Annotated in this window: 50 protein-coding genes and 1 tRNA gene (1 of these 51 running past the window's edge); 32 read left to right on the top strand and 19 right to left on the bottom strand. The window is 67.4% G+C overall.

The features are described 5' to 3' along the window. From LJE69_RS17805 to bchJ, 7 genes are all read left to right on the top strand, one after another. On the top strand, positions 1-1120 hold the 3' portion of the coding sequence (locus LJE69_RS17805; RefSeq protein WP_296927376.1) for a BCD family MFS transporter. 338 nt of this gene lie to the left of the window's left edge; only the last 1120 of its 1458 coding nucleotides appear in the window; its start codon lies beyond the left edge, outside the window; it ends in the stop codon at positions 1118-1120. 24 nt (positions 1121-1144) lie between these two features. Further along, positions 1145-1915: a photosynthetic reaction center subunit H gene (gene puhA, locus LJE69_RS17800; protein ID WP_296927375.1), complete on the top strand. Its 771-nt coding sequence runs from the start codon at positions 1145-1147 to the stop codon at positions 1913-1915. Beyond that, entirely contained in the window at positions 1912-2598 is a 687-nt protein-coding gene (puhB, locus tag LJE69_RS17795) for a photosynthetic complex putative assembly protein PuhB (protein ID WP_296927374.1), read from the top strand. Before puhA ends, puhB begins: the two co-directional genes overlap by 4 nt. Positions 2599-2629: 31 nt before the next feature. After that, positions 2630-3106 carry a photosynthetic complex assembly protein PuhC gene (puhC, locus tag LJE69_RS17790; RefSeq protein WP_296927373.1) on the top strand — a complete coding sequence of 159 codons (477 nt, stop codon included), beginning with the start codon at positions 2630-2632 and terminating at the stop codon, positions 3104-3106. Between the two features lie 169 nt (positions 3107-3275). Then, positions 3276-4244, top strand: a complete 969-nt coding sequence (gene puhE / locus LJE69_RS17785; protein WP_296927372.1) for a putative photosynthetic complex assembly protein PuhE — start codon at positions 3276-3278, stop codon at positions 4242-4244. Positions 4245-4940: 696 nt separating this feature from the next. After that, positions 4941-6308, top strand: a complete 1368-nt coding sequence (gene hemN / locus LJE69_RS17780) for an oxygen-independent coproporphyrinogen III oxidase (protein ID WP_296927371.1) — start codon at positions 4941-4943, stop codon at positions 6306-6308. A 109-nt stretch (positions 6309-6417) separates the two neighbouring features. Next, positions 6418-7038, top strand: a complete 621-nt coding sequence (gene bchJ / locus LJE69_RS17775) for a bacteriochlorophyll 4-vinyl reductase (protein WP_296927370.1) — start codon at positions 6418-6420, stop codon at positions 7036-7038. Positions 7039-7091: 53 nt separating this feature from the next. Here the strand turns inward: bchJ and LJE69_RS17770 are convergent, their stop codons facing one another. The 4 genes from LJE69_RS17770 to LJE69_RS17755 form a co-directional block, all read right to left on the bottom strand. Continuing rightward, positions 7092-7541: a nuclear transport factor 2 family protein gene (locus LJE69_RS17770; RefSeq protein WP_296927369.1), complete on the bottom strand. Its 450-nt coding sequence runs from the start codon at positions 7539-7541 to the stop codon at positions 7092-7094. A gap of 46 nt (positions 7542-7587) precedes the next feature. Then, positions 7588-8004, bottom strand: coding sequence for a hypothetical protein (locus LJE69_RS17765; RefSeq protein ID WP_296927368.1), 417 nt, complete (start codon positions 8002-8004; stop codon positions 7588-7590). Between the two features lie 98 nt (positions 8005-8102). Continuing rightward, positions 8103-8189 (bottom strand) — tRNA-Leu (locus LJE69_RS17760). Positions 8190-8509: 320 nt separating this feature from the next. Further along, positions 8510-9010 (bottom strand): nuclease-like protein, encoded by a 501-nt coding sequence (locus tag LJE69_RS17755; protein ID WP_296927367.1) that lies wholly within the window; start codon positions 9008-9010, stop codon positions 8510-8512. Positions 9011-9200: 190 nt separating this feature from the next. Between LJE69_RS17755 and lipA the strand changes: the two genes are divergently transcribed. From lipA to ilvD, 7 genes are all read left to right on the top strand, one after another. Next, positions 9201-10178 (top strand): lipoyl synthase, encoded by a 978-nt coding sequence (gene lipA, locus LJE69_RS17750; protein WP_296927366.1) that lies wholly within the window; start codon positions 9201-9203, stop codon positions 10176-10178. A gap of 199 nt (positions 10179-10377) precedes the next feature. Then, complete coding sequence (locus LJE69_RS17745; protein ID WP_296927365.1) at positions 10378-10869, top strand: hypothetical protein; 492 nt, start codon at positions 10378-10380, stop codon at positions 10867-10869. 240 nt (positions 10870-11109) lie between these two features. Beyond that, on the top strand, positions 11110-11937 hold the full coding sequence (locus LJE69_RS17740) for a YdcF family protein (RefSeq protein ID WP_296927364.1): 828 nt from the start codon (positions 11110-11112) through the stop codon (positions 11935-11937). Positions 11938-12635: 698 nt separating this feature from the next. Next, the gene (prpC, locus tag LJE69_RS17735) at positions 12636-13784 is read left to right on the top strand and encodes a 2-methylcitrate synthase (protein ID WP_296927363.1); all 1149 of its coding nucleotides are present in this window, start codon (positions 12636-12638) and stop codon (positions 13782-13784) included. Between the two features lie 236 nt (positions 13785-14020). Continuing rightward, a complete protein-coding gene (gene acnD / locus LJE69_RS17730; protein WP_296927387.1) occupies positions 14021-16624 on the top strand; it encodes a Fe/S-dependent 2-methylisocitrate dehydratase AcnD in 2604 nt (867 codons plus the stop codon). Between the two features lie 12 nt (positions 16625-16636). Further along, entirely contained in the window at positions 16637-17050 is a 414-nt protein-coding gene (locus LJE69_RS17725; protein WP_296927362.1) for a PaaI family thioesterase, read from the top strand. Between the two features lie 269 nt (positions 17051-17319). Next, positions 17320-19173, top strand: a complete 1854-nt coding sequence (gene ilvD / locus LJE69_RS17720) for a dihydroxy-acid dehydratase (protein ID WP_296927361.1) — start codon at positions 17320-17322, stop codon at positions 19171-19173. A gap of 344 nt (positions 19174-19517) precedes the next feature. Here the strand turns inward: ilvD and LJE69_RS17715 are convergent, their stop codons facing one another. After that, positions 19518-19853: a zinc ribbon domain-containing protein YjdM gene (locus LJE69_RS17715; RefSeq protein ID WP_296927360.1), complete on the bottom strand. Its 336-nt coding sequence runs from the start codon at positions 19851-19853 to the stop codon at positions 19518-19520. A gap of 189 nt (positions 19854-20042) precedes the next feature. Between LJE69_RS17715 and prpF the strand changes: the two genes are divergently transcribed. From prpF to LJE69_RS17700, 3 genes are all read left to right on the top strand, one after another. Then, positions 20043-21221 carry a 2-methylaconitate cis-trans isomerase PrpF gene (prpF, locus tag LJE69_RS17710; RefSeq protein ID WP_296927359.1) on the top strand — a complete coding sequence of 393 codons (1179 nt, stop codon included), beginning with the start codon at positions 20043-20045 and terminating at the stop codon, positions 21219-21221. Between the two features lie 503 nt (positions 21222-21724). Then, a complete protein-coding gene (locus tag LJE69_RS17705) occupies positions 21725-22735 on the top strand; it encodes an OmpA family protein (RefSeq protein ID WP_296927358.1) in 1011 nt (336 codons plus the stop codon). A 249-nt stretch (positions 22736-22984) separates the two neighbouring features. Next, the gene (locus LJE69_RS17700; protein WP_296927357.1) at positions 22985-23551 is read left to right on the top strand and encodes a hypothetical protein; all 567 of its coding nucleotides are present in this window, start codon (positions 22985-22987) and stop codon (positions 23549-23551) included. Between the two features lie 281 nt (positions 23552-23832). Here the strand turns inward: LJE69_RS17700 and lon are convergent, their stop codons facing one another. Both lon and rsmA read right to left on the bottom strand, forming a co-directional pair. Further along, entirely contained in the window at positions 23833-26262 is a 2430-nt protein-coding gene (gene lon / locus LJE69_RS17695) for an endopeptidase La (RefSeq protein ID WP_296927356.1), read from the bottom strand. Positions 26263-26398: 136 nt separating this feature from the next. Further along, a complete protein-coding gene (gene rsmA, locus LJE69_RS17690; protein ID WP_296927355.1) occupies positions 26399-27253 on the bottom strand; it encodes a 16S rRNA (adenine(1518)-N(6)/adenine(1519)-N(6))-dimethyltransferase RsmA in 855 nt (284 codons plus the stop codon). Positions 27254-27486: 233 nt separating this feature from the next. Here rsmA and LJE69_RS17685 point away from each other — a divergent pair, with 233 nt between their 5' ends. Further along, positions 27487-28812 (top strand): AarF/ABC1/UbiB kinase family protein, encoded by a 1326-nt coding sequence (locus LJE69_RS17685; RefSeq protein ID WP_296927354.1) that lies wholly within the window; start codon positions 27487-27489, stop codon positions 28810-28812. 271 nt (positions 28813-29083) lie between these two features. Here the strand turns inward: LJE69_RS17685 and LJE69_RS17680 are convergent, their stop codons facing one another. Together LJE69_RS17680 and LJE69_RS17675 are read right to left on the bottom strand one after the other, a co-directional pair. Continuing rightward, positions 29084-29287: a hypothetical protein gene (locus LJE69_RS17680; protein WP_296927353.1), complete on the bottom strand. Its 204-nt coding sequence runs from the start codon at positions 29285-29287 to the stop codon at positions 29084-29086. A gap of 125 nt (positions 29288-29412) precedes the next feature. Next, on the bottom strand, positions 29413-29889 hold the full coding sequence (locus LJE69_RS17675; RefSeq protein ID WP_296927352.1) for an EVE domain-containing protein: 477 nt from the start codon (positions 29887-29889) through the stop codon (positions 29413-29415). Positions 29890-30073: 184 nt separating this feature from the next. Here LJE69_RS17675 and LJE69_RS17670 point away from each other — a divergent pair, with 184 nt between their 5' ends. Together LJE69_RS17670 and LJE69_RS17665 are read left to right on the top strand one after the other, a co-directional pair. Further along, positions 30074-30724, top strand: coding sequence for a hypothetical protein (locus LJE69_RS17670; protein WP_296927351.1), 651 nt, complete (start codon positions 30074-30076; stop codon positions 30722-30724). A gap of 181 nt (positions 30725-30905) precedes the next feature. Then, positions 30906-31262 carry a hypothetical protein gene (locus LJE69_RS17665; RefSeq protein WP_296927350.1) on the top strand — a complete coding sequence of 119 codons (357 nt, stop codon included), beginning with the start codon at positions 30906-30908 and terminating at the stop codon, positions 31260-31262. A gap of 16 nt (positions 31263-31278) precedes the next feature. On the opposite strand, the gene LJE69_RS17660 is transcribed toward LJE69_RS17665, so the two are convergent. Both LJE69_RS17660 and hisG read right to left on the bottom strand, forming a co-directional pair. Further along, positions 31279-33672, bottom strand: a complete 2394-nt coding sequence (locus LJE69_RS17660; RefSeq protein WP_296927349.1) for a DUF4407 domain-containing protein — start codon at positions 33670-33672, stop codon at positions 31279-31281. A gap of 3 nt (positions 33673-33675) precedes the next feature. After that, positions 33676-34548 carry an ATP phosphoribosyltransferase gene (gene hisG, locus LJE69_RS17655; protein WP_296927348.1) on the bottom strand — a complete coding sequence of 291 codons (873 nt, stop codon included), beginning with the start codon at positions 34546-34548 and terminating at the stop codon, positions 33676-33678. Positions 34549-35013: 465 nt separating this feature from the next. Between hisG and LJE69_RS17650 the strand changes: the two genes are divergently transcribed. From LJE69_RS17650 to LJE69_RS17640, 3 genes are read left to right on the top strand one after another with little or no spacing between them, the layout of a single operon-like run. Then, entirely contained in the window at positions 35014-35580 is a 567-nt protein-coding gene (locus tag LJE69_RS17650) for a RimK/LysX family protein (RefSeq protein WP_296927347.1), read from the top strand. Further along, complete coding sequence (locus LJE69_RS17645; protein ID WP_296927346.1) at positions 35580-37118, top strand: UUP1 family membrane protein; 1539 nt, start codon at positions 35580-35582, stop codon at positions 37116-37118. The genes LJE69_RS17650 and LJE69_RS17645 overlap by 1 nt, the downstream gene beginning before the upstream one ends. Positions 37119-37121: 3 nt before the next feature. Next, positions 37122-38327 carry an alpha-L-glutamate ligase-like protein gene (locus LJE69_RS17640; protein ID WP_296927345.1) on the top strand — a complete coding sequence of 402 codons (1206 nt, stop codon included), beginning with the start codon at positions 37122-37124 and terminating at the stop codon, positions 38325-38327. Between the two features lie 121 nt (positions 38328-38448). Here the strand turns inward: LJE69_RS17640 and LJE69_RS17635 are convergent, their stop codons facing one another. Beyond that, on the bottom strand, positions 38449-39366 hold the full coding sequence (locus tag LJE69_RS17635) for a DUF599 domain-containing protein (protein ID WP_296927344.1): 918 nt from the start codon (positions 39364-39366) through the stop codon (positions 38449-38451). 58 nt (positions 39367-39424) lie between these two features. Next, a complete protein-coding gene (locus LJE69_RS17630; protein ID WP_296927343.1) occupies positions 39425-40189 on the bottom strand; it encodes a tetratricopeptide repeat protein in 765 nt (254 codons plus the stop codon). A 224-nt stretch (positions 40190-40413) separates the two neighbouring features. Here LJE69_RS17630 and LJE69_RS17625 point away from each other — a divergent pair, with 224 nt between their 5' ends. From LJE69_RS17625 to LJE69_RS17615, 3 genes are all read left to right on the top strand, one after another. Beyond that, positions 40414-42162, top strand: coding sequence for a HAMP domain-containing sensor histidine kinase (locus tag LJE69_RS17625; RefSeq protein WP_296927342.1), 1749 nt, complete (start codon positions 40414-40416; stop codon positions 42160-42162). A 5-nt stretch (positions 42163-42167) separates the two neighbouring features. Further along, positions 42168-43589 carry a sigma-54 dependent transcriptional regulator gene (locus LJE69_RS17620; protein WP_296927341.1) on the top strand — a complete coding sequence of 474 codons (1422 nt, stop codon included), beginning with the start codon at positions 42168-42170 and terminating at the stop codon, positions 43587-43589. 825 nt (positions 43590-44414) lie between these two features. Then, the gene (locus LJE69_RS17615) at positions 44415-44882 is read left to right on the top strand and encodes a DUF29 domain-containing protein (RefSeq protein ID WP_296927340.1); all 468 of its coding nucleotides are present in this window, start codon (positions 44415-44417) and stop codon (positions 44880-44882) included. 273 nt (positions 44883-45155) lie between these two features. On the opposite strand, the gene LJE69_RS17610 is transcribed toward LJE69_RS17615, so the two are convergent. The 4 genes from LJE69_RS17610 to LJE69_RS17595 all read right to left on the bottom strand — a co-directional run bounded on the left by LJE69_RS17610 (position 45156) and on the right by LJE69_RS17595 (position 49262). Then, positions 45156-45377 (bottom strand): hypothetical protein, encoded by a 222-nt coding sequence (locus LJE69_RS17610; RefSeq protein WP_296927339.1) that lies wholly within the window; start codon positions 45375-45377, stop codon positions 45156-45158. 192 nt (positions 45378-45569) lie between these two features. Then, positions 45570-46496 carry an isoaspartyl peptidase/L-asparaginase family protein gene (locus tag LJE69_RS17605; RefSeq protein WP_296927338.1) on the bottom strand — a complete coding sequence of 309 codons (927 nt, stop codon included), beginning with the start codon at positions 46494-46496 and terminating at the stop codon, positions 45570-45572. A 349-nt stretch (positions 46497-46845) separates the two neighbouring features. Then, positions 46846-47964 (bottom strand): peptide ligase PGM1-related protein, encoded by a 1119-nt coding sequence (locus LJE69_RS17600; protein ID WP_296927337.1) that lies wholly within the window; start codon positions 47962-47964, stop codon positions 46846-46848. Between the two features lie 275 nt (positions 47965-48239). Continuing rightward, positions 48240-49262: a hypothetical protein gene (locus LJE69_RS17595; protein ID WP_296927336.1), complete on the bottom strand. Its 1023-nt coding sequence runs from the start codon at positions 49260-49262 to the stop codon at positions 48240-48242. Positions 49263-49594: 332 nt separating this feature from the next. On the opposite strand from LJE69_RS17595, the gene LJE69_RS17590 reads away from it, so the two are divergent. After that, positions 49595-50473: a lytic transglycosylase domain-containing protein gene (locus LJE69_RS17590; protein WP_296927335.1), complete on the top strand. Its 879-nt coding sequence runs from the start codon at positions 49595-49597 to the stop codon at positions 50471-50473. Here the strand turns inward: LJE69_RS17590 and LJE69_RS17585 are convergent. Then, positions 50470-51729: a nucleoside transporter C-terminal domain-containing protein gene (locus LJE69_RS17585; protein ID WP_296927385.1), complete on the bottom strand. Its 1260-nt coding sequence runs from the start codon at positions 51727-51729 to the stop codon at positions 50470-50472. The genes LJE69_RS17590 and LJE69_RS17585 overlap by 4 nt on opposite strands. 162 nt (positions 51730-51891) lie before the next feature. Here LJE69_RS17585 and LJE69_RS17580 point away from each other — a divergent pair, with 162 nt between their 5' ends. From LJE69_RS17580 to sfsA, 3 genes are read left to right on the top strand one after another with little or no spacing between them, the layout of a single operon-like run. Continuing rightward, positions 51892-52509 carry a thioredoxin family protein gene (locus LJE69_RS17580; RefSeq protein ID WP_296927334.1) on the top strand — a complete coding sequence of 206 codons (618 nt, stop codon included), beginning with the start codon at positions 51892-51894 and terminating at the stop codon, positions 52507-52509. Between the two features lie 58 nt (positions 52510-52567). Then, positions 52568-52864, top strand: coding sequence for an acylphosphatase (locus LJE69_RS17575; protein WP_296927333.1), 297 nt, complete (start codon positions 52568-52570; stop codon positions 52862-52864). Then, positions 52861-53607, top strand: coding sequence for a DNA/RNA nuclease SfsA (gene sfsA, locus LJE69_RS17570; RefSeq protein WP_367114707.1), 747 nt, complete (start codon positions 52861-52863; stop codon positions 53605-53607). Before LJE69_RS17575 ends, sfsA begins: the two co-directional genes overlap by 4 nt. 333 nt (positions 53608-53940) lie before the next feature. On the opposite strand, the gene LJE69_RS17565 is transcribed toward sfsA, so the two are convergent. Further along, positions 53941-54795, bottom strand: a complete 855-nt coding sequence (locus tag LJE69_RS17565; RefSeq protein WP_296927331.1) for a metallophosphoesterase — start codon at positions 54793-54795, stop codon at positions 53941-53943. Between the two features lie 651 nt (positions 54796-55446). Between LJE69_RS17565 and LJE69_RS17560 the strand changes: the two genes are divergently transcribed. Next, complete coding sequence (locus tag LJE69_RS17560) at positions 55447-55866, top strand: rubrerythrin family protein (protein WP_296927330.1); 420 nt, start codon at positions 55447-55449, stop codon at positions 55864-55866. A gap of 174 nt (positions 55867-56040) precedes the next feature. Beyond that, positions 56041-57671, top strand: a 1631-nt coding sequence (pgi, locus tag LJE69_RS17555) for a glucose-6-phosphate isomerase (protein WP_296927329.1), incomplete at its 3' end; no start/stop codon positions are given.

The following is a 57671-nucleotide window of genomic DNA, read 5'->3' as shown; positions in this document are numbered from 1 at the left end:
GATGCAGTTCGGCGGACTCGCCTTCATGCCCTTCGCGCTGCTGCTGCTCTCCGAGGGCGGCAACGCGCCGCCCATCGTTGGACAGCTGGGTGCCGGCATGGCGTTCCTGCTCGCCGGCGCCGGCCTGCACACCACCCAGACCGCCGGGCTCGCGCTGGCCACCGACATCGCGCCTAAGATGAGCCGGCCGCGGGTGGTGGCGCTCCTCTTCGTCGCGCTGCAGATCAGCATGCTGGGCAGTGCGCTGTTGTTCGGGCTGCTGCTGACGGACTTCACGCAGATGCGCCTGATTCAGGTGATCCAGGGCGCCGCGGTGGCGACCATGGTGCTGAACGTGGTGGCGCTCTGGAAGCAGGAGTTGTGGGACCGCAAGCGCGCTGCGCAGATGCGGCGCGAGCGCGACGCGGGCCGGCCGCGACCCAAGTTCCGTGAGAGCTGGCGCGCCTTCATCGAGGCCGGCCGCTCCAAGCGCCTGCTCGTCGCGCTGGGCCTGGGCACGGCGGGCTTCACCATGCAGGAGATCCTGCTGGAGCCTTACGGTGCGCAGGTGCTCGGCCTCACCGTCGCCGAGACCACGCGGCTGACGGCCATCTGGGCGTTTGGCACGCTGGTCGCCTTCGGGCTGGCGGCGCGGACGCTGACCCGCGGTGCGGACACCTACCGCCTCTCGGCCTACGGCGCGCTGATCGGTATCTGCGCCTTCACTGCCGTGATTTTCTCGGATCCGCTCGATTCGCCCTGGCTGTTTCGTGCCGGCGCGATGCTGATCGGCTTCGGCGGCGGGCTGTTCGCCGTCGGGACGCTGACGGCGGCCATGAATATGGCCGACGACGGTGCTCACAGCGGCCTCGCACTGGGCGCCTGGGGCGCGGTGCAGGCCACTGCTTACGGCGTTGCCATCGCCTTCGGCGGGGCTATGCGCGACGTCATCACGCACTTCGCCGCCGAAGGGGTTTTTGGGCCCGTCCTCACGGGTCCTGCCGTGGGTTACGACGCGGTCTATCACCTGGAGATCGTTTTACTGTTCGCTACCCTGATCGCAATCGGGCCGCTCGTCAGCAATGGCGGCGGCAATGGTGCGCGGTCTTCCTCGCGGTTCGGTCTTGCCGAGCTGCCCTAGTCATCCGGCCAATGGAGGTATCCCATGCCTGTCGGTGCCATTACAAGCTACATCGATGTCGCGCAGCTCGTGCTGTGGGTCTTTTGGTTCTTCTTCTTCTCGCTGGTGTTCTACATCCGCCGGGAAGACAAGCGTGAGGGCTATCCGGCCGAGTCGCAGCGGCTGGGCCAGACGGTGATGATGGAGGGTTTCCCGCCGCTGCCCAAGCCGAAGACCTTCACGCTGCCGCATACCGGCAAGAAAGTCGTCAAGCCGGGTCCGGACAAGCCGCAGTACAAGCTGAATGCGGTGCCCACCGCCAACTTCCCGGGCGCACCGCTGACTCCCACCGGCAACCCGATGCTCGCCGGCGTCGGCCCCGGCTCCTATGCGCTCCGCGACGATACCCCGGATCTCACCGAGGCCGGTCAGCCGCGCATCGTGCCCCTGCGTCTGGCCAACCACTTCAGCGTCGCCAAGGGTGATCCCGATCCGCGCGGCTGGCCCGTGATCGGCTGCGACGGCAAGCAGGGTGGCGTCTGCAAAGAGCTCTGGGTGGACCGCGCCGAGCCGCAGCTGCGTTATCTCGAAATCGATGCCGGCGGCAAGCGCATGCTGGCGCCCATCGGTCTGTGCAACATCCGTCGCAGCAAGGGCATCATCAACGTCGAGAGCATCACCGCCGCGCAGTTCAAGGACGCGCCGACGCTGAAGAGCTACGACCAGATCACGCTCGCCGAAGAGGATAGGGTGGTGGCCTATCTGGGCGCCGGTAAGCTGTATGCCACGCCGGACCGGGCGGAGCCCTTCCTGTGAGTGAGTTCGATATCGAGCCGGTTCCCGGCTTGCCGGAGCGGCTCCCCGAAGGGGAGCAGCTCCGTTGGCAGGGCGCGCCCCAGTGGCGCGCGCTCGCCGTGCGGGCGTTGCACGTCCGCACGGTTGCCATCTATTTCGGGCTGCTGATTGTGTTGCGCGTGGGTTACATGCTGGTCACGGGCGAATCGGCCAAGGTGGCGCTGCTGTCGGGTCTGTGGCTGGCGCTGCTCTGCCTTGCGGCGATCGCCATCCTGACCGTGACGGCGTACGCGCTCGCCCGCTCGACCATCTACAGCATCACCGACCGGCGGGTGGTGATACGCTTCGGCGTCGCTTTGCCGATGGCGGTGAACATCCCCTTCAGGGCCGTGCAGAGTGCGGGGCTGCGGCGCTATGCCAACGGTGTCGGCGACATCCCGATGGCGCTCGGCGACGAGCACCGTGTGAATTACCTCATCCTCTGGCCCAATGTGCGTCCGTGGCGCATTTTCGACGCCCAGCCAATGCTCCGCTGCGTGCCGGACGTGGATCGCGTGGCCGAGATCCTGGCGGATGCCCTGCGCGCGGCGACCACTGCCGAGCAGGTCGAGGCGACCGATCAACAAACGAACAACGACCGAGCAGATCCGGCGGGCAACGGCTCCTCCCAACAACTGGGCGCCGCGTCGGCCGCTGGCCACTGAGAAGTTTCCAATTGAGCAGGTTCTACTTGCCGTGAGTGACCCCTTCGAGGGCCGACCCTTCCCGCGCGCCGTGCTGATTGGCGCCGCGTTGCTGATCGGCTTCGTGATCCTTGCCGCCGCCATGGTGCGCGTCACTGGCATCGGCGGCACGGAGACGCCGCTGCCACCGGTGCTGGAGAGCCGTGAGCTGGTGTTCCTGGACAACGGCGACGGCACCACGACGGTGCGTATCGCCGGCGATAACGGCACGGTCGCGAAGCTCAGGTCCCACGTGGACGGCTTCGTGCTTGGCGTCATGCGGGGCATGGTGCGCACGCGCAAGGCCTATGACGCGCCGCTGGACGCGCCCTATGTGCTGTCGCTGCGTGAAGGCGGTGTGCTGCTTTTCGAGGACCCCCTTACCGGCCGTCGCATCGATCTGCGTGCCTTTGGTCCCACCAACACCGCATCGTTCGCACGCTTGTTGCGTGCGGAGCCTGCGCCCACGCCCGAGCCAGAGTCCCAGTGATGGGTCCCAATGATGGGTCGCAGTGATGGTCGGACACCGCAAGCTGGCGCGTCCGCTGCCCGGTGCCCCGGCAACGGATGGTCTAGGCTTGCGGCCGTCGCTGGTCGCGCTCGGGCAGCGGGCGCTTGCTGACAAGGGCGCACCCCGCGCCTAATAGGCGTTGCCAATCATGCTGAGCTACGTGCTCGCAGTGACCTACGCCCTGTTCCTCTGGTGGTTCAGTACCGGCGTAATCCTCTATCTGGACAAGCGCCCGGAGCACACCTATCCCTGGAGCATGCTCGGTGCCACCGTCCTGATGCTCGCAGGCTTCGTCGTCCTGGCCCTGACGCGCGAGCAGCCCTCCCTGTTGGGCGCCTATGCCTCCTTTACCGCCGGTGTGGTGATCTGGGGCTGGATGGAGATGAGCTACTTCATGGGCTTCATCACCGGGCCGCGGAAGGCACCCTGCCCCGAGCATTGCAGTGCCGGGCGACGGTTCGTGCTGGCGCTGTCCACGAGCATCTACCACGAGTTGGTCATTGTCGCCGCGGGCTGCGTGATGATCGTGATCACGTGGGGCGCGGCCAATCCGCTCGGCACCTGGACCTTCGTGATCCTGTGGCTGATGCGCTGGAGCGCCAAGCTGAACCTGTTCCTCGGCGTGCCGAATCTGAACGAGGAATGGCTGCCCGAGCGCATTCGCTTCCTCACCACCTACCTGGCCAAGCGGCCCATGAACCTGCTCTTTCCGATGTCCGTCAGCGTCGCGACGGTCATCATGTGTCTACTGGTGGACAGGGCCGTGGCGATGCCGGCTCCCGGTTTCGCCAGTGTGGCGCTGATGCTTGCCTCGACTCTGTTGGCCTTGGCAATTCTGGAGCACTGGTTCCTGGTTCTGCCGCTCGCGGACGGGGCGCTTTGGCGCTGGGCGCTGGGACCATCGGGGCCGCCGGCTCAATCTGCCGGTGACAGGGGGCCGGCGCCTTCGGCCGCGCGCAGCGAGCCTGGGCGCGGTGAACCTCGGAACTGGCCACAGTCCCGATCGGCGACGCGTCCCGCTGCCGAGCGCACGATGGAGGAGCGGGTCACTGCACCTCGTTTCCATGGCCCCGTGCTGCGCGAACGGCCGCTGCTGGTGGCCCCTCGTGGTCGCTGATCGCATCGAAATCCGGCGTTGAGGTGCTTTTGCCGGGCGTCGTTCAGGGACGGCTTGATGTGCATCAACGACGCTCGGCCACGGCCGGTCTAACTTTAACTCACCACCGGGGCATCGCCGTGCCGCGGCGGCCCGATCGCCGCACCGGCTCTGCCGTTGCGGCGGTTTCGTAAATAGAAAAGAAGAATGCGCTTCGCCGGAGTTGGCGATTTGCCACCAGGGTCTCTCGATATTGTCCCAAGATGGTCATCGGTCCGGCCGACGCCTAGGCGACCGGTTTGCCGGCGCCGGTCACGCGCCATCTGAGTTGACGACCTTGGCAGGCCCGGGCGGCACTGCGCAGCATGGATGCCCACGACAGGATTCAGACAACCGGCCGTAGACTCCGACAACCCCGCCGACCTTGCCACGCGCCGATCCGATACCGGCGCTGGCCGATGGCGGTGGTCGTCCCAGGGAGTCCGTCGGCGAGTCTTCATTGGGTCACGGAGGTCCGGACTTCGGTCGGGGAGACGCTGAGTCACCGTCCTTCTGTGATGGGCTTAGCGCGGAAGCCGTCGTTCAGGTTTCCGGCTCCCTGCATTTCCGCGTGCCCGCGTGCGCGGGAGTGGCAGGGCGTGGTGCCCTGCAGGGAGGGTTGTCGAGCCGCTTGGCAACGCTCCATTGTCAACCGGAAACCACAGAGGCCGCTCATTCATGTCCACCGCCGCTCCCGCCGAGTTATCCCCCGAACTGGTTCAACGGCTGACTGGACGCGGACGAAGATTTCAAGCTGCGATACGCTGCCCCAGCCGTCACGACGACTATGGCGCAGAGGATTACACCCGGGCGCTTGCAGAAGTGGCCATGCGTCCCGCCGAGACCCTCTCGCTGTACGTGCACATCCCGTTCTGTGCAGGGCGTTGTCTGTACTGTGGTTGCAACACCACGGTCACCCACGACAGCTCGCGCATGGACGCGTACCTGGATACGCTCGACCGCGAGATGGCCATGGTGGCCGAGCGTATCAATGGGGGCGACCGTGATGTGTTGCAGGTGCATCTCGCCGGCGGCACGCCCAACTATCTCAGCGAGGCGCAACTGACCCGCCTCACCGAAATGTTGGAGCGGCGCTTCCACCTCGTCGCCGACACGGAGCGCTCCATCGAATGCGATCCCCGCAGGGCCTCCGCGGGTCAACTGGAGTTGCTGCATGCGCTGGGCTTCCGCAGCATCGGCTTCGGCGTGCAGGATCTCGACCCCGAGGTGCAGCGCGCCATCGGCCGCATCCAATCCGAGGAGTTGATCCGCGACGTCTATTGGATGGCCCGGGAGATCGGCTTCGACAGCATCGGCTTCGATCTCATCTACGGCCTGCCGCAACAGACCGAGGCCGCCTTCGCGCGCACCATCGACACCGTGCTGGAGCTGGCGCCGGACCGGGTCGCCTGTTTCGGCTATGCCCGCAGGACCACCGACGGCCCCCATCAGCACGCAATCGACGTGCACGAGCTGCCCAACAATGCCGAGCGTGAGGGGCTGTTTCGCAACGCGGTGGCCGCCTTTACCCAGGCGGGCTACGCCTGGATCGGGCTCGACACCTTTGCGCTGGAGACCGACGACCTCGCACTGGCCCAGGCGGAGGGCCGGCTGCACCGCAACTGCATCGGCTACACCGCCACGCCGAGTGCGCACTTGGCGGGCCTCGGCGCCGGCGCCATCGGCGAGCTCCAGGGAACCTGTGTGCAGAACCAGCCGAACCTGGAAATCTGGCAACAAGAGGTGGTGGCGGGGCGCATCCCGGTGAACCGCGGCCATAGGCTCAACGAGCAGGACCGCCGCCGCCGTGATGCCATCTCGCACCTGATCTGCAATCTGGTGTTGCCGCAGGAGATGGCCGCCGACTGTCTGGACGACGAGTATCGCCGCCTCGCCGCCTATGCGGGCGACGGGCTGGTGGAGGCGCTGCCGGAGGGGCTGCGCGTCACCGAGGCGGGCCGCTTTTTCCTGCGTGAGCTCTGCACCGAGCAGGACGCCTACTTCCATTGGGACCGCGCGCGATGGCATTTTTCGCATTCCGAATGACGCGCAAGACGTCACGACGCCACTGTGCGTTGCCGCTGCCAGATCTCGGCGCGGAGGCGCTGATGCCGCGGCGGCAGCGGCGCCCACATGACATCGGGTATCTGCAATCTTGAGCGAGCATCAGCAAGAGGCGGCGTGCCATGCGGGCGCCGCCGAGGTGGCGCGCATCGGCCCCAATGCCATCATCCGGGTTGCCGAGTCACTCGAGGCCCGCTTCGGCAGCGCCTCGGAAGTCTTCGCGGACGCTGGACTGAGCCAGTACTTGGCGACGCCACCCACCGAGATGGTGGACGAGCGCGATGTCATCGCGCTGCAGCGCGCGCTGCGCCTGCGCCTCGGTCTGACCGAAGCACGGGCGGTGTCCTTCGATGCCGGGCTGCGCACCGGGGATTATTTGCTCGCCAACCGCATCCCGCGGCCAGCGCAGCGGGTGCTGCGCCTGCTGCCGCCGGGCCCCGCCAGCCGGATGTTGTTGAACGCTGTCGGGCGTCACGCCTGGACGTTTTCCGGCAGTGGGGACTTCAGCTTCACGGTTGGACGTCCCGTGCGGGTCAGCATCGCGGGCTGTCCCATCTGCCGCGGCAGTCAGGCGACGGAGCCCGTCTGCGACTTCTACGCCGGCGCCTTCGAGCGCCTGTTCCGGACCCTGGTGAGCCGTCGCACGCAGGTGCGCGAGGTGGCGTGCCAAGCCCAAGGCGCACCGGCCTGCGTATTCGAGATGTCCTGGTAACCGTCGCCGAATGATCGGCGTCTGCCCAAGGCGCCGGGCGACCCCTGAACCCCTCAGTGCAGCCGCCGCGTGGCTTCTTTGCGGGATGCTGCCAGATGGCCCTTGCGCTCTTCCTCCAGCGGCAGCGTGGCGTGATGCAGCACCATGCGCCAGCCGTTCGCCGTCTCGCGGTAGACGTTGGTGGCAATGACCCGAGTCAGCCCCTCGACATCCGCGTTGGCGCGTCCGATGCGCTCCTCCACCAAATGGATGCTGAGGTGCGCCGCGGCGGTGCTGTGCAGGAGCCGATGCCGCACCGTCGGTGCCGCGGCGCCGGCGAAGATCTGCCGCCAGCTCTCCAGAACGGCGGTGGCGCCCGTCAACAGATCGCCGCCGGGATGGATGCAGCGGGACTCGTCACCGCTGTGCCAGATGCGCGCCATGGCGCCGAGGTCGGTGGCCGCGAAGGCCCGATAAAATGCTTCTTCGGCGGCTTCCGGGCTTTCGAAAGACGAATCGGACATGAGTGTGACTCGGTGGGTGCGTGCGGCGGCCGGTCCCGGAGCTTGCTTAGCGCACCATGTCCAGCAGGTGCGTGTCCGGGTAGAGGTCGACGCCCAGGAATGTCTTGATGGCGTAGCCGACCAGCAACAGAAACACGACCACGGGCACCAACACGGCGGTACCCAGCAGAAGCGCTCCCGCCGCCGAGGCGAGCCGTTTCCATAGACGCTTTTCCTCGTAACGGGTGTTGGTGCGGCGGTCGCGTCCCGCCAGGAACACGAAATAGTAGCGGGCGAACAGCAGCGGCAGATTGCCGCGCACGTCGATACTGTGGCGGCTGATGGGGCGAGTCTGATCGACGGCGTCGCGAATGCAGCGGAACTGGTGCTCGGTCAGGGATGCGAGCACGGCCGGCTCGATCTTTGCCAAGACCGAACGGGTGAAGGGCGCAAGGTTGGGGTCATCGAGGGCACGCTGTTTCACCGTGGGCGCGCCTCGGCGAGGGGGTCGGGGCAGGCTCCCTCAAGCCGTTCCGGCATGGTAGCCGCGGCCGCTCGCGCGGCCGGGACGCCTGCGATGTATGGTACCGGGGACGAGACTCGAACTCGTAAGGTGTTGCCACCGGTGGATTTTGAGTCCACTGCGTCTACCAATTCCGCCACCCCGGCATTCAGTGCATTGGCGCCTGAGCGCCCATCCCTGCGCCGTCCTGCCTGGCCCGTCACCTGACATCCGCATGCTGTCGCCATCAACGGCGCCCCGTCTCTGCAGCCGCCGCCGTGGCTCGGACGCCGCCAGTCGTTCCAACGGACGACCGTTGCCCCGCGGAGTCAGCAGTTCCAAGCGGGCGGTGAACGTCAACTTGTACTCTGAACCGCGCAGACGGGAATCATACCCTGGTCCGTTGTCAGTCTCCACGCCTTAAGCAGCGCTGAAAACGTCCGGGCATCCTGCCCCGCAGGCACCGCCGAACACCTCGGCGGTGCCGTTACCGCCGTGGCATGGTGACCGAGTCCACCGGCCAGCCCCAGATGCCTATCTCGTGGGTGCGGGCGATGCGCTCCAGCGCGTGGTATTCGAAGGGCGCATTCGGCAGCGCCAGCGCCCAGCCGCGCTCGATCAGATAGGCGGCCAGGTCGGTTCCTGGATCGAAGCTGGAGCGGCCCTTCCAGCAGGTCGCCTGGACGCTGCCGTCGGCGTTGTGCCCGCGCTCGACGCAGCGGATGAACCCCTCGACAATGAAGTCCAGCGCCAGCACCCCGCGCTCGGCGCAGCGCACCGGCGTCTCCCAGCGCCGGCACTGGCGGTTGGTCTCCGGCATGTAGATGCCGAACAGATGCACGACGCGGTCGCCGATGATTAGGTTGCCGTCGTCGCGCACGATGCCATGGCCCTCGAAGTCGAAGTCCGCGGCGTTGGCGCCTGCTGCCAGGCTCAGCGCCAGCAGCAGCCATGGCTGGAGTCTGCACGTTGTCGAAGTTCGAAGCATTGTCCTGGAGACTCGAATTGGGGGCATGGATGCATCCCAGCACAGTGAACATAGTCCGCCAAGCGCGCGGATCGCTCCCGCCAGCTTATTTGGCGTCCCAGCTGCTAAACTACTGTGCGTTCTGTCGTTCCAATTCGTTCAGCCCGGCAGCAATGTCGCCCATCTCCGATCAATGCCACCGGAATCTCCCATGCCAGACGCGACTATGCTCGACGCCCCGTCCCGTCACTCGCCGGGCACTCACCAGCGCGGCCGCGACAAGGTGGCCCGCATCCCGGTGAAGGTGGAGCCGACGACGGCGCCGCCGCGGAAGCCGGCGTGGATCCGGGCAAAGGCGCCGACGGGCCCTGGCGTCATGCGCATCAAGCGGCTGCTGCGCGAGACGGGTCTGGCGACCGTGTGCGAGGAGGCGCAGTGCCCGAACCTCGGCGAGTGCTTCGGCCACGGCACGGCCACCTTCATGATCCTTGGCGACATCTGCACCCGCCGCTGTCCGTTCTGCGACGTGGCCCACGGGCGCCCGCAATCGCTGGACGACGCCGAGCCGGAGCGCCTGGCCGAGTCCATCGCGCGGATGGGCCTCGAGTATGTGGTCATCACGTCGGTGGACCGGGATGACCTGCGGGACGGCGGTGCCGGCCACTTCGCGGCCTGTCTCAGGGCGGTGCGTGCGCGTTGCCCGGATATCCGGTTGGAGGTGCTGGTGCCGGACTTCCGCGGCCGCGAAGCGCGCGCACTGGATGCCTTCTGGGGCGAGGCGGCGCCGGATGTCTTCAATCACAATCTCGAGACCGTCCCGCGGCTGTACCCGGAGGCGCGTCCCGGCGCCGACTACGCGGGCTCGCTTGCGCTGCTCGCGCACTTCAAGGCGCGCCATCCGCGGGTGCCGACCAAGTCCGGTCTCATGCTCGGCCTGGGCGAGGAGCGCGACGAGGTGCTCGCCGTGATGCGCGACCTGCGGGCACACGGCTGCTCCATGCTGACGCTGGGCCAGTACCTGCAGCCGAGCCGCGAGCATCTGCCGGTGCGCCGCTTCTGGACGCCGGACGAGTTCGATGCGCTCCGCGTGGCCGGTGAGGCCATGGGCTTCGAGAACGTCGCGAGCGCGCCCATGGTGCGCTCGTCCTACCACGCCGATCTGCAGGCCCGGCCGCTGGTGCAGGGCTAAGGCGATTTCTGTCAACAAACATGCCGCCTGGCTCGTCTTCTCGCCCGCCTTCTTTGTCGCGGCAATGCGCACATAGAACGACTATGTGCACGCTGCCGCTTCTCGAAGGCGAACGAGCATCCTGCGCCACTCGGTATGTTCGTTTCCGGCAATCGCCTAAGGGGCCGGCCAAGGTATCGACACACTGGCGGTCCCCGGCATGTCTGTCTTGTTGAACGGCCTCTGGCTGTTGCTCGGTTTCGGCGTCTTCATGGCACTCATCTGGAGCGTCTACGCGGTGAATCGCGCCGCGGCGCGCCGCTTCGGCTACGAGCCCTTCTCGCTGCCTAATGCCGCGCTGATGCTGGTGGCGAACCTGCTGCTGCTGTCCGCGCTGACGCCCGCCGCGCAGGCGCCGTCCGGCGACGTGGCCCTGCGTACCCAGGTAATGCTGGGCGCGGCCGCCGTGCTGGCCCTCTGGCTCTTCGTCATCATTGCGCGCCGCAGCAATGGCTGGTATGCCCTCTATGCCGTCGCGCTGATGAGCGTCGGTGCCATCGCTGTCCTGCCGAGCCTCGTGTTCATGCGCTTTGCGGTCGCGCCGGCCGAGACGAGTGGGGAAGGTTCGCGGCGCCAGGCGCAACCGGCGCGCGACCCGACGCAAGACGCGACTCGAGTGCCTCCCAAGGGCATGGACGGGCCGCGCGGCTGAACCGAGGTCTGGCGCATCCGCCGCGAGCGTCGAGATCGCTCCGTCTGCCCGCGTGGGGCGCCGTCTTTGGTGCAATGAGCATCCAGTCGCGGCGGGAACGCCGCGCCCACGGAAGCGAGGCCGCGGACCGAATGATAATCAAGGCCCCGCTGCGCACGTGGATACTCGATCCTAGCCCCTAGCCCCTAGCCCCTAGCCCCTAGCCCCTAGCCCCTAGCCCCTAGCTCCTCACTGAATGGGATGGAAGCCTACACGATCATCAAACAGCTCCTGCTGCCACCGGGCCTGTTGCTGCTGCTGCTGGCGCTAGCCTTCTTTCTGGTGCGCGGTACGCTCGGGCGGCTGGTGCTGTTCGTGGCCTGGACCCTGTTGCTGGCGATGAGTGTGCCGTTGTTTGCCGGGCTGCTGGTGCAGGCGGCGGAGCCGTATCCGGCGCTCACGGAGGCGGACCTTCGGCACACCGATGCCGGGGCCATCGTCGTGCTGGGGGCGGGCGTCTACTCGGACGCACCGGAATACGGGGGCACGACGGTGGATGGGCACAGCATGGTGCGCAGCCGCTACGCGGCCTGGTTGCAGCGGCGCACGGGGTTGCCCATCTACCTCACGGGCGGCTCTGGCGCCGGGGCTCCGGCTCCGGCGATGCGCCGCTTCCTGGAGCAAGAACTGGGGGTGCCTGTGGCGGCCGTGGAGGACGCGAGCCGCAACACTTGGCAGAACGCCACCTTCACCGCGCCGATGCTCGAGGCCGCCGGCATCCATCGCGTGTTGCTGGTGACGGAAGCCTGGCATATGCCAAGGTCCGTGGCTGCCTTCGAACGGGCCGGCGTCGAGGTTGTGCCCGCGCCCACCTACTTCGTCTCGAGCGGCCGGCGCCTGGGAGATGATCCGCGCCTTCACGGGGGCGACCGAGGGGGCGACTGGCGCAACTGGCTGCCGCAGGCAAAGGTCTGGTGTGCCAGCTTTTACGCCATCCACGAGTTGCTGGGTGGCTTCTACTACGACCTGCGCGCCCGACTCGTTTCTTCATCTCAAGATGGCCGGTTGAGCATTGACGCAGATCAATAGCACGGCACGCCGGCTTCTCGCCGCTGTCGGGTTCCGGCGCCGCTTATGCACAAGTGTCGCAGGGGAGCGCCCGGTGTCGCAGTTGGTGGAAGAGACTGACATGCAATCTCGGAAGGCTGTCTAAGTGTCTGTTTTTCATATGCAACGGAACCTGGCCAAATGCTGGCCACTTACACGGGATTGTCATGCACACAGGGACTTAGATTCTTTGCCCCAGTTTCTTCCACAGACTTATCCACAGGGCGCGTGAATAAGTGCGCCAGGCCAAATCTGGGTCGATGGTTAGGCGAAAAGCTTAGAAATTGCATCAGGAGTATCGGCTAAGTTGCTTGCTGTTCAGGTGGAGACGCTGTCAAGTCAGGCGCCGACCGGCTGCCGGGCGGATTTGTCCCCGAAATCCTTACGAACCCTGTTCGTGCTCGCGATATGGCAGAGCGCTGGGCGCTGAGGCAGGCGACCTCCTATGCCCTGCGCCTGATCACCGTCTGACATCACGTAACGGGCTGCCCGGTGTCGTTGCCAAGTAGGTCCGAGCGTGCACAGATTGACGCCGCTAGCTCGGCGGGCTAGGGGCTTGCCGACCAAGCCATCGGGCCGACTCCGCACCCATAGAGACTATAGGTTGCCCGCCGGGTCGCATTTGGCGGATGCTTCCGCGTTTCGATCATCGGGCGAGATGCCACCACGAGGAGGGGCTCATGAGCGAGCACAACAACAAGCCCAAAGCCAAGAAGTCCGTCGCGCTGTCCGGTGTCACCGCCGGCAACACGGCGGTCTGCACCGTCGGTCGCACCGGCAACGACCTGCACTACCGCGGCTACGACATCCTCGACTTCGCTGATCAGGCCGAGTTCGAGGAGATCGCGCACCTGCTGATCCACGAGCGCCTGCCGAGCCACGCGGAGCTCGCCGCCTACAAACGCAAGCTCAAGGCCCTGCGCGGCCTGCCGGCGGCGCTGAAGACGGCGCTGGAGCAACTGCCGCCCTCGGCGCACCCGATGGACGTGCTGCGCACCGGCTGCTCCGTGCTCGGTACCCTGGAGCCCGAGAAGGACAGCATGCCGCTGGCCGCCGCCCGCGACATCGGCGACCGGCTCATGGCCAGCTTCGGCTCCATGCTGCTGTACTGGTATCACTTCGCGCACAACGGCAAGCGCATCGAGGTGGAAACCTACGACGACTCCATCGGCGGCCATTTCCTGCACCTGTTACACGGCGAGGCGCCGTCCGCGGACTGGGTGCGCGCGATGCACACGTCGCTGATCCTGTATGCCGAGCACGAGTTCAACGCATCCACGTTTACCGGCCGTGTCGTCGCCGGCACCAATTCTGACATGTACAGCGCCATCACCGCTGCCATCGGCGCGCTGCGCGGGCCGAAGCACGGCGGCGCCAACGAGGCCGCCTGCGAGATCCAGCAGCGTTACGCCAGTGCCGATGAGGCCGAGGCCGATATCACCGAGCGGGTGGGGCGCAAGGAGATCGTCATCGGCTTCGGCCATCCGGTCTACACCATCGGCGACCCGCGCAACGAGGTCATCAAGGCCGTCGCCAAGCGCCTGTCCGAGGGCAACGGCGACATGCTGATGTTCGATGTGGCCGCGCGCCTGGAAACGGTGATGTGGGATCTCAAGAAGATGTTCCCGAACCTGGACTGGTTCTCCGCGGTCTCTTATCACCAGATGGGCGTGCCGACGGCGCTGTTCACACCGATCTTCGTCATCTCCCGCACCTCCGGCTGGGTGGCGCACGTGATCGAGCAGCGCATCGACAAGAAGATCATTCGCCCGAGTGCCAACTACGTTGGCCCTGAAAACCGGACCTGGGTGCCGATCGAGGAGCGCTGACGCGGTGCTCGCGAAGCCACGGCGTCGCGGGAAGAGATTCACGCGAAGCCGCGAAGCCGCGAAGGATGGACACGGCGGGGAGGATCGTAGGTCGGGTTAGCAATAGCGTAACCCGACAATCAACGGCTCGCTCTGGTTCCCACGCTCCAGCGTTGGGAACCCAGGATGGCCGCTCCAGCGGCACGTGGTGCTCCAGAGACGTTGCACCCTGGGCATGTGCTCTCACCAGAATCATGATCAACACCGACTACCGCAAGCCCCTGCCGGGCACTGAGCTGACCTACTTCGACGCCCGCGAGGCCGTCGAGGCCATCGCCCCCGGCGCCTACGTTAAGCTGCCCTACACCGCGCGCGTGCTGGCCGAGCAACTGGTGCGCCGCTGCGACCCCGCTGCCCTGACCGAGTCCCTGCGGCAGATCATCGGCCGGAAGTGCGAGCTGGACTTCCCCTGGTACCCGGCGCGGGTGGTCTGCCACGACATTCTGGGCCAGACCGCGCTGGTGGACCTGGCCGGTCTGCGCGACGCCATCGCCGAGCAGGGCGGCGACCCCGCCAAGGTGAACCCGGTGGTGCCGACCCAGCTCATCGTCGACCACTCGCTGGCCGTCGAGGCGCCGGGCTTCGATGCTGACGCGTTCGCGAAGAACCGTGCCATCGAGGACCGCCGCAACGCCGATCGCTTTCACTTCATCGACTGGTGCAAGACCGCCTTCAACAACGTGGACGTGATACCGGCCGGCAACGGCATCATGCACCAGATCAACCTGGAGAAGATGTCGCCGGTGGTCCAGGTGCGTGACGGCGTCGCCTTCCCGGACACCTGCGTCGGCACCGACTCCCACACCCCGCACATCGATTGTCTCGGCGTCATCGCCATCGGCGTCGGCGGCCTGGAGGCGGAGACGGTCATGCTCGGGCGGCCGACCATGCTGCGTCTGCCCGAGATCATCGGCGTGAAGCTGACCGGCCGGCGTCAGCCGGGCATCACTGCGACGGACATCGTGCTGGCGCTGACGGAGTTCCTGCGCAACGCCAAGGTCGTCTCGGCCTGGCTCGAGTTCTTCGGCGACGGCGCCCGCGGCCTCACCATCGGCGACCGCGCGACGATCTCGAACATGACCCCGGAGTTCGGGGCGTCCGCCGGTATGTTCTATATCGACGAGCAGACCATCGCGTATCTGAAGCTCACCGGGCGCGATCCGGAGCAGGTGGCCCTGGTCGAGACCTACGCCAAGACTACCGGCTTGTGGGCGGATGACCTGGCGCAAGCCGAGTACGAGCGCGTGCTGGAATTCGATGTGTCCACCGTCGGCCGCAACATGGCCGGCCCGTCGAACCCGCACCGCCGCCTGCCGACCAGTGCGCTCAGTGAGCGCGGCATCGCCGGCAACCTGGATGCCGCCAGGCATGAGGAGGCCGAGGGCAAGATGCCCGACGGCGCCGTGATCATCGCCGCCATCACGTCCTGTACCAACACCTCCAACCCGCGTAACGTGGTCGCCGCCGGTCTTATCGCCCGCAAGGCGAATGCACTCGGCCTGACCCGCAAGCCCTGGGTCAAGACCTCCTTCGCGCCGGGCTCCCGGGTCGCCCGACTGTACCTGGAAGCATCAGGCCTGCTGCCGGAGCTGGAAAAGCTGGGCTTCGGTATCGTCGGCTACGCTTGTACCACCTGCAACGGCATGAGCGGCGCCCTGGACCCGAAGATCCAGCAGGAGATCATCGACCGCGACCTCTATGCCACCGCCATCCTCTCCGGCAACCGCAACTTCGACGGCCGCATCCACCCGTACGCCAAGCAGGCCTTCCTGGCCTCGCCGCCGCTGGTGGTCGCCTATGCCATCGCCGGCACTGTGCGCTTCGACATCGAGCAGGACGCGCTGGGCACCGATGCCGACGGCAACTCCATCACGCTCAAGGACATCTGGCCGTCGGACGAGGAGATCGACGCCATCGTGGAGCAGTACGTCAAACCGGAGCAGTTCCAGCAGGTCTACATTCCGATGTTCGACCTCGGCGCCCGTGAGCAGGCCGAGAGCCCGCTCTACGACTGGCGCCACCAGAGCACCTATATCCGCCGTCCACCATATTGGGAAGGCGCGCTCGCGGGGGAGCGAGCGCTCACGGGCATGCGCCCGCTCGCGGTCCTCGGCGACAACATCACGACGGATCACCTGTCTCCGTCCAACGCCATCCTGCCCACGAGCGCCGCCGGCGAATACCTGGCGCGCATGGGCCTGCCGGAGGAGGACTTCAACTCCTACGCCACCCACCGCGGCGACCACCTGACGGCCCAGCGCGCCACCTTGGCGAACCCCAAGCTTTACAACGAGATGTGCCGCGACGCCAACGGCGAGGTCATCCAGGGCTCGCTCGCCCGCGTCGAGCCGGACGGCGAGCAGATGCGCATGTGGGAGGCCATCGAGACCTATATGAACCGCGGCCAGTCGCTCTGCATCATCGCCGGCAAGGACTATGGCCAGGGCTCATCGCGTGACTGGGCCGCCAAGGGCGTGCGCCTGGCCGGTGTCGAGGCCATCGTCGCCGAGGGCTTCGAGCGCATCCACCGCACCAACCTGGTGGGCATGGGCGTGCTACCGTTGCAGTTCCAGGACGGCGAGAACCGCCACACCTATGGCATCGATGGCACCGAGACCTTCGACGTGACCGGCGACCTGGCTCCCCGCGCCGAGCTGATCGTCGTGATGCATCGGGCGAACGGCGAGCAGGTCGAGATCCCGGTCACCTGCCGGCTGGATACGGCCGAAGAGGTCCAGGTTTATGCGGCCGGCGGCGTGCTGCAGCGGTTTGCGCAGGACTTCCTGGCTGCGGCCGCCTGACCGTCCACCCGCATGCCAACCAAGGAAGAGCTGGCGGCCTTTTTTGCTGCCGAGTTTCCGCAAACCAAGGTCACGGTCGAGGCCGTCGGCGGGGGCGCGGCCAGGGTGCGCCACGCCATCGGCTTCGATGAGCTTCGGCCCGGCGGCACCGTTTCCGGACCGGTACTGATGGCCGTGGCCGATGTGGGGCTCTACGTCGCCATTCTCGGCGAGATCGGCATCACCACGGATGTGGCCACCACCAATCTCAACACCAACTTCCTGCGCATGCCCGCGGGCGACCGGGACATCATCGGCGAGTGCAGACTGCTGAAGGTCGGCCGAACGCTGATCGTCGGCGAGGTGTCTCTGTTTTCCGAGGGCGACGACCGGCCCGTTGCGCACGTCGTCGGGACCTATGCCCGTCTTTCCCCGAAGCATGCCTGAGCATCGTCGTCGTCCCGTACCCGCGCAAGGATTTGCCACCTGGTACACCGCGCAACACTTATCGCCAGGCTGGTTGGTTCTGGCAGGAGCAATATCGACCATGCTCTTCTGACGCCCGCGGTCGCGTTCTGCGTTCGTTGCCGTTCAGCCGCTGCCGCGGCTCCAGCCGCGTCCCTGGTGGACACCGACGCCGTCCGGGGCCTTCCCTCCCGTGCGGCGAGTGGCCACAATGGCGGACTGACACATCGCCCCGCAGCCCGGAGACACAGATGCCCCAGTACCGCTCCCGCACCACCACCCATGGCCGCAATATGGCCGGCGCCAGGGCGCTCTGGCGCGCGACCGGTATGACCGACGGCGACTTCGACAAGCCCATCGTCGCCGTGGCCAACTCGTTCACGCAGTTTGTCCCGGGCCATGTGCACCTGAAGGACCTGGGCCAACTGGTGGCTCGCGAGATCGAGCGCGCCGGCGGCGTGGCCAAGGAGTTCAACACCATCGCCATCGACGACGGCATCGCCATGGGCCACGGCGGCATGCTCTACTCGCTGCCGTCGCGGGATCTGATCGCCGACAGCGTCGAGTATATGGTCAACGCCCACTGCGCCGATGCGCTGGTGTGCATCTCCAATTGCGACAAGATCACGCCCGGCATGCTGATGGCCGCGCTGCGGCTGAACATTCCCACCGTGTTCGTTTCGGGCGGGCCGATGGAGGCCGGCAAGGTCCGGCTCGCCGACAAGGGCGAGCTGAAGCTCGACCTCATCGATGCCATGGTCACCGCCGCCAATCCCGCCGAGACCGATGCCGACGTCGCCGCCATCGAGCGCTCCGCCTGCCCCACCTGCGGCTCCTGCTCCGGGATGTTCACGGCCAACTCGATGAACTGTCTCACCGAGGCCCTGGGTCTGTCGCTGCCCGGCAACGGCTCGCTGGTGGCCACCCATGTCGGTCGCCGCGAGCTGTTCCTGGAGGCTGGCCATCTGGTCGTGGAGTTGGCGAAGCGCTGGTACGAGCACGACGATGCCAGCGTGCTGCCGCGCGGCATCGCGACTTTTGAAGCCTTCGAGAACGCCATTGCGCTGGACATCGCCATGGGCGGCTCCACCAACACCGTGCTGCACATCCTGGCCGCCGCCCACGCGGCCGGCGTGGCCTTCACCATGGCCGACATCGACCGCATGAGCCGCAAGGTGCCGAATCTGTGCAAGGTCGCGCCCTCGACCCAGAAATACCACCTGGAAGACGTCCATCGTGCCGGCGGAGTCATCGGTATTCTTGCCGAGCTCGACCGCGGGGGGCTTGTCCATCGCGACTGCCATACCGTGCACAGCCCGAGCATGGGCGCGGCCATCGATGCCTGGGACGTGATGTCCGAGCAGGCATCGGCGGCGCGCGAGCGCTACCTGGCCGGCCCCGGCGGTGTCCCCTCTCAAGTCGCCTTCAGCCAAGAGAGCCGCTGGCCGGACCTCGATTTGGACCGCACCGCCGGATGCATCCGCGACATCGAGCATGCCTACTCCAGCGACGGTGGCCTGGCCGTGCTCTACGGCAACATCGCCGAGCAGGGCTGCATCGTCAAGACCGCCGGCGTGGATGAGGAACTGCTGACCTTTTCCGGTCCGGCGCGCATCTGCGAGAGCCAGGAAGCCGCGGTCACCGCCATCCTCACGGACGAGATCAGGCCCGGCGATTGCGTCCTGATCCGCTACGAGGGTCCCAAGGGCGGCCCCGGCATGCAGGAGATGCTCTACCCGACCAGCTATCTCAAGTCCAAGGGTCTGGGCAAGGCGTGTGCCCTGATCACGGATGGGCGCTTCTCCGGCGGCACTTCTGGTTTGTCTATTGGTCACTGCTCGCCGGAGGCCGCCGAGGGCGGCGCCATCGGTCTGGTGGAAGAGGGCGATACGATCGAGATCGACATCCCCCGGCGCAGTATCCGCGTCCTGGTCGACGACAGCGTCCTCGCCGAGCGCCGCGCCGCCATGCAGGCCCGAGGCGACAATGCCTGGAAGCCGGTGGATCGCCAGCGCCCCGTCTCCGAGGCCTTGCGCGCTTACGCCGCCCTCACCACCTCCGCGGCCCGCGGCGCCGTGCGCGACTTGTCGCAGATCGGCGGCTGAACGGTGCCGGGATCGTGGCCCTATGGTGGGCAATGAGTGGTGGGGCATGAGTGGTTTGCCCCGGTGCCGGGTCTCCGATAACCCGGCAAGCGTTGCGTGCGTCGATCACGGCTTCACCCGCTGCCGCGGGAGCGCCGTCTTCGGCGCGACGGGCTCAGTCGCGGCGAGGACGCCGCTCCCACGGGGGCACGGCAGCGGCCGGAGTTATGAGCAAGACCGCATGGCGCGCAGGTTGGGCCGATCTCCGGATGCCGAGCGCGGGGGCCAAGGTCAGCGCCTGATGGTTGTGCGTCTTTCGTCGGCTCAGCCTGGACCAACGTCGCTGTATGCGCCCTGCGCGCGGCCTATGCCTTCTTCACGAACTCCGACTTCAACTGCATTGCACCGATGCCGACGATTTTGCAATCGATATTGTGATCGCCTTCGACGAGCCGGATGTTCTTGACCTTGGTCCCTACCTTCACGACCGACGACGAGCCCTTCACCTTCAAGTCCTTGATTACAATAACCCCGTCGCCATCGCTCAGCGGGGTGCCATTGGCATCCTTGACCACGACCGCCTCCTCTGCCGCGTCGGCTTCAGCCGACCATTCGTGACCACATTCAGGGCAGACCAACAGTGACCCATCCGCGTAGGTGTATTCCGAGCCGCACTCGGGACATGGCGGAAAATTACTCATAAACGCTTTTCTCTCTCAATCGATCAACGTATCCACTCTGCTTTGACCGCGCTGGCATTCGGAGGGAACCGTCTCCCGGGGCTGCCCGATGTCATCGGTTTCTCGTGGATGCCGATGCAGGCGGCGCCGGCGACCTGCGCATCGTACCCCAGCGACTGCCCCTCCAGCCTGCCCCAGAGGATCCATCGCATGCCCCATGCACCCCAGATCAGAATCCCCGCCACCTACATGCGCGGCGGCACCAGCAAGGGCGTCTTCTTCAAGCTGACCGATCTGCCCGAGGCCGCCCGCATGCCGGGAGAGGCCCGCGACAAGCTGCTGCTGCGGGTCATCGGCAGCCCCGACCCCTACGGCAAGCACACCGACGGCATGGGCGGTGCCACGTCTAGCACCTCCAAGACCGTGATCTTGTCCAAAAGCGAGCGGCCGGATCATGACGTGGACTACCTGTTCGGCCAGGTGTCCATCGACACGCCCTTCGTCGACTGGTCCGGGAACTGCGGCAACTTGAGTGCCGCCGTGGGCGCCTTCGCCATCGCGCACGGCTTGGTGGGCCCGGAGCGCATCCCCGAGAACGGCGTCTGCGCCGTGCGCGTCTGGCAGCAGAACATCGCCAAGACCATCGTCAACCACGTGCCCATCACCAACGGCGAGGTCCAGGAGACCGGCGACTTCGAGCTGGACGGTGTGACCTTCCCGGCCGCGGAGGTGCCGGTGGAGTTCGTCAGCCCCATCGACGCGGGCGAGGCCGTGTTCCCCACCGGCAGCCTGACTGACACGCTCGAAGTCCCGGGAGTCGGCACCTTCGAAGTCACCATGATCAACGCCGGCATCCCGACGATCTTCCTGCAAGCCGAGGACCTGGGCTACGACGGCACCGAGCTGCAAGACGCCATCAACGGCGACCCGGCAGCGCTGGAACGCTTCGAGACCATTCGCGCCCACGGGGCAGTGCGCATGGGGCTGATCGCGGACGTCTCGGAGGCCGTCACCCGCCAGCACACGCCGAAGGTGGCCATCTGCGCGTCTGCCAGGGACTACACCGCCTCCAGCGGCAAGACCGTCAAGGCGGCGGACATCGACCTCAACGTCCGCGCCCTGTCCATGGGCAAGCTGCACCACGCCATGATGGGCACCGCTGCCGTGGCGATCGCCAGCGCCGCGTCCATTCCCGGCACCCTGGTGAACCGCGTGGCCGGTGGTGGCCCGCGTGACTCGGTCACGTTCGGCCATCCCTCCGGCACGCTGAAGGTCGGCGCCGCCGCCTCCGAGCGCAGCGGCGATTGGTGCATCGACACGGTCGTCATGAGCCGCAGCGCCCGGGTGCTGATGGAAGGGTGGGTGCGTGTGCCCGGGGATGTTCTCTGACTTCGCTTGCAGGTCCGCGAGGACCTATCCCTCAGCCCGCACGCTTCCACCGGCCCCGGTAGGGACCAACGGGACGACGACTAGCCTGACATCGCAGCAGAGCGGCAAGCAGGTATCGATCCGCACCGAATCTTCAGGTCGCCCGGTTGCAGCCGCCTGGATGATGTGATGTGAGGCGGCAGGCCGCTTCTGTGGATGCGTGAGCGGCGGGGCATGGGGAAAGCCCCACGGAGGCTGGGCTTGATCCCTTTTCCTCGGCTGGGTATTGCCCGTCAGTTCGTCCGAAAGGTTTGCGCGTCTAGCGGAATCGTCCGCGGTCTGGGGTTATCGCGAGTTGGGCTAAACAGGTACGGTACCGTGGACCTTTGTGACGGTGGCCGATGTCGTGTATTCGCTCTGCGCGACCACAGTGAATGCATCGCGCTCCCACCTGCAATTGAGGCAAATTTTGGCCTCAGTGAATTGCCTAGAGTCGCGCAGCCAGCTAGCAAACCGAGGGAAACATGAAACTCAGCAGACGCTTTTTTTGGGGACCTTTGCTCGCGGGGTTGATCCCCGTCGGCACCGCCTGGGGGCAATGGGACGCCGGGATCTCGCAGGTGAACATCCTGCTGCCGCCGGTGGCCTGGGCCTATACAAGCGACAGCTTGGGTACCGCTGCCGAGGCCCCGGACCAAGTGGTGAACAACGGGGTCATGAAACTCAAGTACGTCGCTGCGCCGAAACAAGGCAGCGACTGGCCGTGGCTGCAGATCCAGGCCGATTTGCCTTACAGCCTGGCCGAGGTCGACAGCGTTACCATCAGCTATTCCAGCGATCATCCCATAGAAGTGCTTCTGCCCCAGCAGGCGTTCATCGACGACGGAAGTTTTGCGCATTATCGATACACCTTACCCGCTGCCGCTCAAGGCGACACCCGAACGATCAAGCTGGATGCCTTCGGTCTGCCGGATTGGGCGTCCGCTGACAGCCGCAAGGTTGCGTTCAATCCCGCTGAGGTGCATGCCGTCGCCGTCAGTCCCGCTCTGGGCGAAGGTGGTGCGCCTGGGACGCTGCAAGTAGATCAGATCGTCCTGAACCGCAAGTCAGCAGAGGCTCGGGCCAAGGAGGCCGCTGCAGGTCCGACTCCCGAGAACCCGCCGGCGGAAACGGCAGCCGAGACGCTGCCGGCAGAGCAGGCAGGGACGCAGGTCATCTATTTCAGCACCAACAAAACCGACGTGGCGGCCGAGTACTTACCCATCCTGGGGCAGGTTGCGGAACAACTCAAGGCGGAGCCGAACTTGCGATTGGAGATCACGGGGTTCGCGGATTCCCGCGGTGACCACGCCTACAATCTCTCCCTATCCGAACAACGGGCTGAGGCTGTGGCGCAGCATTTGAGCGGTAAAGGGGTGCCAAGCGACCGCGTGGAGATAAGTGGTCGGGGTGCTGCGGGCCCCGCCGCCGAACAGGCTGATACAAAGGCGCTTCAGCGCGAGCGTCGAGTTGAGCTGAGGCTCGTGCAGGAATAGCAATTGCGCTAGAGCGATGCCGATTAGGCCAGGAGACGCCGAAATTGGCCAGCCTGGCCAATCTCGGCGTCTTCTGAGCCCGGCGATGCGCGTTGCCAGCGCCCTATGCGCTCGCCGATAGCGACGTAGGGTACCGGGCATTTTTTTGGCACGCGGTTGTGCTCGCCATCGCTTGCGCCAACTCCGGGACACGGTTACGCTCTCGCGGCGTCTGAAGTACATGGGTAATACCACTTCGAGGAGGAGTTCATGTCCAAGCAAACCGTCGTAATCGCCGCCGCAGTTGGCATGCTGTTCGCTGCACCGACCTTCGCACAAGTGGATCTGAAGACCGAGCCAGTCGCCGCTGATGCAGTGCAGACCACCGTCGAGGGCGAGGTCATGGTGGTCAACCCTGACACCCGGCTGATGACCCTCAAGACCGCCGACGGCAGCTTCGAGGTGCTGCACGTGCCGCCGGAGGTAAAGCGCCTGGATGCGATCAAGATCGGCGACCATGTGACCGTCACCGAGACCTCAACGGCCCTGATCGAGCTGCAGTCCGGCCGCGATGCCGGCGCCATGGGCATGATGGGCAGCACCGAGACCGAGCGGGTTCCCGGCAAGAAGCCCGCCGGCAGCATCATCGATACCCTGACCCTGTACGGCAAGGTCGTCGGCGTCAACAAGGCCGCCGGCACCGTTACTGTCAAAGGCGCCCAGAGTACCCGGACCTTCAATGTGGAGAACAAGGAGCTGCTGGATCAGCTCAAGGTCGGCGACGGGGTGGTGGCCCACTTCCGCAACGTCATCACCGGCGAGGTGACGGTCAAGTAACGCCGCGTGATGCACGCTCCGGCGCCGATCGACGCCGATTCTGCGAAGAAAGCCGCCCTCGGGCGGCTTTCTTATGAGGTGACAATGCAGGCGGCCGCGGGGTGGGCGCGGTTGCAGGCCTTTCTGCTGAGCCTCGATCATCCATGCGGGTCAGGACTTGTTCCCGTGGGAGCGGCGTCTTTGCCGCGATCGGGCGCCCACCGTACCGAATACGGTGCTCCACATGGGCCGACCGGCGTTATGACTGACGTGTGCGCGTGGTGCTTCCTGTTCACTGGGACTTATTTGGGTTTCGCGAACAACAGCGCCGCCACGTCCTCGAAGCGGTTGACGAAGTGCACGGTCAACCCCTTCTTGACGTGCTCCGGCACCTCGTCGAACTCGCCCTCGTTGTCCGCCGGCAGGAGGATCTCCTTGATGCCTGCGCGGCGTGCGGCGATGAGTTTCTCGCGCACGCCACCGATGGGGAAGACCTCGCCCGTCAGCGTCAGCTCGCCGGTCATGGCGATGCGCCGCACCGGCTTGTTGCGCGCTAATGACAAGAGCGCGGAGGCCATGGTGATGCCGGCCGAGGGGCCGTCCTTGGGCGTGGCGCCGGCGGGCACATGCAGGTGGATGAAGCCCTTTTCGAAGAAGTCCGGATTGGCGCCGAACTGCACCGCGTGGCTGACGATGTAGCCGTAGGCGATCTCGGCGGACTCCTTCATCACGTCGCCGAGTTGGCCAGTGAGCTTGAAGCCGCGGTTGTACTCGTGGGTGCGCACCGCCTCGATGGAGAGCGTGGCTCCGCCCATTGCGGTCCAGGCGAGCCCGGTGACGACGCCGGGGCCGCTCAGCTTGCGCTCGTCACGGAACACCGGGCTGCCGAGGTAGTCCTTGAGCTGTGCTTCGCTCACGGTGACCGGCGTCTCCTCGCCTTCCAGCAGCCGCACCGCGGCCTTGCGCACGATCTTGCCGAGCTGCTTCTCCAGCCGGCGCACGCCGGCATCCCGGGCGTAGCCCTCGATAAGGGCGCGCAGGGTCTTGGTGTCCACCTTGACCGCGTCCTTGTCGAGGCCGGCGCGCTCGATTTGCCGTGGCAGCAGGTATTTCTTGGCGATGGCCAACTTCTCGTCGGCGATGTAGCCGGAGAGCTGGATCACCTCCATGCGGTCCAGCAGCGGGCCGGGGATGGTGTCGGTCTGGTTCGCGGTGCAGACGAAGAGCACCTTCGAGAGGTCGAAGCGCAGGTCGAGGTAGTGGTCCAGGAATTCCCGGTTCTGCTCCGGGTCCAGGACCTCCAGCAGCGCCGAGGCGGGGTCGCCGTGGTAGCTGGCGCCGATCTTGTCGATCTCGTCCAGCAGGATGACCGGGTTCTCGGTGCCGGCGTCCTTCACCGCCTGGATGAACTTGCCGGGCATGGCGCCGATGTAGGTGCGCCGGTGGCCTTTGATCTCCGCCTCGTCGCGGATGCCACCCACCGAGAAGCGGTAGAAGTGCCGGCCGAGGGTGTCCGCGATGGAGCGCCCGATGGAGGTCTTGCCGACGCCGGGTGGCCCCACCAGCAGAATGATCGATCCCGCGATCTCGCCCTTGTGGATGCCCACCGCCAGGAACTCCAGGATGCGCTCCTTGACGTCGTTCAGGCCGTAGTGGTCGCGGTCCAGGACGCGGCGGGCGCGCTTTAGGTCCAGCTTGTCCTTGCTGTGGATGCCCCAGGGCAGGAGCGTGATCCAGTCCAGGTAGTTGCGGGTGACGGCGTACTCGGGCGAGCCGGTCTCGAGGATGGACATCTTCTCCAACTCCTCGTCCACCCGCTTCTGCGCCTCCTGGGTGAGGGTCAGCTTCTCGACCCGCTCTCTGAACTTGTCGAGCTCCGCGGTGCGGTCGTCCTTGGCGATGCCGAGCTCCTTTTGGATCACCTTGAGCTGCTCTTTGAGAAAGAACTCCCGCTGCTGCTTCTGCATCCGCTCTTCGACCGTAGCGCGGATTTTCTGCTGCGCGCGGGCCAGCTCCAGCTCGTTGTTGAGCAGCACCAGCACCTTCTCCATGCGCTTCATCAGCGGCACCACCTCCAGGACCTCCTGCAACTGCTCTTTGGTGGAGGTGGTCAGGCTGGCCGCGAAGTCCGCCAGGTGCGAGGGATCGTCCGGGCCGAAGCGGTCGAGGAACATCTTCAGCTCTTCGACATAAAGCGGATTCAGCGGTAAGAGTTCCTTGATGGTATTGATGACCGCCATGGCGTACGCCTTCACCTCGTCCTCCGGGACGGGCTTGGGCTCCGGCATGTATTCCACCCGCGCCGAGAAGGGCGCTTTGCGGTTGACGAAGCGGTCGATGCGGAAGCGTTGCAGGCACTCCACCAGCACCTGCAGCTTGCCCTCGTCCTCGGCGACCCGATGCACGCGGCAGGCGGTGCCCACCGGGTGGAAGTCGTCCGTGGAGGAGTCCTCGGAGGAGTCGCTGCGGGTCAGCACCACGCCGAGGATCTTATGCTGGGTCTCGCTCACCTCCATCAGCGTGCTGCGCCAGTGTCCGGCGTCCATCAGCAGCGGCACCGCCTGGCCCGGAAAGAACGGCCGCGAGGCCACCGGCAGCAGCGGGATCAGCGTCGGCAGGACGTCCGATGCCCGGGCCAGCTGGAGGCCTTCGGCTTCGGCGTCGGCCGTGTCGGCGAGCTCGTCGCGTGGCTCGTGAAGCTGGTCGTCGTCTGGGGCTGGGATGTCGTTCATGGCGCAGGTGACGGGTGTCGATGTGGCGCTGACGGCAATGGCGGTGTCGGCGCATTGCCGGTTCTATCCGTGGTGGCGACGAGACCGTGTACCGCATGCGGCGGTACCCGGCAGTTAGCCAATTGACCCGTCAATTTCAGGGATTGATTCCGGGATTGCAACCGGGCGCTGCGTCGGCCGCTGCGTTGGCGAGCCGCGCGAAGTCCGCAACCGAGAGCTGCTCCGCGCGCGACCCCGGGTCCAGCCCGCAACGCGCCATGAGTGCGGTATCCGCGAGCCCCCGCAGGCTGTTGCTGATGCGCTTGCGCCGCTGCGAGAAGGCGGCGGCAACCAGCCGCGCGTGGAGCGCGGGGTCGCGCAAGCTCACCGGCGGCGGTCGCAGCGGCCGCAGCCGCACCACGGCGGAATCCACCTTGGGCGCCGGCGTAAAGGCGCCGGGGCCGACGGTGAGCACCCGCGCCACCGCGCATTGGCTCTGCACCATCACCGACAGCCGCCCGTAGGACTTCGAGCCGGGCTCGGCGGCGAGGCGCTCGACGACCTCCTTTTGCAGCATCAGGTGCATGTCCTCGATGCAGCGGGCCTGCTCGAGGAAGCGGAACAACAGCGGCGTCGAGATGTTGTAGGGGAGGTTGCCGACCAGGCGCAGGCGCCCGCTGGCATCGGTCTCGGCTTTGGTCTCCCCGAGCAGCGCGCATAGGTCGAACTTCAGCGCATCCGCCTGGTGCACCCGCAGCCGGCCGAGCGCGCCGAGCCGCTGCGCGAGCGGGCCGACCAGGTCGCGGTCCAGCTCGATGACGTCGAGCTCCCCGGCGGCCTCGAGCAGCCCGGCGGTGAGCGCGCCCTGGCCAGGGCCGATCTCCACCAGGTGCTTGCCCGGCGCCGGCGCCACCGCGGCCAGGATGCGGCGGATGGTGCCGGGATCGTGCAGGAAGTTCTGCCCGAAGCGCTTGCGCGGGCGGTGCTCGGACGGGGCTGGCGGGTGCGGCATAGCGGTCGATTGCGGCGGATGCTTGGCGTAATGCAGGTGCGAAGCATCATCAATGCCAGCCAACCCCGGGGCAAGTACCCTTGTCCGCCAGTCCTTGTGCCCTGGGGGCGCCGAGCTCCACTCGGCGCGTCCGCAGCGTCGGACAGGTGCCCTTGCCGTCCAGTCCGTACGCCTGCATCTCTGGGCAAACCCTTTACAGCCGGGGTCCAGTACCTCGACAGGAGCTTTCCGTCATGTCCGCAGCCATTAATCCGGCCGGTCGCAACGTGCCGAGCCGCCGCCTGAGCCGGCTCTGGCACCTGGGCCGCGCCACCACGGACCTCGCCGCCGGCGTCGGTCTGCGCGGCATGTTGGAGCTTGCGCGCAGCCGCGCGAGTGGCGAGGTGGCGCGCATCCAGTTGAGCCCCGAGGCCACCCGCCGCTTCACCGACCGGCTCGCCCGCATGCGCGGTGCCGTCATGAAGATGGGCCAGCTCATGTCCATGGACGGCACCGACCTTTTCACGCCCGAGGCCGCGGAGATCATGGCCACTCTGCGCGATCGCGCCGAGCCCATGCCCATGAGCCAGCTCACCAAACTGCTGGAGCGCGAGTGGGGTCGGGATTGGAACAAGGCGTTCCGCCGCTTCGAGTTCACGCCGGTGGCCGCCGCCAGCATCGGCCAGGTGCACCGCGCCGAGACCAAGGACGGCCGCCGGCTGGCGCTGAAGATCCAGTTCCCGGGCGTGCGCGAGAGCATCGACAGCGATATCGACAACCTGTCCTTTCTCGCCCGCAACCTCGGTATGGTGCCCAAGGGGATGGACGTCGGCCCGCTGCTGGAGGAGGCGCGCATGCAGCTCCACCAGGAGGCGGACTATGCGGCCGAGGCCGCCGCGCTGATGCGTTACCGCGCCCTGGTGGGCGAGGACGTGGACTTCTTCGTGCCGGCCGTGCACGCGGACCTCAGCACCGGGCGGATCCTGGCCATGGACTTCGCCGACGGCGTATCCATCGACCACCTCGCCGAACAGCGCTACAGCCGTGCCGAGCGCGACCGCGCGGCGACCCTGCTGGTGCGGCTGATGCTACGGGAGCTGTTCGACTTCGGCCTCGCGCAGACCGATCCGAACTTCGGCAACTACCTCTACGATGCCGCGACCAAGCGCATCGTCCTGCTGGACTTCGGCGCCGCGCTGCCGGTGCCGGCGGAGCTGGGCGAGCATTACCGTGCGTTGGCCCTTGCGGCGCTGGCCGACGACGCCGCCGGTCTGCGCGAGGCGTCCCTTGCGCTCGGCTACCTCGACCCCGAAGCCGACGCCGCCACCGCCGACGCGCTGGTGGCGCTCATCAAGCTCTCCTCCGAGGTGCTCACCCCCGGCGTCTACGACTTCGGCCGGTCGGACCTCTTCGAGCGCCTCTACGTGCAGGGGCGTGACATGTTCATGGAAGACGCCTTCACCAAGCTCCCCGAGCCCATCACCGTGTTCCTGCAGCGCAAGTTCGCCGGCATGTTCATGCTCTGCCGACGGTTGCGCGCCCGCGTCGATCTGCGCGCGCTCCTCGACCCCTACCTCTGACCGGCGGGCGCCGAGTTGCACTCGGCACGCGCGGCGACAGCCGCGCTCAGTGCGGGCAGATTCTGGCGCGACGACGCGTCAAGTTTTGTGTGCACCGCAGCATCGATCAGGAAGGGCCAAGGGCCGGAACGGCAGTCGAGCGGAGCTGAGCGGCCGCGTTTTGGGCCTTAGGCCTCGGCCCTTGTTGCATGCGTGGAGTCGATGGACGCGACATGCGCCGCCTCATGCCGTTGTCGGTCTGAGGCAGCGCCTCGCTAGGCGCCGTGTGCCGTCACACCCCCGAATCCAGATGGATCTCCATCAGCGGCACGACGACGTCAAGCCGCTCCGGCCTCAAGCCCTCGTCCAGGCGTTCCGGCAACGTCGGCTGCCAATGCCCGTTCTGCTTGCGATAGTGCAGAACTGCGACCTCCGTGGAGGCGACGAGCACGTAGTCGGTCAGGCTGACATAGGCTTGCTTGAGGGACGCGGACATGGCTTGGCGGTCCTGGCGGCGGGTGGAGATTCGGCTGGCGGGCGTGGCTATGTCGCCCCGCTCTCGCCCTTCCAAAGCTTAGGCAACTCAGGTGCTTGCGGCAAACGGCGCGCCCACCTCCCGGGCTACTCCAGGCCCAAGATCAGCGTCCACTGCGCGTCGGTGACGGGCATGATGGACAGCCGGTTGCCGCGGCGCACGAGCGGAAAGTCCGCCAGGGGGCTGTCGGGGTCGCTTGCGGCGATGTCTTTCAGCTCCGTCAGCGTGACGGTGCGCTTCAGGTGGCGCACGTAGCGCAGGTCCACCATGAACCAGCGCGGGTCGTCCGGGTCGCTCTTTGGATCGTAATACTTGGCGTTGGGGTCGAAGGCAGTGTGGTCGGGGTAGCCCTCGCGCGCCACCTCTGCGATGCCGACGATGCCGGGCTCCTTGGTGTTGGAATGGTAGAAAAAGACCAGGTCGCCGAGCCTCATCTCGTCGCGCATCATGTTGCGCGCCTGGTAATTGCGTACGCCGTCCCAGGGCTCTGTCTGATGGGGGCGGGCTGCCAGGTCGTCGATGCCGAAGGCGTCGGGCTCGGATTTCATCAGCCAATGGGCCATCTGTGTGTGTCTCCTGCTGTGGCGATTGGCCCATGGTAAGCGACGGGCGCGGCGACGCGTCATTGCCGCGGCTCGGCTGCGGGATCTTGCCTATACTGACGTGTTGGCATCCAGCCAGTCCGCGGCCGGTGCAGTGTATCGGTCCGTGGCATCGAGACGGGAATCAAGACGGGAGTCGTACCTCATGCACGCCAGAGCCATCACCACCTTCGGTCTCGCCGCACTGCTCGGCAGCGGCAGCGTCCAGGCCCTGGACATGTCCGACATGATGAACCCATCCAAGTGGTTCGGCGGCAAGAAGGAGGAGGCGCCGCCGGAGCGGATGCCGCCGCAGCTCTACCCGAGCATGCCGCCGGCAGGGGCGCAGGCGCCAGCCCAGATGCCCGCCCAGATGCCCGCCCAGATGCCCACTGGCGCCGCGCAGCAACCGCCACAGCAGCAGATGCAGGGGCCACCCCAGCAGGCTTACCAGCAGGCGCCGGCGCCGCAGATAGGCCAGGGCCAGATGCCGATGCCGCCACAGGGCGGTACACCCGCTGGCTACGGCCAGCCGCAGATGCCGCCGCAGGGCTACGGCTATGCACCGGGTTATGCACCCGGTTGGGGTGGAGCGCCGGGCTATGCGCCCGACGCGGGCTATGCGCCGGGCTATGGACCGCAGGGTTATCCGCCGGCAGCCGGCTATGGCCCCAACGGCTATGCGCCCTATGGTCCCTATGGCTATGGCCCCTATGGACCTGACTACGGTCGTGACGAAGAGAACGGCGGTAGCGGCTTCAATCCGATGAAGATGATGACCGCGCCCATGAAAATGATGGGGGGCAACAAGGACTGAAATTCGGCGCCCCCAGGGAGCCGGGCACGCGGCGGGTCGACTGAACGTCGGCGCTTCCGGGGCGACGCCATTCGGCGGGATGTCCCGGGGGCTGGCCATCGGGGCGTGCAAGACCCATCTTCCGCGCAGATAAGCTTTACTTCAGGCCGAGCTAATCGGGCCGAATGCTGCCGGAGACGCCATGGAACAACGCCCCGCCATCAAGACCGCACTGCCGAGACACCGCTATCAGGTCGGCGACCACAGCGCCACGGTGCTGGGCGACGTCGACAGCGACGACCCGCACGCCTATCGCTGGATTTTGGCCCTGGTGCCCATGGGCAGCCAGGAGCCGAGCCTCTACGTCTGTGCCCAACAGGCAGCGCCCGAGCGGGTCTCGGCCGGCGCCTACGACCTGCGCGTGGTGTCGGATGCCATCACCGATGTGGTGGACACCGCCGACCGCTGGGGCGATCTCGACACCTTCAGCGAGCAGGCCCTGGACCTCGCCTGCCAGGTCCTGGGACTGAGGCAGGAAATGGTGGTGAAACTGATGTGAAAAGGGCGCCGGGGCCTCAGCCCCGGCTCAGCAGCAGCCGGTCCAGCGTGCCGCGATATTCTTCCACTCGCGCCGCCAGGGCGGTGGACTCCGCTTCCAGCGTGCCGACGGCCTTGGTGAGGTCCTCCGCCGCCGCCGTTGCGCCCGCGCGCTCGGCGCTCAGTTCATCACGGCGCTTGTGCAGGGCCGCTGTGGTGCGCTCCAGTTGACTTAGCTCGCGCGCGGCCTGCCGGCGGCGGCGCGTCTCGGCATCGGCGGCGAAGGGCAGGGCGCGGCGATGGCCGTCCGGGCGACCGTTCAGCCCACCGTTCGCCACACCATTCGGATGTCCGTCGAGGACCAACCGGAGTGCACCCTCGCGCCCCTTCAGCTCCTGCTCCCGCAGGCCGATCTGGTCCAGCTCCGCGGTCAGCGCGGCGACGCGGTCGGCGCGCTCGCTGCGGCGGGCGTTGAGCCCCGCGAGGTCCCGCCGCAGCCGCGCCTCGGCCTCGCGCTCCTGCGCCAGCAAGGCGCGCGTCTCGCGGATGCGAATCTCGCGATCCGCGGCGTCGCGCTCGGCCTGTTCGGCGGCGGCATGCTGCGCCAGTTCGCGCTCCTTGAGCCGGCGATGATCGTCAAGCGCAAGTTGCTTGCGGCGGGCGCGGTCGCGCTCGCGCCGCTCGGTGGACTCGAATTCCCGCCGTAGCCGATCCAGCTCGGCCTCGGCAGCGGCGCGCTCCTGCGCCCAGGCGGCGCGCTTCTGGGCCATCTCCTCCTCGATCCGTCCGCGCTCGCTGGCGAGCCGTTCCAGCTCCGCCTCGGTTTCCGCCACCATGCGCCGCTCGGCCTCGCGCACCTTCGCGTCCAACTCGCGCGCGTGGGCGGCGAGCTCCTCCTCGTGGCGGCGGCGCTCCAGTTGCAGGCGGGCGTCGATGTCGTCGCGGCGGGCCTGCAAGAGGTCTGCCTCATACTGGGTGTCTGCCGTCAGCCGCTTGAGGCGCGACTCGGCGGCGTGCACGGCCTGGTAGCGCGCCGCGTAGCCCTCGGGGTCGCGCTCCCACCGCGCCCACAGCCGCGCGAAGTCCACCGGCGAGAGTTGCCGCACCGGGTCGTCGTGGTAGTCGAAGCCGGGGATGTGCGCGAGCCCGCCCCTGAGGTACCTGCGGTAGTGGACCTGCGCGTTTTCGCTGTAATAGGCGTGCACCGACGGGGGCTCGAAGAGCTTCAGCGCCAGGAGCGCGAAGAACAGGATGCCGAGCGCCGCCTGCGCGAAGCCCTCCACGGTCTCGAGGTGCGGCACGCCGGCCTCGGCGGGGCTGTTGCGCAGCGCGTTGAGGCCCTTGGAGCGCGCGGCGAAGGTGAGCTTGGGCGGCGCCGCCGGCGGCTGCTCGGCGGTGACGTCGGCGGTGATGTCGTCCATCAGCTTGGCCTGCTCGGCGCGCACCTGCTGCAGGGCGTCGGTGCGCTCGGCGAGGCGCTGTTGCAGCCCGGCGATGGCGCTCTCGACGCCGGACAGGCGCTGATCGCGCTGCTGCTGCACCTCGGCGAGCTGGCTCTCCAGCAGCTTGACGCGTGTGTTCCACTTGCGCGCCGCGGGGCCGTAGCCCTCGGGGCGGCCGTTGCGGCCGAGTACTTCGTCGCCGACGCGCGCGCGGGCGTCGGCGAGGTCGCGGGACAGCACCTCAACCTGCGGCGTGAATTCGGCCTCGATGCCCTTGCGCTGCTCGCGCTCGGCGGCGAGGGATGTCTCGAGCCGCTCGATGTCGCCTTGCAGCGCATCCACTCGACCCAGCAGACCGGCGTCGCGCTGCTCGGCGCGGGCGCGCACCTGCTCGCGCAGGGTCACGTCGCGCTGCTTGTAGTACTGCTCCACCTGCGCCTGGTGCCAGGCGGCAATGTCGTCGGCGCGGATCAGCTTCTCGATGAAGGGCGCTGTGACGTAGAGCGAGATGCCGACGATGGCGATGCGCACGCCGATGCCCAGATACCAGCGCACCACCGGCCCGCCGCCCTCGTCGCCCATGGCGTGGCGGCGGCGCCGCGTGAAGGACGGGCGCTCGGACATGATGAGCGAGGCGTCCACGATCCAGATGATGGAGAACAGCAGCACGAACATGAACACGGCCACCGGCGGCCGCAGCCAGGGTGTGGCGGAGGGCACCAGCGAGGCGCCGACGGCACCCCAGACGAAGCCCTCGATCCCGGCCATGAGCAGGATCACAAGCCACGCGGAGCCGAGCCAGATGCCCGCAGCGGGCGTCAGCATGCTGCGGCCGTAGGGGCGCAGCGTCAGCACGTCCAGCAGCGTCGGCCGGTGCGGGAAGCCGGTATGGTCGGGGGCGAGGTCGTCGGCGCTGCGATGCAGCGACAGCCGCGGCACGGCGTCGCGCAGCGCGGTGAAGAATCGGCGGACGGCGGTGGGTGTGCGCACGGCTCAGACCATCTTGCGCAGCTCGTATTCCAGGATGCCCTCGGCGCCGGCGGCGCAGAGCTGCGGGATCAGCTCGCGCACCCGGCCGGCGTCGACGATGGTCTCCACGGCGAGCCAGCGTCTGTCGTAGAGGTGACTGACCGTCGGCGCATGCAGGCTCGGCAGCAGGGCCACGACGGCGTCGAGCTTGTCTGCCGGCACGTTGCACTTGAGCGCCACCTTGTGGCGGGCGGCCAGCGCGGCCTGGAGCATCAGCGCGATCTGCTCGATCCGCGCGCGCCGCTCCGGGTCGGCCATGGCGGCGTGGTTGGCGATGAGCCGGGTGTCGGTCAGGAGCAGGTCAGCGACGATGCGCAGCCCATGAGCGCGGATGGTGCTGCCGGTCTCGGTGATCTCCACGACGGCGTCCACCAGCCCCTCGACGGCCTTGGCCTCGGTGGCGCCCCAGGAGAACTCTACCTCGGCCTCGATGCCCCGCTCGGCCAGGTAGCGGCGGGTGAAGCCCACCAGCTCGGTGGCGATCTTGCGCCCGGCGAGGTCCTCGACGCGCTCGATGGGGGAGTGCTCCGGCACCACCAGCACCCACCGGCTCGGCCCGTTTGACGCCTTGGAGTAGGTCAGGGTGCAGACCTCGGCGACGTCGGCCTCGGTCTCCAGGATCCAGTCGAGCCCCGTGAGGCCGAGATCGAGGGTGCCGCGCTCCACGTACCGGGCCATCTCCTGGGCGCGTACGAGGGCGCAGCGGATGGATGGGTCGTCGATGTCTGGGTAGTAGTTGCGTGAGTGCGGCGTGATACACCAGCCTGCCTGGGCAAAAAGCCTGATGGTAGCCTCCTCGAGACTACCCTTGGGGATACCGAGCTTGAGCGGAGTCATGACTCGTCTGGATGCCGGATGGATATGACAACAGGGCGACATTATTGCCCACGGCACGGCCACGCGTGGACGAAACGGCGACCAGCGTTGGCTCTGATGCCACGGATGGCCCCCTCGAACTTGCCGAATTCCCCCAACCGGACTAGGCTCACGGCCCCTTAGGGCTCTGCCGATGTCTTCAGTGCTTCCCAACAGGCAGGATGCCCGGACATTTTCATGGCCGCCGAAGCACTGGAAATGACGGAGCCGGGGCGCCGCCCAGCGTCTGACCGGGTGCGGGCTCCGGACTGCTTTTGGTCCCGTTTCCGATCCGCTTATCGCCAATCATCGGCATCTTCGTCAGCGTCTCGACGCCCGGGAGCCATGGCCGGCGCGCCCAATCGGGCCAAGTCGCGCAGCCAACCGCAGGGTTCCGGGACCACCGCCCGGGTGTCGATGCGACGCCCGCCGACTGCAACCGTTCGCATGCTCTCCGCCGTGCCCATGCCGTACCTGTCCATCGCCCTCGTCCTGATGCTGCTCTGCGCCGCCGCCCCGGCCGTGCAGAAGTCCACCCCCAAAGACCCCGTCCGCGCAGACGGCTTGCGCGAGGCCGGCTGGCTGCAGAGCATTCGCCTGCAGCCGCACGGCGTGCGGGTCACCGCCAAGCTGGACACGGGCGCCAAGTCCAGTGCCATCCACGCGGTGGAGGTGGAGCGCTTCGAGCGCAACGGCGTCAAGCGCGTGAGGTTTTCCTTATACAAGAATCACGCCGAGCAGTCCGGCACCAAGCTCACCTACGACCTGCCCGTCGCCGGCACGGTGCGCATCAAGCGCGGTTTCGGCAAGCCGGTGGATGAGCGTGTCATCGTGCGGCTCAGCTTCTGCATCGACGGCGAGGTTATGGACGGGAGGTTCAGCCTGGTCAACCGCGCCAACCGCAACTATCCGGTGCTGCTCGGGCGCGAGTTCCTCAAGGACCACTTCGTGGTCAACGCGGCAAAGACCTTCGTCTTCCCCTACGGCTGCCCGTCCGACAAGGGCGGGAACTGATGCCACCGCGCTTCTTCGCGCGGTTGTCGCCGCTGGCGATCATCGCGCTGCTGCTCGCCAGCGTCGGCATCGGCATGACGCTGCTGAAGGCGGTGCACTACCAGGTACCGCTGCTGCCGGAGCTCACCACCTCGGTTTGGACCGTGGAGGCGCGCATCGGTTTCGAGGGCAAGGGTGGCGCCTCGAAGGTCGAGCTCGTGCTGCCGGCGGCCGAGTCCATGGAGCGCGCCATCGACGAGAACTTCGTGTCCCGCGGCTACGGACTCGCCATCCTCGACGCCAAGGGACGCCCGCGCGACGCCACCTGGACGCTCCGGCGCACGCCGAAGAGCGAGCAGGCGCTCTACTACCAGGTGAAGGTGGCCGGCGACAAGGTGCTCACGGATGCCTCCGTGCCGCCCTTCCCGCCGGTGCCGGACTACAAGGAGCCGCTCGGCTCCGCCATTCAGGCGGTGCTGGGCCGGGCGCGGCGGCAGTCGGCGGACGTCTTCTCCTTCACCGAGCAAACCCTGCTGATCCTGGCGGACAGAGACGACGAGAACGTCAAGGTCATCCGCAACGTCAATGACCGCCCGAGCTGGGCGCACCTGGTGGCGGAGATCCTCGCCGGCGCCCGCATCCCGACCCGCATCGCCTATGGGCTGTCACTGAACCGCCCGCAGGTGGACGCCAAGCTGATCCCGTGGCTGGAGGTGCATAACGGCGACAACTGGAAGGGCTACGACGCCGCCACCGGCAAGCCGGGCTATCCGCCTGGATTCTTCATCTGGCGCTACGACACCCCGGACCTGCTCCACGTGCGTGGCGTGCGCAACCTGCACCTGGGCTTCTCCACCACCCAGACGCGCGTGCCGCAGATGGACGTGGCCGAGCTCACCGGCGCGGCCTTCCGCGTACAGCCCTTGGGCCTCGATCTCACCCGCCTGCCGGTGTCGGTGCAGAACCTCTATCGGGTGGTGCTGATGCTGCCGCTCGGCGCGCTGGTGGTGGCCTTCATGCGGGTGGTGATCGGCGTGCCCACGTTCGGCACATTCATGCCGATCCTGATCGCGCTGGCGTTCCGGCAGACGCAGTTGCTGTGGGGGCTCGTGCTGTTCCTGCTGCTGGTGTTCGTCGGCCTGTCGCTCAGGCTGATGCTGACCCAGCTGCGGCTGTTGCTGGTGCCGCGGCTGGCGGCGATCCTGGTGGTGGTGGTCTGCCTGATGCTCTCCATCACCCTGCTGAGCTATCGCCTCGGCGTCGAGCAGGGCCTGTCCATCGCGCTGCTGCCGATGGTGATCCTGACCATGACCATTGAGCGCATGTCCATCGTTTGGGAGGAGCGCGGCTTCCTGGAGACCGCCAAGGAAACCATCGGCTCGCTGTTCGTGGCCATCTGCGGCTTTTTTGTCATGAACGAGCCGCACCTGATGCATCTGATGTTCTACTTCCCGGAGCTGCTGCTGGTGGTGCTGGCGGCGCTGCTCCTGCTCGGCGCCTACAGCGGCTACCGGCTGACGGAGCTGTTCCGCTTCGGCGCCCTGGCGAGGGCGCGCTGAGTCATGGCCGGCGGCTTGCTGACCCGGTGGTCGGGGCTCCAGGATGGCGGCGTGCTGGGCATCAACGCCCGCAACCGCCGCTACGTGATGCGCTACAACCCACGCCACAAGTACCCCTTGGTGGACGACAAGCTCACCACCAAGCGCTTGGCGCTGGAGGCGGGCCTGGCGGTGCCGGAGCTCTATGGCGCGGTGCGCTTCCAGGGCGAGCTGATCAAGCTGGACCGGCTGCTCGACGGACTGGACTCCTTCGTCATCAAGCCCGCCCACGGCAGTGGCGGCGATGGCGTGCTGGTGGTCACCGACCGCCGCCGCGGGCTCTATATCAAGGGCGACGGCCGGGCGCTGATGCTGCGGGATATCGAGTACTTCGTCTCGAACATCCTGAGCGGGGTGCACTCCCTCGGCGGCATACCGGATGCCGCCATGATCGAATACCGGGTGCGCCCGAGCCGGCTGTTCGATGCGCTCAGCTACCGCGGCGTGCCGGACATCCGGCTCTTGATCTTCCGTGGCATCCCAACCATGGCCATGGTGCGGCTGCCGACCCGTGCCTCCGACGGCAAGGCCAACCTGCACCAGGGCGCCGTCGGCGTGGGCATCGCCCTGGCCACCGGCGTCACCGGTCACGGCGTGGTGCGCGACCAGCTGATCGGCGAGCACCCGGACTTCGGCACCCGGTTGACGGGCCACGCCATTCCGGATTGGGAGGCGCTCCTCGCCGTCGGCGCCCGCTGCGCCGACTTGACCGGCCTCGGCTACTGCGGTGTGGATCTGGTGCTGGACGAGGAGCGCGGCCCCATGATGCTGGAGGTCAACGCCAGGCCCGGGCTGGCCATCCAGATCGCCAACCAGTGCGGGCTGGAGCGGCGGCTCGGGGCCATCGAGGCGATGCAGACCTTGCCGACCGACATCGGCGAGCGGATCGCGCTGGCGCGGGCATTGGATGAGGCGGAGCGGCCGCAAGCGTCGGCCGGGGCGGTGGCCGCGGCCAAGACCGGCGAGCCCGCGCCCGAGCCGGCCGTGACGTCATCACGGCAAGTTGCTTCCGAGTCGGCCCAAGAGCCGCTATCGGTATGGATGTCAGGCCCTGAGACCGCGGCGACGCCGAAGCCGGCACCGCTGCGCCGCAAGGCGAGGCGTGTCCTCACCGCAAGGACATCGGCCGACGCGCCAACCGAGCGCCGCGCGCGATCGGGCCAAGCCTGAATCCCCAGAAGCAGGGAGCGCCGGCTTCCAGCCGGCACTTGGGTGGCGTCGCGGCGTCTGCCGCGCTCTCCGCGGCGCTGTTTTCGGCTAGGACAGCACCACGCCCGGAGCGTCCCTCCCGTCAGCTCGGGGCGTGCTCCGGGCGGCCGCCGACCCGCGGGCCATGGGTGCCGAAACCGGTCAGATCGCCGATCTGCACCCGGTAGCGCGCGTGCCCGGCCAATTGCCGGGGGAGTGGCGCCGGGTCGTGTGCCTGGCCGGTCGCCGCGGCGGCTGGCTGGGTGGCGTGCGCCGCGACAATTTCGAGCGTCGGCTGCTTGGTGTAGCCCCAGTCGGTGGTCGCCGGTTTCTCTTGAACCGGGTCCGCCTCTCCCGCCGCATTAGTCGGGCTAAAGGTGCGCGGGGTACGGTCCACGATGTGGAGCACCGCCACCAGGCCGATGGCACCGCCGAGCAGGTACCAGGGGCCGAACAGCCAGAACACCAGCGGCACGGACAGGTAATAGGAACGCATGCCGTAGCTGTAGAAGCGGCCGCTGCGGTTCAGGACGCTGGCGACCAGGTGCGGTGTCGGCGACATCTCGCCGGTGCTGCCGGCGTTGATCAGGTAGCCGACGTGGTTGTACAGCCGTACCGCCTGGGTGAAGCAGAAGAAGGCGCAGACGAACACCACCAGGAACGGCAGCAGCTTGAGCTGTGCCAGGTCGCCGGCCAGTGCCTTGCGCTGCAGGGCCTCCATCAGTGGCGTGACGTGATTGCCTCGCGGGATCAGGTTGATCACGCCCATGATCAGCAGGATGGCCGTGGAGGCGAGGAAGGTCGCAGCCATGGTGGAGTTGCGCAGGGTTTGCACCGCCAGGATGTCCTTGCCCTTGGTCGCCATGATGTTGTGCACCCAGGCTTCGCGCGCCTTGGCATTGACCGCCTGGATCGTATAGGCGGGGTTGTGGCGCAACCGTGCGCGCAGGTACAGGTGGTAGGCCAGGATCAGTGCGGCGCTGGCGCCGAAGGCGATGACGTTGATGCCGAGATCGTTCAAGGTTCTTGCACTCCGATGAGGATGGAGGGGAGGGGCGGCATTGCTGTCGCTGGAAGTGCTAGAAGTTCTGAACGACGGACTGAGGCGCGCTCAGCGCTTGGTCCGGCGCCTGATCGGGCGTTTGGCCCGGCATTTGGTCCAGGGTCTGTTGTGCCAGCGCGCTGCCCGAGGCCGCGGCGCTTTGCAGCCACTCGGTCGCCTGCGCCTCGTCCCGCGGGAAGCCCGCGGCGCCGTCGCGGTAGCGGATGCCCACCTGATACTGGGCGTTCGTGTCACCGGCCTCGGCGCGTGCCAGCAGCGCGGCGTGCGTCTGGCCGCTGAGGGTCTTGCCGGTGAGCAGGGAGAGCACGGCCTGGAGCACGCCGGGCCGATCCTGCCCGAGGTGCCGCTTGGCGTCCGCGTTGCCGCCGTCCGCGGCGGTCTGCCACCATTGTTGTGCCAGTTCGGGATCGGCGGCGGTTCCGTTACCCTGGGCATAGGCATTGGCGAGTTGGTCCGCGGCGTAGGCGTTGCCACCGTGCGCGGCACGCTGCAGCCAGTAAAGTGCGGTTTGCGGGTCCGCCGTCAGGCCATCGCGGCCGTCGCGGTAGGCGAGGCCGAGCTCGAGTTGGGCGCCGGTGTCGCCGGAGTTGGCAAGCCGGGCCAGCCAATCGGCATCCTGAAGCGGCGGGGTGTGGCGGGCGAGCGACACGGCAACCGCTAGCGTCCCCACCGCGACGGCGATGGGGAGCCAGCGCATCCGGCCGCCGCCGGGCGTGCCGTTACCAGAGCTGGAGCCGGAGTGGAAGGGCGTCAGGTGTTGCATATACTGCGGTGCATGCATGGAGAGCCTCTCGCGTTTGGATTTTGATGGTGGATGGTTTGTAGGGTTGTGCGGCTGTGCCTTGCAGCCTGCCTGAGAACCCTTGAAGCAAATCTCGTACCAGGGCTAGGGAGAGGCATTGAGACTTTATAGATCAATGGCTTATGAGTATTGCTGCGGCCCAGGCGGCGGGTCCCGGATCTCGGGATACCTCCGCGTTATGTAGAACCCACCGGTTTGCGTAGATGCCCGATGCCCTGAGATCGAAGCGCCTGCAGCGCAAGGTGCTGCTGGTCATCGTCGTCATCGTGCTGGTGCCGATGCTGGTCACCGGCACCCTGTCGGCCGCGTGGATCGCCGGCCGGTTCGAGGACTTCATCGAGCTTTGGGTGCGTGAGGCGGCCCAGATGGAGCGCGACACTCTCGCCGACCTGCACAACAACGCGCGGTTGTTCGCCGATGTGCTGGCGGAGGTCACGCGCGGCCGCCCGGACCTGGAGCCCGGCCGCTCACCGGTGCCGGCGGAGCTGAAGCCGCTGGCCGAAGAGCTGGGCATCTCGCTGGTGCAGGTCTACGACCCATCGGACACGCTGATCTACTCGACCGACGGTGTCCGGCTGACCACCGCCTGGGCGCATGGGCAGGACACCGCCGTCGTCCGCGTCGAGCAGGACGACAAGACCCGGCTCGCCGCGATCACCATCCTGCGCTTCCCGCCGGATGCCCCGGAGCACTACCGCCTGGTGCTCGGCACCCTGTTCGACAAGTCGCTGCTGGAGCGCCTCAGCCGGGCCAGTGGCCTGAAAACGCGGCTGTTCTATCCGCGCGACGGTGACTTCGCGAAGGCGTTCGCCGATGAGGATCGGCCGCTCAAGCTGCGCCTGCCGCCGTCCGGCTATGCCGAGCTCCAGGCCCGGCGCGATTACTTCAGCGCCGCGGCCGAGGACGGCGCCTATTTCGGCCTCTACAGCCCCGTGGTCGATGCCAGTGGGCGCGTGGAGGCTGTGCTCTTCAGTGGTCTGAACCGGCATACCGGCGCTGGCTTGCTCACCGACCAGGGGGTGCTGACGCTCGCCATCGTGCTGCTCGGCAGCCTGCTCGCCGGCGTCGCCGGAATCGTGCTGGGGCGCATCGTGATCCGGCCGGTGGAATCGCTGCACCAGGCCGTGCAGCGCGTCGCCGCGCAGGACTTCCGCGCCAGCATCCCGGTGCGCTCCGACGACGAGCTCGGCGAGCTGGCGCGCGCCTTCAACGCCATGGCCGCGAGCCTGCGCCAGGCCCGCGACGAGCAACTGCGGGAATTCCGCCGCGACAAGCTGACGGCGCTGGGCGAACTGTCACTGGCCATGGCCCACGAAATCCGCAACCCCATCGGCGTCATCACCACCGCCCTGCGCCTGTTGGAGACTGCGAAGGAGCCGGCGCGTGTCGAGCAACTGCGCGGCATGGTCCGCGAGGAGAGCCAGCGCATCGATCAACTGCTCAAGGACTTCCAGCAGCTTGCCCGCCACCGCGCCCCGGAGCTGGCCGACATCGACCCGGCCGGGCCGCTAGAGGCGGCGCTGCAAATGCTGCTCGCCGGCCGCGACGACATCCACGTCGAGCGGGCGTATCGGCACGGCGAGCATCGTGTCCCCGGCGACGCGGAGCTGCTGCGCCAGCTCTGGATGAACCTGATCCGCAATGCGCTGGAAGCCATGGGCACCGAAGGCGGTCGGCTCAAGGTGGGCTCCAGCCTCGATGGCGACTGCGTGGCGCTGTACCTGCAAGACAGCGGGCCTGGCATTGCGCTGGAACAGATGCCGCGGCTGTTCGAGCCCTTCTTTACCAGCAAGCCCCAGGGCAGCGGCCTGGGCCTGACCATCGCCAGCACGCTGGCGGAGGCCAACGGCGCGAGCCTGGAGCTGGTCCCGCCGGAGCCGGGTGAGCCTGCCCGCGGCGCCCGCTTTGCGCTGCGCATCGCCTGTCCTCTGGCGGAAGACTCGGAGGAGTAACAATCATGTCCGAACGCACCGTGCTGATCGTCGACGACGAGCGCAACCTGCTGCTGGTGATGCAGATGGCCCTGGAGGAGGCCGGCTACCGGGTGCTCACCGCCGAGCGCGCCGAGGACGCGCTGGGCCTGCTGCGCGACCCTGACCTGGACGTGATCGTGACGGACCTGAAAATGCCCGGCATGAGCGGTAAGGAGCTGGTGGGCCGCGCCCAGCGCGACCGCCCGGACCTGCCGGTCATCGTCGCCACCGCCTACGGCTCCATCCGCTCGGCCATCGAGTGCATCCAGGCCGGCGCCAGCGACTACCTCACCAAGCCGTTCGAGCCCGAGCAACTGCAGATCGCCGTTGAGCGGGCGGTGCAACTGCACGACCTGCTACAGGAAAACCGCCAGCTCCACGCGGCGGTCAGCGGCGCCTACCGCCGCCACCGCCTGGTGGGCGACAGCCCGGCAATGCTGCGGCTGCACGAGCAGATCGCGCAGGTGGCGCCGTACAAGACCAACGTGCTGATCACCGGCGAGAGCGGCACTGGCAAGGAGGCGGTCGCGCGCAGCATCCACGAGGCCGGCCCGCGCGCCGAGCACCCCTGGGTCGCCATCAACTGCGCCGCCATCCCCCGCGACCTGATGGAGAGCGAGCTGTTCGGCTACGTCAAGGGCGCCTTCACCGGCGCGCTGCAGAACCGGCTCGGCCGCCTGGAGCAGGCCAACGGCGGCACCCTGTTCCTCGACGAGATCAGCGACCTGGAGCTGGGCCTTCAGGCCAAGCTGCTGCGGGTGTTGCAGGAGCGGGAGTTCTCGCCCGTCGGCAGCGACGCCATCCGCCGCGTCGACGTGCGCATCATCGCCGCCAGCAACCGCGACCTGCGCGAGCTGGTGGCCGCCGAGGAATTCCGCGCCGATCTGCTCTACCGCCTGGATGTCTACCACATCCGCGTACCGCCGCTGCGTGACCGCGCCGAGGACATCCCGCTGCTCGCCAACGCCTTCCTCGCCGAGCTGCGCGTCGAGATGGACAAGCCCGTGCGCGGCATCAGCGACGAGGCCCTGGCCGCGCTGAGCGGCTATCAGTGGCCCGGCAACGTGCGCGAGCTGCGCAATGCCATCGAGCGCTCCCTGCTCAGCGCCGGCGGCGAGCTGATCCGCAGCGGCGACCTGCCGGACCGCGTCCACCGGCAGCGGCGGCCGGCCGCCGGCGGCGAAGACGGCCCGGCGGCGGGCACCGGCGAGCTGCTGGAAGCCTTGGACGAGACCGGCCTCGACGGCTGGCTCGCCGATGCCGAGCGGCGGATGATCGTCTCGGCCCTCGCGCAATGCGATGGCGTCCAAGTCAAGGCCGCGCGCCTGCTCGGCATCACCGAGCGCAGCCTGTGGCACCGGCTGAAGAAGCTCGATATCCGGGTGGACCGGAGCGTGCGAGGCTAGTACACCGTTTCAGCCAATTTTGCAGGCGTCAACCCGGGTGGGAGCGGAGCCGAGAAACCAGGTCGAAGTCTCTGCTCGTGCTCGTGCTCGTGCTCGTGCTCGTGGTCGTGGTCGGATACTCGACAACGGCAACGGCAACGGCAACGGCAACGGCAACGGCAACGACAACGACAACGACAACGAAAGTCGCGTTGGGAGAAACGCTGCACGAGTGCTCGATCCGTTCGCTGGCTGATGATGATGGCGTACTTGCCTTGCTTTCTTAACGTGCATCGAGGGATGCGCTGGGTTTTTGCGACCGGCGCGGATCCGCGTAGGGTCCGCCGTGCGGACTGTTCGCGGGATGGTCGAACTTATGGTCAAGGCCTATCGGCCCCATCCCGTCCACTCTCTTCGTTGACTTTTCCCGCGTCCCCCGTGGCCGACAAGTACCGGCGCACAGCGGGCCGAGCGACGACGATTGGGACAGAAACCTGGCACTGATGTATGGGAGGTCGGGTTAGCGCAGCGTAACCCGACGATGAGCATCGGTAAGCCATTGATTGTCAGGTTACGCTATCGATAACCCGACCTACGAAGTGCTCGATTTCGGCGTTGCGAGCAAGCTTTGCCCGGTCTCTCCGGCGTGGGCGTGAGGCCCGACGCTCCAGCGTCGCGTCGGCGGCCCGGCTCGGCGGCGGATCGCCACCGCACGCCGCTGGAGCGGCGGGGCTACACTCCCACGCTGGAGCGTGAGAGCGAGACGGAAAGCGACCGAGCGCCGCGCGCGGCGCTTCATTGCCGCTGCATGAAGCCGCAGACCCTTGTATCAGCGGAGCTGACGACATGAGTGAGCACCAGAGCCTGTATGACCAGGACTTCTATGCCTGGGCGCGGCGCAACGCGGCGCTGCTGCGTGCCGGGCGCGTTGCCGAGGTCGACTGTGAGCACCTGGCCGAGGAGATCGAGGACATGGGGAAAGCACAGCGGCACGCGCTCCGCTCGCACCTGCGACAGCTGATCGTGCATCTCCTGAAGCTGCAATACTCGCCGGCAGAACAGCCGCGCCGGGGCTGGTTCGAAGAGGTGCAGAACGCCCGCGCCGAGATCGCGGACCGCTTGGCCGACAGCCCCAGCCTGGCACCCGAGGTGGACGCGATGCTGATCGACACTTGGCCGCGCGCGCGTCGCCAGGCCAATGACGCGCTGCTGGCCTTTGGCGAGCATGTGCGGCTACCGGAGTTCTGCCCGTACACGTCGGAGCAGGCGCTGGACGACGGCTTCGTCCCGAACGGACCGGCATCGCTACGCTGACGCCACGGTGAGGTCGAGATCATCCGCCTGGCGGTGCGCACCAACCAGCCGGCCGGCGGCCCGTCGCGCGAGTATCGCCGGGAGCGCGACGGCTCCGGCTTGCGGTCCCGCTTTGGCGTGCACGGCCTGCCGGACTGGAATTATGGTGACACTTTACCATTTACACCGTTTCCCTCTCGGCTTGCGCTAGGCGCATGTCTCGGCTTCCACGAATCATCGTGCCCGGCATCCCCCACTATGTGACGCAACGTCGGAACAGGCGCCAACGGGTGTTCATGGAGGATGAAGACGATGCGCTTTACAGAGATGGGCCAGCACAGGCATGTCGGTCAAACGACGTCGAAGCCTGGTCGTACTGCCTGATGCCAAACCTTTTTCAGTCAACGGGTTGCCGCGCTCACAAGGGGGCAGGCCGTTGGACAACCATTGATGGGTGAGCACGAGCTCGCCGAACTCGAGAAACGTCTTGGCCGAGCGCTTCGTGCTGGCAAGCATGGTCGGCCCTCTTCCAATGGAAACGCTGCGAGACCGTGAAAGTGTTGCTCGCAACGCCGAAAACGTGCGCATCGTAGGTCAGGTTACGCTATCGCTAACCCGAACTACATCGAACACTTTCATGGTTCAGTCTGAAAGGTGCCGTCGTAGCAGGTCTTGGCACGGTCGATGTGCCGCACATGGATTTGGAGCTCAGAACCGGCAGACGGTCTCGCCGCCGCGCTCGATCCAGCCGTGGATCATCTTGGGCGTGGTCATGCCGCTGGCGCAGTTGCCGGCGGCGTCGATGCAGATGACGCCGCCGCGCCCCTGGACCTTGCGGGTGAGGTAGCCGAGGCCGTATTCGACGGCACCGGCGGCATCGGTGCCGGTGTGCTCGATGGCATCGGCGATGGTCTTGGCAAACACGGTGCGCATGAACTCTTCGCCGTAGCCGGTGGCGGAGACCGCGCAGGTGTCGTTGTCGGCGTAGACGCCAGCGCCGATGATGGGCGAGTCGCCGACCCGGCCCATGCGCTTGTTGACGATACCGCCGGTGGATGTGGCGGCGGCGAGGCTGCCGTCGCGGTCGCGGGCGACGGCGCCGATGGTGCCGTACTTCTGCTCGTCGCCCTGGTCGTCGTGGTCGAGCATGATGCGGCGGTGCAGCCGCGCCTGATCCAGTTGCTTGATGCGGTCCGGGGTGAAGAAGTAGTGATCCGGGGTGAGCCGCATGCCGCAGTGCTCGGCGAAGCGCAGCGCGCCCTCGCCGATGAGCAGCACGTGCTCGCTGCCGTCCATGACCAGCCGGGCCAGTTGGACGGGGTTGGCGATGTTGCCGACCGCGGCGATGGCGCCGGCGGCGAGGTCGCGGCCGTCCATGATACCGGCGTCCATCTCCACCTTGCCGTTCTCATTGAGCACCGAGCCGCAGCCGGCGTTGAACAGGGGGTCGTCCTCCAATTGCGAGGCGCAGGACTCCACGGCCTCCACGGCGCTCGCGCCGTGCTGCAACATGGCCCGTCCGTGCTCCAGCACGATGCGGATGCTCTCCAGATAGCGCACGGCGATGCGCTCGTCCTTGACGTTGTCGAGCGCCCCGGCGCCGCCGTGGATCATCAGGGAGAAGCTATCTTGCATGGTGTGGCGACCCTGGCGCCGCGGCGGGCGCCGATGTTGTGTTGAATGGTTGTCGGGGGCAGCGGCGCGTGGGCGTGCCGGTTCCGGCGATGACGATGGGGACGAAGCGCGGAAACCGCAGCCCCACTCGGCGTGTGGCCGGCATCGCGCCAGCGGGGGCTCCGGTCGGAGGCTAGTGCACGGCCTTGGAATTGTCGTTACCGTTTGCTGTCCTGCGCGAGCGAGTGTCGCCCTGGAGGGCGACGCTCCGGCCATCGCGACCCGCGTCCGGCGTGTCGCCCTCCAGGTCGACACGGATCAGCGCCGCGGGCGGTCTGGAGAGTGGCCTCGATATTTCCGCATGAGTGCACTACAGCCTGGCGAGGAGCTCGCGCTCGAGCTCGGCCTGGGTGGCGGCGTCACCGGCCAGCAGCACCAGGAGCTTGCCGATCACGATCGGCCCCCAGTTGACCAGCACCACGCCGCTCCCGGTGGCGGGGTCGTACTCGATGCCGCTCAGGTCCAGGGCGTCCAGGCCGCGATGGCGGGTGTGATAGGCCTTGGCGAGCCATTGCTCGATGTCGAGCTTGTGGGCGATGGCCGTCGGATAGCTGGCGCCGTTGTAGCGCGGGTTGCACTCGATGGCGAGAAATTCCGGGCTGGCATCGTCGCCGACGACCGCTACATCGAAGGCGAAAACGCCCTGCATGCCCTCCTCGTGCAGCCACTGAGCCATGGGCTCGACGATCTCCCAGGGGGCATGGCTCGCGGGGTGGCGGTTGCCCTGGTGCACGAAGCCGTCGAGCACCTGTTCGGTCACGGCGTAGCGGCTGAGGCCATCGGTGTCGCAGCGGTATTGCAGGTTCAGAAAGGTGTCGGTGACCACCTCCTGCTGAATCTGCACCGGCGTGCCGCCGGCGAACTGGCCGATGGCCTCGCGCAGCGCCAACGCGTCGGCGCAGCGGTGGATACCGACACCGGAGACGGACACCGCCGCCTTGAGATAGCAGGGATAGGGGGCGTCGTCGATGTCCGCCTCGGCGATGTCGTCGATGCTCGCATAGGGCACCGTGAGCGGCACCGGCACGTCGAGCCGGCCGGCGATCTCCATGAAGGTGTTCTTGGAGTTGATGGCGGCGACGGTCTGCAGCCAGCGCTCGTCCGGGCGCACCGCGTGCTCGGCGGGGCCGAAGAAGAAGACCGACACCGCGTGCTCGGGGTGCTCGGCGAGTCGCTCATGACCGACGTCCCAGATGACCTCTGTCGTATGGCGCAGCCCGACGCGGGCGTAGTGCGCGCTGATGGCCTCCCACTGGCTCCGGAGGTCGGGGTGGAGCTGGACGATGTCGCCCGGGTCGGTCATGCCGAGGGCGCGCCCCGAGTACAGGTGATTGCCCGTCACGCCATCGGCCGTGCAGCCCATGATGTCGTGGTTGAGGATCTGCCGCACACGGCTCGCGTTGAGCGTCTGTGCCAAAGCTGCGCCCATGCCCGATCTCCCGCATCCGCTTGCCTGGGATCAATAGAGCAAAATCGATGCCATACCGTGCGGCCATGCGCTGAAGCCATGGGTGGCGCCACGGCATCCGCTGCAGAAGGCGCGATCGGGGGTGCGATCGGGTGCGCAGCCTGTCCGGAACGCACCGTCTTGGGGCGCCGCGGTCGGCAGTCGTGCCGGTGTCGTGCGCCGGCCTGCGCGGTCGCTCGGGTGCGGCCTGCGCGGGTTTCTGTGGCGAGGGTTTCCTTACAAGCAGCGAGCCTGGATTACGGGGGTGTGGGCCGCTGTGGCTCGCCGTCGGTATTCGCGCACGGTGCGGTGAGCCGGGGGTCGAGAAAAGTGCGGCGGAAGCGGTCGCACTTGTCGATGAGCTCACGGGTGCTCTTCGGCATCGGCACCCGTGCACGCACGATATGGCTCACCAGCGCGGTGCCGACCTTGAGGATGCGGTTGGCCTCCTGGGCCTCGTGGATGTCCCGCAGCGTTGGCGCCGGCGGCAGTCGCGGCTGCACGCGCTTCAGCCGGTCGCTGGCCACGACGAAGGCCGGCCAGACGCTGAAGATTACCGGGTCCGTGCGCAGGATCTCGCACTTGCGCTTGGCCGCCTCGGCGAGCTCGTCCAGCTGCGGCTTAAGCTCCGGCAACTGCTTGCTGCCCTCGAAGGTGGCCGCGATGGTGCCGGTGATGCGGTCGATGTCGCGCATGGTCTGCGCGATCTTCACGTAACGGCTCTGGTAGAAGGTGGCGATGGGCTGGCTGAAGGCCTTGAAGGGCTCGCCCCAGAGCTCGTCGATCCCCTCGTCGCCGCCGCGGTGGCGCACCAGCCGCCCCAGTTCCAGGGCTTCCAGCAGGTAGTCGCCGCACTCTTTCATCAGGGCATCGTCGGGCTCGACCTCGACGCCGTCGGCCTGGAGTTCAACCAGCTTGGTGAAGATGGTCGTCGCGCGGTTGAACAGTGCGCCGGCCAGCATGGCGCCATTGACACGCTTGCGCTCGGGGTCCGTCTCGCGCTCGTAGGCGGCGCGCGCCTCGGCGAGCCGGAAGCCCGGGATGTTGATGCCGTGCTCGACATGATTGAACAGCCGCCGCGTCAGGGCCTCGATCAAACCCTTCTTTGCGGTGAGGGTCTCCGGCGGCGGCTCGTAGTACTTGATCCAGTAGCCGTCGTAGTACACGCAGGTGCGCCCGCCGACCTCTGCGATGGTGCCGTCGGCGGGCGGGGTGGCAGCGGATTCGACGGCGTCCGGAACCTTGTTGTGGAGGTTTCCGTTCAGGGGCTCGCTCTGCATGTGACCGGTGGGGCTCCAACGCGGCGACGGGGAATGGCGGCGGCAAGCCGACCGGCGCTCATTGTCGGCGCTGCGTCCGCGCAATTGCAACTGTGCAAAGAGGTTACAATTTGCGCCGCAAGCAATTGAAAGGTTTTGGTTCTCTGATTCTGAGCGTCTATCATTACCGATCCGGGCCAGCGCCGTTTGTCCCGCCTCATCCACCGCCCGGGAAAATCCCCGCCCGCGCGCCACGGCCGGAGGCCAACCGCATCATGCATCAGCAACGCTCTTCCATCGCTTCTTGCAGATTTGCCATGGCTTGCGCGCGTCCCGTGGCCCGGCCACCGCGGATGTGTAGCCGTCCCGGCCCGCGCGGCCGTGGCGCCGCCGCCGTGGCGCCGGCCTTGCTGTTGGTCCCGGCACTGCTGATGGCGGCGCTGCTGCCGGCGCCCGTTGTCGCCTCTGCCGGCAATGACGCTGCCCCACCGGCGGCATCGGTCGACGAGACCGCGCCCGTGCGCCAGGCGCTGCCGCGCCCGCCCGACACGCCGTGCCCCAGCCGTGCCACCGTCAGAAGCCTCATCGACCGCTATGCCACGCGCTACGGACTGGAGCGCGACCTGGTGCACGCCCTGGTGCGTGCCGAGTCTGCCTACAACGCCCACGCCGTGTCACCCGCGGGCGCCATCGGCGTGATGCAGGTGATGCCGGAGACCGCCGCCAGCTATGGTGTCCGCCCGGCGGCGGCGCTGTTCGATGCGGAGACGAACGTGCGTGTCGGCACCCGGCATCTCAAGAAGCTCGTCTCCCGCTACGGCATCGGCAAGGCGGTGATGGCGTACAACGCCGGCGAGGGCGCCCTCAAGCGTCAAGGCGGGTTCGTGAGCTACCCCGAGACCCAGCGCTACACCCACGCCGTGCTGAGCAACTACCTGCGCAGCAAGGGCATCGCCACCTACTCCGCCGAGGCGCGGGCCGTCACCGGGATCACGCTGACACCCGCCATGGCCAGCGCCGGTGGTGGCGCGGGCGCTGGCTTCGGCAGGCGGCGGCCACTGACCCCGCGCGAGCAGGCCAGGCGCATGCGCCGCGTTGACCTGTCGACACTGTCACTGAAGATCCGGCCCTCCCTCACTGATCGGGCGCTGGACCCGTCCGCCCTCGATGCCGGCCCGGAGAGCAAGCCGATGTTCGTGCTGGAGCGCCCCGGCGGCATCAAGGCGGACTAGAGCACCACGCCCACCAGCGCGCCGGTCATCAGGGTGGCGAGGGTGCCGGCGACGATGGAGCGCAGGCCCAGGGCCGCCACCTCGGCCCGGCGCACCGGTGCCAGCGCCCCGAGCCCGCCGATCATGATGCCAAGGCTGCCGAAGTTGGCGAAGCCGCAGAGCGCATAGGTCATGATCAGCCGGCTGCGCTCGCTCAGCGCGTCCGCCGGCAGCCGAGCGAGCTGCATGTAGGCCAGCAGCTCGTTCAGCACCGTCTTGATGCCCATCAGTTGGCCGGCCGCTGTGGCTTCCTGCCACGGGATGCCGATGAGCCAGACCACGGGCGCGAACACCCAGCCGAACAGACGCTCCAGCGTGAGCGGTGCGCCCTGCACGTCCGGCAGCAGCGCCAGCAGCTCGTTGCCGAGGCTCACCAGCGCTACCATCACGATGAGCATGGCGATGATATTGAGCAGCAGCGGAATGGCGTCCAGCGTGCCGCGGGTGATGGCGTCCATGGCGCCGGCGTGGTCCGGCGCCAGCCGCGGCAGCTCGTCGTCGCCGTCGGCGCGCCGTTGCGGCACCAGGATGCCCGCGATCACCAGCGCCGCCGGCGCGTTCACCAGCGACGCCGTGAGGATGTGCCCCATCGCATTGGGCACGGCAGCGCCAATGAGGGTTGCGTAGAGCACCATCACGGTGCCGGCGATGGTGGCCATGCCGGTGGTCATCAGCGCGAACAGCGCCCCCCGGCTCATGGCGCCGAGATAGGGCTTGATGAGCAATGGCGCCTCCACCATGCCGACGAAGACGTTGGCGGCCGCGCCCAGACCTAGTGCGCCGCCGACGCCGAGACCGCGTTTCAGCAGCCACGCGAAGGCGCGAACCACCACCGGCAGCACCCGCCAGTGGAACAGCAGCGCGGACAGCGCGCTGATGACGAGCAGCAGCGGCAACGCCCGGAAGGCGAGCACGAAGCTGTACTCCGGATGGACCACTTCATACGGCGTGGCCCCGCCGCCCAGGTGGCCGAAGACGAAGCTGGTGCCGGCCTCGGTGGCGCGGTTCAGCGCCAGCACCAACCCGTTGATTGCCACGAACCCCTGCTGCGCCGCGGGCAGCTTCAGCAGCAGCAGCGCCAGGGCCAATTGCAGCGCGAGCCCGCCCAGCACAAGCCGCGCGCTGACGGCGCGGCGGTCTTCGCTCAGCAGCCAGGCGCAGGCCAGGAGGGTGCTGATGCCGAGGGCGCCGCGCGCCGCGTGCACAACAAGATCCATCATCAGGGACATCCGCCGGGCGGTGGGTATCGGGCGCCAGAGTGTAACGCCAATGGCTGGAGCGTGGGGGCCGTGGCAAGGAACCCGTTCCCGCGGGCACGTTGAAAAGCCGCCGCCGGCACAGCACAATCGGTGCGGTTTGGATTCCAGAGAACGTCAGCAATGACTATGCCTCGCGCCCGCACCGGTCTCCTGCCGGGGCCGCCTCGCCGCCTGATGACTGTCCTGCTGCTGGTGGTCGCCGGATGCTGCGCGGCGGACGCCGCCGCTGCCGTGGCCACCCGCGATCCCGGTCAGTACTTCTTCGACCAGACCTTCAACGACTTCAGCGAAGAGCTTGCGAACGCCCGCGACGAGGGTAAGCAGGGCATCCTGCTGATGTTCGAGATGGACGATTGCCCCTTTTGCCATCGCATGAAGACCACGGTGCTCAATCAGCCGCGGGTGCAGGCGTATTTCAAGCAGCACTTTCTGATCTTCCCGGTGGACGTGGAGGGGGACGTGGAGGTGACCACCTTCTCGGGCGAGACCATGCCGCAGAAGGACTTCGCGCTGAAGGACCTGCGCGTGCGCGCAACGCCGGTATTTGCCTTTTTCGACCTCGACGGCAACATGGTCGCCCGCTACACCGGCGCCACCCGCGACGTGGATGAGTTCATGCTACTTGGCCGCTACGTCGTCGAGGGCGCCTACAAGGACACGACCTTCACCAAGTACAAGCATGAGCACGCCGGCAGCGGGGAGACCGCCCGCGCCGAGTCCGCAGCATCGGGCCGCTGAGCGGACCATCGCAATGCCGCCGCCCGTGCCGGGGCCGCGGCATTCAGGGGAGCAACCCATGACCGAGTCGGTAAAGAACAACAATCAAGTCTGTGTACGCTGTACCGTGGCGGGCCAGGTACAGGGGGTGTTCTTCCGCGCTTCGGCGCGGGAGGAGGCGTTGCGGCTGGGCATCGCCGGTCACGCGCGGAACCTGCCGGACGGGCGCGTGGAGGTGCTCGCCTGCGGCGACCTCGAGGCTGTCAACAGTCTCCGGGAGTGGCTGCGGCGCGGTCCGCCGCTGGCGCAGGTCACCGGCGTCGCCTGCGAGGCGGTGGAGCAGCAGGCGGTGGCCGGCTTCACCGTCGTCGGCTGACCGGGGCCGCGCCACTGCGTCTGCCGGGGCTCCACGACGGTCGCATCCTGGCGCGGCCGAACCGCTTCGTCGCCGAGGTCGCGCTCGCCGGCGGCGAGCGCGTCACCGCGCATGTGCCGAACACTGGCACCCTGATGACCTGCTGGAGGCCGGGCGCGCCGGTGCAGCTCACCCGGGCGGACAATCCCCGCCGTAAGCTCGCCTGGACGCTGGAGCGGGTGGACATGGGCGGCGGCTGGATCGGGGTCAATACCCTGCGCCCGAACCAGGTGATGGCGGAGGGCATCGCCGCCGGGCGCATCCCGGCGCTGGCGGGTTATGGCAGCCTGCGCCGGGAGGTGCCCTTCGCCGTCGCGGGCGGCCATTCCGGGCGCATCGACATCGGCCTCGACGAGAGCACCCTCAGCCCGCCGCGCGCTCCCGCGCTGGTGGAGGTGAAAAACGTCACCTTGCTGGACGGCGGCTGCCTGCGTTTTCCCGATGCGCAAAGCGAGCGGGGGCGCAAGCACCTGGAACTGCTGACGCGGGCGGTCGAGTCCGGGCGGCGCGGGGTCATGCTTTTTGCGCTGAATCGCCCGGAGGGCGAGCGCTTTGCGCCGGCCTGGGACATCGATCCGCGCTACGGCGAGGCGCTGTTGCGAGCCGCGGCGGCGGGGGTGGAATTGCTCGCCGTACGGATGCTGCATCAGGTGGACGGCATTGTCACCGGTGCCGCCGCCGCGATGGACCTGACGCGGCCCTGAGGTCGCTGACGCGGGCACGGGTTCCGGTACGGCTGCATCGCGTGCACCGGGGTCTCGATCGAAATCGATTGCGAATCTGATCCCGATCCCGATTTCGATGTGTTCGGGGGGTGGATGGGCGAAGAAACTGTGAAACTATGTGGTGTAGGTCGGGTTAGCGCAGCGTAACCCGACGCTGGGTGTTCGCAAGCCGTTGATTGTCTGGTTACGCTATCGCTAGCACGACCTGCGATCCGTTCGTTTTCGGGGTTGCGAGCAAGACTTTGACAGTCTCGCAGCGCATTTCCTTATTCCGCGGCATCCGGCTGGGGCGGGGACTTGACTCGGCCGGCCTCAGTAGCCGCCGGTGACGAGGGTGAGGGGCTCCGGGTAGGCGTCGGTACGCACGATGCCCGTCTCCAGATGCCCGTCAGGGTACAACTCCAGCCAGCGGTAGCCCGGCGTGCGTGAGTCCAGCGCGAAGTCGTCACTGCCGGGCAGAAACTGCACGCAGGTCGATGGTGTTGCCAGTAGCCGCAGACCCCGCGCATGTTGCTCGGCATCCTGGTGCACATGGCCGCAGATCACGGCGCGGATGCGCGGGTTCTGCGCCAGCTCGGCCAGGGCGGCAGCGCCGTTGTCCACCTGCATGGTGTCGATCCAGCGGCTGCCCAGCGGTTGCAGGTGATGGTGCAGGAACACCAGCGTCGGCCGCTCGCCAGCCGCGCGGCGATGCGCTGCCAGGCCGGCGAGCACGCTATCGCTCAGGTGGCCGCCTGCCTCGTTCGGGATGGTGGAGTCCAGCAACAGCAGGTCCCAGGCGTCGGCGGCCACGACGCGCAGGCCCGACACGGCACTCGCATCCAGGTGTCCCACCAGGAGGTCGAGGCGGTCATGGTTGCCCGGGATGCAGTGATAGGGCACGCCGAGACCGCTGAAGCGCTCGCGCAGGAACCGATATGCCGCGGGCTCGGTGTCGTGCACCAGGTCGCCGCTGAGAACGATGGCGTCCGGTGGCCAATGTCTGGCTTGCGCCAGTGCCAGAACGGACTCCAGGGTACGCTGCGTGTCCTGGCCCAGCAGGCGCCGCTCCGAGACACCGAACAGATGCAGATCCGTCAGTTGCAGCAGGCGAAAAGGCGCGGCGGTGGTGCGGAGATCCTGGCTGCTGCTGTCGTCCCAGGCGTTCGGTGCGTCGGTCTCGGCCATTGATCTTGCGTCACTGCCGACTTGCTTTGCTTTAACCTTGAGGTTTCTAGCAGTTGTTTGAAGGCGCGGCAACCGATGATGACGAATCCGTGACAAGCATCTCAGCACCGATCGCGCAACTGTTGTCAGGCGCGGTTAGGCGCGCCGCGCTGGCGATCCGCGCGTGCTGCGGAGCACGCGGGCAGGCCCCCCGGCCCCGCGCCCGCACACTTGGCTTCGCAGCCGACACGACCTGGACCGTACACGTATCGCGCTCGGGGCACAACCGGGAAGACGCCGATTTATGACGCTGAATCGGCTTGGATCTGTTGTGGCGGTTGCTCCGGAGCGCCGCTTCGGACGTGCAGCCGCAGAGCGCCGGCTCGGCGGGCAGGCGATCTGCGCCCGACGGTGGATCAAGTCCCGCTATCGGCCTCATTGGAACAATCAATTGCTGCCCCACTTAGCGGGGGGTAATGTGCTTTTTAGCCTGGGGCTTTCCGGCAGTGCCTGGGCGACCGCTCAGCAGTGCCGGGCAGGGATTGCCGCGAGGCACGTCAGACCGCCATCCCGAGCCCGAAGCCCAGCAAGTACCCGCCCAACAAGCATCTGTCCAACAAGCACCCTCCAGCAAGCAACACCCGCAGCAACCAACCCACGAGGACCTGCACCATGGAGCTCAAAGGCAGTAAGACCGAGCAGAATCTGAAAGACGCCTTCGCCGGCGAATCTCAGGCCAATCGCCGATATCTGTACTTTGCTCAGAAGGCCGACGTCGAGGGTTACAACGACGTCGCCGCCGTGTTCCGCTCCACCGCAGAAGGCGAGACCGGTCATGCGCACGGCCACTTGGAATACCTCGAGGCCGTCGGCGACCCGGCTACCGGCCTGCCCATCGGCGGCACCGGCGACAACCTGAAGTCGGCCATCGCCGGCGAGACCCACGAGTACACCGACATGTACCCGGGCATGGCCAAGGCGGCCCGCGACGAGGGCTTCGACGAGATCGCCGACTGGTTCGAGACCCTTGCCAAGGCTGAGCGCTCGCACGCCAACCGGTTCCAGAAGGCGTTCGACAACCTCGACGTGTAAGTCGGCCCGTGCGGCTCCAATCGCTTCGGATGCCGCCGATCGGATGGAGCCGAGCACCGCGGCTGTGCTATACCGCCTGCTGAAATGCCGGCGGACGCGATTAAGGGGCGCCTGGCGCCCCTTTTTCGTGCGTCGCTCTCTTCCCGCAACGCATTACCTTCGGGAGACCGCACCATGGCGCTCATCGATTCGACCCCGGCGTGGCAGGCACTGGCAAGCCATTGGGAGCAGATGGCGCGGGTGCACATGCTCGAGCTGTTCGCCGCCGATCCCGAGCGCGCCGCGCGCATGAGCGCCGACGTCGCCGGGCTGCACCTGGACTATGCCAAGCACATCGTCACCGACGAGACACTGAGCCTGCTGTTCGACCTCGCCCGTGCCGCTGACGTCGAGGGTTGGCGCGCGCGCATGTTCAGCGGCGAGCACATCAACAACACCGAAGACCGCGCCGTCCTGCACGTGGCGCTGCGCAACCGATCCGACCGGCCCGTTGTGGTGGACGGTCGCGACGTGATGCCGGACGTGAACGCGGTGCTCGAGCAGATGCGCGTGTTCTGCAATCGCGTGCGCTCCGGCGATTGGCAGGGCTTCACCGGCCGGCCCATCCGCGATGTCGTGAACATCGGCATCGGCGGCTCCAATCTGGGTCCGAAGATGGTGACCACGGCGCTGACGCCGTATCAGTCCGAGGCACCGCGGCCGCACTTCGTCTCCAATGTGGATGGCACCCACCTTGCCGAGACGCTGAAAGCGCTCGACCCGGCGACGACGCTCTTCATCGTCGCCTCCAAGACCTTCACTACGCAGGAGACCATGACCAACGCGCAGAGCGCCCGGCGTTGGCTGGTAGAGGGCCTGGGCTCGGACGCCGCCGTGCGCAACCACTTCGTCGCTGTGTCGACGAACGCCGAGAAGGTCGCCGAGTTCGGTATCGACACCGAGAACATGTTTGGCTTCTGGGATTGGGTCGGCGGGCGCTACTCCCTGTGGTCCGCCATCGGCCTGCCCATTGCGCTGGCGCTGGGCTTCGAGCGCTTCGAGGAGCTCCTCGACGGTGCCCACGCGATGGACGAGCACTTCCGCACCGCGCCGCTGGAACAGAACCTGCCGGTCATCCTGGGCCTGCTCGGCGTCTGGTACATTAACTTCGCCGCTGCCAAGACCCTCGCCATCCTGCCCTACGACCAGTACCTGGAATACTTCGCGGCCTACTTCCAGCAGGGCGACATGGAGAGCAACGGCAAGCACATGACCCGCGACGGTACGCGCGTGACCTACAGCACCGGGCCCGTGGTCTGGGGCGAGCCGGGCACCGACGGTCAGCACGCCTTCTACCAGCTCATCCACCAGGGCACGGAGCTGATCCCGTCGGACTTCATCGCCCCCATCAAGAGCCACAATCCGATGGGTGACCACCACGCCAAGCTCCTCGCCAACTGCTTCGCGCAGACCGAGGCGCTGATGCGCGGGCGCACGCTCGAGGAGGCGCGAGAGGCCATGCTGGATGCCGGCGTGGAACCCGCGGAGGCCGAGCGGCTCGCCCCGCAGCGGCAGTTCGACGGCAACCGGCCCACCACCACCATCCTGGTGGAAGAGGTCACGCCACGCACCCTGGGCGCGCTCATCGCCCTTTACGAGCACAAGATCTTCACCCAGGGCATCATCTGGGGCATCAACTCCTTCGATCAGTGGGGCGTGGAGCTCGGCAAGCAGCTCGCCGGGGTGATCCTGGGCGAGATCGAGGACGGTGAAGTGACCGCCGAGCACGATGCGTCAACGGCGGCCTTGTTGCGCTACTATCTGGA

It is taken from the genome of Thiohalocapsa sp. (assembly GCF_022340605.1).
Taxonomy (GTDB): domain Bacteria; phylum Pseudomonadota; class Gammaproteobacteria; order Chromatiales; family Chromatiaceae; genus Thiohalocapsa.
This window is presented reverse-complemented; position numbering and strand designations above follow the sequence as displayed.

Excerpts from the sequence above, each read along its gene's own strand:
- puhA (WP_296927375.1), top strand. The coding sequence starts at position 1,145 with ATGCCTGTCGGTGCCATTACAAGCTACATCGATGTCGCGCAGCTCGTG.
- puhE (WP_296927372.1), top strand. The coding sequence starts at position 3,276 with ATGCTGAGCTACGTGCTCGCAGTGACCTACGCCCTGTTCCTCTGGTGG.
- hemN (WP_296927371.1), top strand. The coding sequence starts at position 4,941 with ATGTCCACCGCCGCTCCCGCCGAGTTATCCCCCGAACTGGTTCAACGG.
- LJE69_RS17770 (WP_296927369.1), bottom strand. The coding sequence starts at position 7,541 with ATGTCCGATTCGTCTTTCGAAAGCCCGGAAGCCGCCGAAGAAGCATTT.
- LJE69_RS17755 (WP_296927367.1), bottom strand. The coding sequence starts at position 9,010 with ATGCTTCGAACTTCGACAACGTGCAGACTCCAGCCATGGCTGCTGCTG.
- lipA (WP_296927366.1), top strand. The coding sequence starts at position 9,201 with ATGCCAGACGCGACTATGCTCGACGCCCCGTCCCGTCACTCGCCGGGC.
- LJE69_RS17745 (WP_296927365.1), top strand. The coding sequence starts at position 10,378 with ATGTCTGTCTTGTTGAACGGCCTCTGGCTGTTGCTCGGTTTCGGCGTC.
- LJE69_RS17740 (WP_296927364.1), top strand. The coding sequence starts at position 11,110 with ATGGAAGCCTACACGATCATCAAACAGCTCCTGCTGCCACCGGGCCTG.
- prpC (WP_296927363.1), top strand. The coding sequence starts at position 12,636 with ATGAGCGAGCACAACAACAAGCCCAAAGCCAAGAAGTCCGTCGCGCTG.
- LJE69_RS17725 (WP_296927362.1), top strand. The coding sequence starts at position 16,637 with ATGCCAACCAAGGAAGAGCTGGCGGCCTTTTTTGCTGCCGAGTTTCCG.
- ilvD (WP_296927361.1), top strand. The coding sequence starts at position 17,320 with ATGCCCCAGTACCGCTCCCGCACCACCACCCATGGCCGCAATATGGCC.
- LJE69_RS17715 (WP_296927360.1), bottom strand. The coding sequence starts at position 19,853 with ATGAGTAATTTTCCGCCATGTCCCGAGTGCGGCTCGGAATACACCTAC.
- prpF (WP_296927359.1), top strand. The coding sequence starts at position 20,043 with ATGCCCCATGCACCCCAGATCAGAATCCCCGCCACCTACATGCGCGGC.
- LJE69_RS17705 (WP_296927358.1), top strand. The coding sequence starts at position 21,725 with ATGAAACTCAGCAGACGCTTTTTTTGGGGACCTTTGCTCGCGGGGTTG.
- LJE69_RS17700 (WP_296927357.1), top strand. The coding sequence starts at position 22,985 with ATGTCCAAGCAAACCGTCGTAATCGCCGCCGCAGTTGGCATGCTGTTC.
- lon (WP_296927356.1), bottom strand. The coding sequence starts at position 26,262 with ATGAACGACATCCCAGCCCCAGACGACGACCAGCTTCACGAGCCACGC.
- rsmA (WP_296927355.1), bottom strand. The coding sequence starts at position 27,253 with ATGCCGCACCCGCCAGCCCCGTCCGAGCACCGCCCGCGCAAGCGCTTC.
- LJE69_RS17685 (WP_296927354.1), top strand. The coding sequence starts at position 27,487 with ATGTCCGCAGCCATTAATCCGGCCGGTCGCAACGTGCCGAGCCGCCGC.
- LJE69_RS17680 (WP_296927353.1), bottom strand. The coding sequence starts at position 29,287 with ATGTCCGCGTCCCTCAAGCAAGCCTATGTCAGCCTGACCGACTACGTG.
- LJE69_RS17675 (WP_296927352.1), bottom strand. The coding sequence starts at position 29,889 with ATGGCCCATTGGCTGATGAAATCCGAGCCCGACGCCTTCGGCATCGAC.
- LJE69_RS17670 (WP_296927351.1), top strand. The coding sequence starts at position 30,074 with ATGCACGCCAGAGCCATCACCACCTTCGGTCTCGCCGCACTGCTCGGC.
- LJE69_RS17665 (WP_296927350.1), top strand. The coding sequence starts at position 30,906 with ATGGAACAACGCCCCGCCATCAAGACCGCACTGCCGAGACACCGCTAT.
- hisG (WP_296927348.1), bottom strand. The coding sequence starts at position 34,548 with ATGACTCCGCTCAAGCTCGGTATCCCCAAGGGTAGTCTCGAGGAGGCT.
- LJE69_RS17650 (WP_296927347.1), top strand. The coding sequence starts at position 35,014 with ATGCTCTCCGCCGTGCCCATGCCGTACCTGTCCATCGCCCTCGTCCTG.
- LJE69_RS17645 (WP_296927346.1), top strand. The coding sequence starts at position 35,580 with ATGCCACCGCGCTTCTTCGCGCGGTTGTCGCCGCTGGCGATCATCGCG.
- LJE69_RS17640 (WP_296927345.1), top strand. The coding sequence starts at position 37,122 with ATGGCCGGCGGCTTGCTGACCCGGTGGTCGGGGCTCCAGGATGGCGGC.
- LJE69_RS17630 (WP_296927343.1), bottom strand. The coding sequence starts at position 40,189 with ATGCATGCACCGCAGTATATGCAACACCTGACGCCCTTCCACTCCGGC.
- LJE69_RS17625 (WP_296927342.1), top strand. The coding sequence starts at position 40,414 with ATGCCCGATGCCCTGAGATCGAAGCGCCTGCAGCGCAAGGTGCTGCTG.
- LJE69_RS17620 (WP_296927341.1), top strand. The coding sequence starts at position 42,168 with ATGTCCGAACGCACCGTGCTGATCGTCGACGACGAGCGCAACCTGCTG.
- LJE69_RS17615 (WP_296927340.1), top strand. The coding sequence starts at position 44,415 with ATGAGTGAGCACCAGAGCCTGTATGACCAGGACTTCTATGCCTGGGCG.
- LJE69_RS17610 (WP_296927339.1), bottom strand. The coding sequence starts at position 45,377 with ATGCTTGCCAGCACGAAGCGCTCGGCCAAGACGTTTCTCGAGTTCGGC.
- LJE69_RS17605 (WP_296927338.1), bottom strand. The coding sequence starts at position 46,496 with ATGCAAGATAGCTTCTCCCTGATGATCCACGGCGGCGCCGGGGCGCTC.
- LJE69_RS17600 (WP_296927337.1), bottom strand. The coding sequence starts at position 47,964 with ATGGGCGCAGCTTTGGCACAGACGCTCAACGCGAGCCGTGTGCGGCAG.
- LJE69_RS17595 (WP_296927336.1), bottom strand. The coding sequence starts at position 49,262 with ATGCAGAGCGAGCCCCTGAACGGAAACCTCCACAACAAGGTTCCGGAC.
- LJE69_RS17590 (WP_296927335.1), top strand. The coding sequence starts at position 49,595 with ATGTGTAGCCGTCCCGGCCCGCGCGGCCGTGGCGCCGCCGCCGTGGCG.
- LJE69_RS17585 (WP_296927385.1), bottom strand. The coding sequence starts at position 51,729 with ATGGATCTTGTTGTGCACGCGGCGCGCGGCGCCCTCGGCATCAGCACC.
- LJE69_RS17580 (WP_296927334.1), top strand. The coding sequence starts at position 51,892 with ATGACTATGCCTCGCGCCCGCACCGGTCTCCTGCCGGGGCCGCCTCGC.
- LJE69_RS17575 (WP_296927333.1), top strand. The coding sequence starts at position 52,568 with ATGACCGAGTCGGTAAAGAACAACAATCAAGTCTGTGTACGCTGTACC.
- LJE69_RS17565 (WP_296927331.1), bottom strand. The coding sequence starts at position 54,795 with ATGGCCGAGACCGACGCACCGAACGCCTGGGACGACAGCAGCAGCCAG.
- LJE69_RS17560 (WP_296927330.1), top strand. The coding sequence starts at position 55,447 with ATGGAGCTCAAAGGCAGTAAGACCGAGCAGAATCTGAAAGACGCCTTC.